52 protein-coding genes and 1 pseudogene (1 of these 53 only partly in view) are annotated in these 56,672 nt (G+C 67.4%); 29 read left to right on the top strand and 24 right to left on the bottom strand.

What is annotated here, in order from left to right; genetic code table 11:
* On the bottom strand, positions 1-463 hold the 5' portion of the coding sequence (locus tag AC4ELH_RS21400; protein WP_448445208.1) for a (Fe-S)-binding protein. Its footprint begins 272 nt before the window's first position; the window shows 463 of its 735 coding nt (coding positions 1-463); the start codon lies at positions 461-463; its stop codon lies off the left edge, out of view.
* A gap of 107 nt (positions 464-570) precedes the next feature.
* Here AC4ELH_RS21400 and AC4ELH_RS21395 point away from each other — a divergent pair, with 107 nt between their 5' ends.
* Positions 571-1,401, top strand: a complete 831-nt coding sequence (locus AC4ELH_RS21395; protein WP_498886474.1) for an alpha/beta fold hydrolase — start codon at positions 571-573, stop codon at positions 1,399-1,401.
* Here AC4ELH_RS21395 and ligD read toward each other — a convergent pair.
* A complete protein-coding gene (gene ligD, locus AC4ELH_RS21390; protein ID WP_498886472.1) occupies positions 1,371-2,615 on the bottom strand; it encodes a non-homologous end-joining DNA ligase in 1,245 nt (414 codons plus the stop codon). The genes AC4ELH_RS21395 and ligD overlap by 31 nt on opposite strands.
* Before the next feature lie 54 nt (positions 2,616-2,669).
* Between ligD and fadD2 the strand changes: the two genes are divergently transcribed.
* The 3 genes from fadD2 to AC4ELH_RS21375 all read left to right on the top strand — a co-directional run bounded on the left by fadD2 (position 2,670) and on the right by AC4ELH_RS21375 (position 6,158).
* Complete coding sequence (fadD2, locus tag AC4ELH_RS21385) at positions 2,670-4,343, top strand: long-chain-fatty-acid--CoA ligase FadD2 (protein WP_498886470.1); 1,674 nt, start codon at positions 2,670-2,672, stop codon at positions 4,341-4,343.
* 124 nt (positions 4,344-4,467) lie between these two features.
* Positions 4,468-5,250 (top strand): SDR family NAD(P)-dependent oxidoreductase, encoded by a 783-nt coding sequence (locus AC4ELH_RS21380; RefSeq protein ID WP_064958428.1) that lies wholly within the window; start codon positions 4,468-4,470, stop codon positions 5,248-5,250.
* A gap of 47 nt (positions 5,251-5,297) precedes the next feature.
* On the top strand, positions 5,298-6,158 hold the full coding sequence (locus tag AC4ELH_RS21375; RefSeq protein ID WP_498886468.1) for an SDR family NAD(P)-dependent oxidoreductase: 861 nt from the start codon (positions 5,298-5,300) through the stop codon (positions 6,156-6,158).
* Here AC4ELH_RS21375 and AC4ELH_RS21370 read toward each other — a convergent pair.
* From AC4ELH_RS21370 to AC4ELH_RS21345, 6 genes are all read right to left on the bottom strand, one after another.
* Positions 6,155-6,466 carry a hypothetical protein gene (locus tag AC4ELH_RS21370; RefSeq protein WP_064881571.1) on the bottom strand — a complete coding sequence of 104 codons (312 nt, stop codon included), beginning with the start codon at positions 6,464-6,466 and terminating at the stop codon, positions 6,155-6,157. The genes AC4ELH_RS21375 and AC4ELH_RS21370 overlap by 4 nt on opposite strands.
* A gap of 18 nt (positions 6,467-6,484) precedes the next feature.
* Positions 6,485-6,772 (bottom strand): hypothetical protein, encoded by a 288-nt coding sequence (locus tag AC4ELH_RS21365; protein ID WP_498886466.1) that lies wholly within the window; start codon positions 6,770-6,772, stop codon positions 6,485-6,487.
* 130 nt (positions 6,773-6,902) lie between these two features.
* A complete protein-coding gene (locus AC4ELH_RS21360; protein ID WP_463790479.1) occupies positions 6,903-9,098 on the bottom strand; it encodes an acyl-CoA dehydrogenase family protein in 2,196 nt (731 codons plus the stop codon).
* 85 nt (positions 9,099-9,183) lie between these two features.
* Positions 9,184-10,173 (bottom strand): 2-hydroxyacid dehydrogenase, encoded by a 990-nt coding sequence (locus AC4ELH_RS21355; RefSeq protein ID WP_498886464.1) that lies wholly within the window; start codon positions 10,171-10,173, stop codon positions 9,184-9,186.
* On the bottom strand, positions 10,149-11,276 hold the full coding sequence (locus tag AC4ELH_RS21350) for an alpha/beta hydrolase family protein (protein WP_498886462.1): 1,128 nt from the start codon (positions 11,274-11,276) through the stop codon (positions 10,149-10,151). Before AC4ELH_RS21350 ends, AC4ELH_RS21355 begins: the two co-directional genes overlap by 25 nt.
* Complete coding sequence (locus tag AC4ELH_RS21345; RefSeq protein ID WP_498886460.1) at positions 11,273-11,902, bottom strand: TetR/AcrR family transcriptional regulator; 630 nt, start codon at positions 11,900-11,902, stop codon at positions 11,273-11,275. The genes AC4ELH_RS21350 and AC4ELH_RS21345 overlap by 4 nt, the downstream gene beginning before the upstream one ends.
* A 151-nt stretch (positions 11,903-12,053) precedes the next feature.
* Here AC4ELH_RS21345 and AC4ELH_RS21340 point away from each other — a divergent pair, with 151 nt between their 5' ends.
* Positions 12,054-12,635, top strand: coding sequence for a VOC family protein (locus AC4ELH_RS21340; protein ID WP_064881562.1), 582 nt, complete (start codon positions 12,054-12,056; stop codon positions 12,633-12,635).
* A gap of 256 nt (positions 12,636-12,891) precedes the next feature.
* Here AC4ELH_RS21340 and AC4ELH_RS21335 read toward each other — a convergent pair whose 3' ends face one another.
* Complete coding sequence (locus AC4ELH_RS21335) at positions 12,892-13,728, bottom strand: SAM-dependent methyltransferase (RefSeq protein ID WP_498886458.1); 837 nt, start codon at positions 13,726-13,728, stop codon at positions 12,892-12,894.
* 7 nt (positions 13,729-13,735) lie between these two features.
* Positions 13,736-14,617: a helix-turn-helix transcriptional regulator gene (locus tag AC4ELH_RS21330; protein WP_498886456.1), complete on the bottom strand. Its 882-nt coding sequence runs from the start codon at positions 14,615-14,617 to the stop codon at positions 13,736-13,738.
* Between the two features lie 101 nt (positions 14,618-14,718).
* Between AC4ELH_RS21330 and AC4ELH_RS21325 the strand changes: the two genes are divergently transcribed.
* Positions 14,719-15,621 (top strand): MBL fold metallo-hydrolase, encoded by a 903-nt coding sequence (locus tag AC4ELH_RS21325; protein ID WP_498886454.1) that lies wholly within the window; start codon positions 14,719-14,721, stop codon positions 15,619-15,621.
* Complete coding sequence (locus AC4ELH_RS21320) at positions 15,618-17,027, top strand: carboxylesterase/lipase family protein (RefSeq protein ID WP_498886878.1); 1,410 nt, start codon at positions 15,618-15,620, stop codon at positions 17,025-17,027. Before AC4ELH_RS21325 ends, AC4ELH_RS21320 begins: the two co-directional genes overlap by 4 nt.
* On the opposite strand, the gene AC4ELH_RS21315 is transcribed toward AC4ELH_RS21320, so the two are convergent.
* Together AC4ELH_RS21315 and AC4ELH_RS21310 are read right to left on the bottom strand one after the other, a co-directional pair.
* A complete protein-coding gene (locus AC4ELH_RS21315; protein WP_498886452.1) occupies positions 17,011-17,826 on the bottom strand; it encodes a helix-turn-helix domain-containing protein in 816 nt (271 codons plus the stop codon). The genes AC4ELH_RS21320 and AC4ELH_RS21315 overlap by 17 nt on opposite strands.
* A 1-nt stretch (position 17,827) precedes the next feature.
* Positions 17,828-18,442 carry a TetR/AcrR family transcriptional regulator gene (locus AC4ELH_RS21310; protein ID WP_448449016.1) on the bottom strand — a complete coding sequence of 205 codons (615 nt, stop codon included), beginning with the start codon at positions 18,440-18,442 and terminating at the stop codon, positions 17,828-17,830.
* 77 nt (positions 18,443-18,519) lie between these two features.
* Between AC4ELH_RS21310 and AC4ELH_RS21305 the strand changes: the two genes are divergently transcribed.
* The 13 genes from AC4ELH_RS21305 to eccE all read left to right on the top strand — a co-directional run bounded on the left by AC4ELH_RS21305 (position 18,520) and on the right by eccE (position 35,032).
* Positions 18,520-19,419, top strand: coding sequence for an oxygenase MpaB family protein (locus AC4ELH_RS21305; RefSeq protein WP_064958438.1), 900 nt, complete (start codon positions 18,520-18,522; stop codon positions 19,417-19,419).
* A 30-nt stretch (positions 19,420-19,449) separates the two neighbouring features.
* Positions 19,450-20,343, top strand: a complete 894-nt coding sequence (locus tag AC4ELH_RS21300) for a class I SAM-dependent methyltransferase (RefSeq protein WP_498886449.1) — start codon at positions 19,450-19,452, stop codon at positions 20,341-20,343.
* A 186-nt stretch (positions 20,344-20,529) separates the two neighbouring features.
* Positions 20,530-22,299, top strand: a complete 1,770-nt coding sequence (gene eccA / locus AC4ELH_RS21295) for a type VII secretion AAA-ATPase EccA (RefSeq protein WP_498886447.1) — start codon at positions 20,530-20,532, stop codon at positions 22,297-22,299.
* A complete protein-coding gene (eccB, locus tag AC4ELH_RS21290; protein ID WP_498886446.1) occupies positions 22,296-23,846 on the top strand; it encodes a type VII secretion protein EccB in 1,551 nt (516 codons plus the stop codon). Before eccA ends, eccB begins: the two co-directional genes overlap by 4 nt.
* Complete coding sequence (eccCa, locus tag AC4ELH_RS21285) at positions 23,843-27,808, top strand: type VII secretion protein EccCa (RefSeq protein ID WP_498886444.1); 3,966 nt, start codon at positions 23,843-23,845, stop codon at positions 27,806-27,808. Before eccB ends, eccCa begins: the two co-directional genes overlap by 4 nt.
* Positions 27,808-28,119, top strand: coding sequence for a PE family protein (locus AC4ELH_RS21280; protein ID WP_064886589.1), 312 nt, complete (start codon positions 27,808-27,810; stop codon positions 28,117-28,119). Before eccCa ends, AC4ELH_RS21280 begins: the two co-directional genes overlap by 1 nt.
* Before the next feature lies 1 nt (position 28,120).
* Positions 28,121-29,698, top strand: coding sequence for a PPE family protein (locus tag AC4ELH_RS21275; RefSeq protein WP_498886441.1), 1,578 nt, complete (start codon positions 28,121-28,123; stop codon positions 29,696-29,698).
* 61 nt (positions 29,699-29,759) lie between these two features.
* Positions 29,760-30,053, top strand: coding sequence for a type VII secretion system protein EsxG (esxG, locus tag AC4ELH_RS21270; RefSeq protein ID WP_064886591.1), 294 nt, complete (start codon positions 29,760-29,762; stop codon positions 30,051-30,053).
* Positions 30,054-30,086: 33 nt separating this feature from the next.
* Positions 30,087-30,374 carry a WXG100 family type VII secretion target gene (locus tag AC4ELH_RS21265; RefSeq protein ID WP_003880383.1) on the top strand — a complete coding sequence of 96 codons (288 nt, stop codon included), beginning with the start codon at positions 30,087-30,089 and terminating at the stop codon, positions 30,372-30,374.
* A gap of 9 nt (positions 30,375-30,383) precedes the next feature.
* Positions 30,384-31,307, top strand: a complete 924-nt coding sequence (locus AC4ELH_RS21260; RefSeq protein ID WP_064886592.1) for an ESX secretion-associated protein EspG — start codon at positions 30,384-30,386, stop codon at positions 31,305-31,307.
* Between the two features lie 2 nt (positions 31,308-31,309).
* Positions 31,310-32,731, top strand: coding sequence for a type VII secretion integral membrane protein EccD (eccD, locus tag AC4ELH_RS21255; RefSeq protein ID WP_448449022.1), 1,422 nt, complete (start codon positions 31,310-31,312; stop codon positions 32,729-32,731).
* 7 nt (positions 32,732-32,738) lie between these two features.
* Positions 32,739-34,115 carry a type VII secretion-associated serine protease mycosin gene (gene mycP, locus AC4ELH_RS21250; protein WP_448449023.1) on the top strand — a complete coding sequence of 459 codons (1,377 nt, stop codon included), beginning with the start codon at positions 32,739-32,741 and terminating at the stop codon, positions 34,113-34,115.
* On the top strand, positions 34,112-35,032 hold the full coding sequence (gene eccE, locus AC4ELH_RS21245) for a type VII secretion protein EccE (RefSeq protein WP_448449024.1): 921 nt from the start codon (positions 34,112-34,114) through the stop codon (positions 35,030-35,032). The genes mycP and eccE overlap by 4 nt, the downstream gene beginning before the upstream one ends.
* On the opposite strand, the gene AC4ELH_RS21240 is transcribed toward eccE, so the two are convergent.
* Complete coding sequence (locus AC4ELH_RS21240) at positions 34,988-36,187, bottom strand: alpha/beta hydrolase family protein (protein ID WP_498886437.1); 1,200 nt, start codon at positions 36,185-36,187, stop codon at positions 34,988-34,990. The two genes, eccE and AC4ELH_RS21240, sit on opposite strands and share 45 nt — an antisense overlap.
* A 23-nt stretch (positions 36,188-36,210) precedes the next feature.
* Entirely contained in the window at positions 36,211-37,089 is an 879-nt protein-coding gene (locus AC4ELH_RS21235; RefSeq protein WP_498886435.1) for an amidohydrolase family protein, read from the bottom strand.
* 43 nt (positions 37,090-37,132) lie between these two features.
* On the opposite strand from AC4ELH_RS21235, the gene AC4ELH_RS21230 reads away from it, so the two are divergent.
* From AC4ELH_RS21230 to AC4ELH_RS21220, 3 genes and pseudogenes are all read left to right on the top strand, one after another.
* A complete protein-coding gene (locus tag AC4ELH_RS21230; RefSeq protein ID WP_498886433.1) occupies positions 37,133-37,897 on the top strand; it encodes a trans-aconitate 2-methyltransferase in 765 nt (254 codons plus the stop codon).
* A 223-nt stretch (positions 37,898-38,120) separates the two neighbouring features.
* A pseudogene (locus AC4ELH_RS21225) lies at positions 38,121-38,756 on the top strand (alpha/beta fold hydrolase); the annotation flags it as partial.
* Positions 38,734-38,988, top strand: a complete 255-nt coding sequence (locus tag AC4ELH_RS21220; RefSeq protein ID WP_498886875.1) for an alpha/beta fold hydrolase — start codon at positions 38,734-38,736, stop codon at positions 38,986-38,988. The pseudogene AC4ELH_RS21225 and the gene AC4ELH_RS21220, both read left to right, overlap by 23 nt.
* Here the strand turns inward: AC4ELH_RS21220 and cysC are convergent.
* The 4 genes from cysC to AC4ELH_RS21200 all read right to left on the bottom strand — a co-directional run bounded on the left by cysC (position 38,985) and on the right by AC4ELH_RS21200 (position 44,072).
* Positions 38,985-40,844 (bottom strand): adenylyl-sulfate kinase, encoded by a 1,860-nt coding sequence (gene cysC / locus AC4ELH_RS21215; RefSeq protein WP_498886431.1) that lies wholly within the window; start codon positions 40,842-40,844, stop codon positions 38,985-38,987. The two genes, AC4ELH_RS21220 and cysC, sit on opposite strands and share 4 nt — an antisense overlap.
* A gap of 31 nt (positions 40,845-40,875) precedes the next feature.
* Positions 40,876-41,823 (bottom strand): sulfate adenylyltransferase subunit CysD, encoded by a 948-nt coding sequence (gene cysD, locus AC4ELH_RS21210; RefSeq protein ID WP_448449030.1) that lies wholly within the window; start codon positions 41,821-41,823, stop codon positions 40,876-40,878.
* Entirely contained in the window at positions 41,820-42,623 is an 804-nt protein-coding gene (stf0, locus tag AC4ELH_RS21205) for a trehalose 2-sulfotransferase (protein ID WP_064957666.1), read from the bottom strand. Before stf0 ends, cysD begins: the two co-directional genes overlap by 4 nt.
* 78 nt (positions 42,624-42,701) lie before the next feature.
* Entirely contained in the window at positions 42,702-44,072 is a 1,371-nt protein-coding gene (locus AC4ELH_RS21200; protein ID WP_448449031.1) for a sulfatase family protein, read from the bottom strand.
* Between the two features lie 121 nt (positions 44,073-44,193).
* On the opposite strand from AC4ELH_RS21200, the gene AC4ELH_RS21195 reads away from it, so the two are divergent.
* Complete coding sequence (locus AC4ELH_RS21195) at positions 44,194-44,907, top strand: TetR/AcrR family transcriptional regulator (RefSeq protein WP_064877745.1); 714 nt, start codon at positions 44,194-44,196, stop codon at positions 44,905-44,907.
* On the opposite strand, the gene AC4ELH_RS21190 is transcribed toward AC4ELH_RS21195, so the two are convergent.
* The 3 genes from AC4ELH_RS21190 to AC4ELH_RS21180 are packed head-to-tail and all read right to left on the bottom strand — an operon-like array spanning position 44,908 to position 47,862.
* Positions 44,908-46,326 carry an FAD-dependent oxidoreductase gene (locus tag AC4ELH_RS21190; protein WP_448449032.1) on the bottom strand — a complete coding sequence of 473 codons (1,419 nt, stop codon included), beginning with the start codon at positions 46,324-46,326 and terminating at the stop codon, positions 44,908-44,910.
* Entirely contained in the window at positions 46,326-47,321 is a 996-nt protein-coding gene (locus AC4ELH_RS21185; RefSeq protein WP_448449033.1) for an AurF N-oxygenase family protein, read from the bottom strand. The genes AC4ELH_RS21190 and AC4ELH_RS21185 overlap by 1 nt, the downstream gene beginning before the upstream one ends.
* Positions 47,322-47,379: 58 nt before the next feature.
* Complete coding sequence (locus tag AC4ELH_RS21180) at positions 47,380-47,862, bottom strand: hypothetical protein (protein ID WP_064877751.1); 483 nt, start codon at positions 47,860-47,862, stop codon at positions 47,380-47,382.
* Between the two features lie 58 nt (positions 47,863-47,920).
* Between AC4ELH_RS21180 and AC4ELH_RS21175 the strand changes: the two genes are divergently transcribed.
* Complete coding sequence (locus AC4ELH_RS21175; protein ID WP_463806463.1) at positions 47,921-48,595, top strand: phosphatase PAP2 family protein; 675 nt, start codon at positions 47,921-47,923, stop codon at positions 48,593-48,595.
* On the opposite strand, the gene AC4ELH_RS21170 is transcribed toward AC4ELH_RS21175, so the two are convergent.
* Positions 48,549-50,012, bottom strand: a complete 1,464-nt coding sequence (locus AC4ELH_RS21170; RefSeq protein ID WP_463806464.1) for a bifunctional phosphatase PAP2/diacylglycerol kinase family protein — start codon at positions 50,010-50,012, stop codon at positions 48,549-48,551. The two genes, AC4ELH_RS21175 and AC4ELH_RS21170, sit on opposite strands and share 47 nt — an antisense overlap.
* Positions 50,013-50,091: 79 nt before the next feature.
* Here AC4ELH_RS21170 and AC4ELH_RS21165 point away from each other — a divergent pair, with 79 nt between their 5' ends.
* The gene (locus AC4ELH_RS21165) at positions 50,092-50,745 is read left to right on the top strand and encodes a L,D-transpeptidase family protein (protein ID WP_498886427.1); all 654 of its coding nucleotides are present in this window, start codon (positions 50,092-50,094) and stop codon (positions 50,743-50,745) included.
* 1 nt (position 50,746) lies between these two features.
* Here AC4ELH_RS21165 and AC4ELH_RS21160 read toward each other — a convergent pair whose 3' ends face one another.
* Complete coding sequence (locus AC4ELH_RS21160) at positions 50,747-51,205, bottom strand: nuclear transport factor 2 family protein (protein ID WP_169619053.1); 459 nt, start codon at positions 51,203-51,205, stop codon at positions 50,747-50,749.
* Between the two features lie 39 nt (positions 51,206-51,244).
* On the bottom strand, positions 51,245-52,753 hold the full coding sequence (locus AC4ELH_RS21155; protein WP_498886424.1) for an FAD-dependent oxidoreductase: 1,509 nt from the start codon (positions 52,751-52,753) through the stop codon (positions 51,245-51,247).
* Positions 52,754-53,168: 415 nt separating this feature from the next.
* On the opposite strand from AC4ELH_RS21155, the gene AC4ELH_RS21150 reads away from it, so the two are divergent.
* The 3 genes from AC4ELH_RS21150 (at position 53,169) to AC4ELH_RS21140 (ending at position 56,610) form a co-directional block, all read left to right on the top strand.
* On the top strand, positions 53,169-55,019 hold the full coding sequence (locus AC4ELH_RS21150) for an Hsp70 family protein (protein WP_498886422.1): 1,851 nt from the start codon (positions 53,169-53,171) through the stop codon (positions 55,017-55,019).
* A gap of 184 nt (positions 55,020-55,203) precedes the next feature.
* A complete protein-coding gene (locus AC4ELH_RS21145; protein WP_498886421.1) occupies positions 55,204-55,653 on the top strand; it encodes a cupin domain-containing protein in 450 nt (149 codons plus the stop codon).
* 87 nt (positions 55,654-55,740) lie between these two features.
* A complete protein-coding gene (locus tag AC4ELH_RS21140; RefSeq protein WP_064957656.1) occupies positions 55,741-56,610 on the top strand; it encodes a glycoside hydrolase family 16 protein in 870 nt (289 codons plus the stop codon).
* The last annotated feature ends 62 nt before the right edge of the window (positions 56,611-56,672 follow it).

Here is a 56,672-nt window from a genome sequence, read left to right as displayed (position 1 = left end):
GAGGCTTGTCGCCCACCCCGAGCATGCGCAGTGAGTGACAGGTCGGGTGATAGGTGACGCGGTGCGGGTAGTAGGCGCCGACGTCGTCGACCCCGAGCAGGTCGATCAGCACTTCGGACAACTCATAGGTCTTTTCGGCCAGGCGGTCGGCACGGGTGGCCAGGCTCTCGTCGCCGGCGCGGCGGGCCACCATCGCATGTTGGTGACGGACGGACCCCACACACGATCCCGACGGCGCGACGATGGCATCGCAATTCGCGGATTCGAAGGACTCGACGTGATTGCGCACCAGCGCGGTGGCCTCCTGCAGATAGCCGGTGTTGACATGCATTTGGCCGCAACAGGTTTGGCCGGCAGGGAAGACCACCTGGTGACCCAGGCGCTCGAGCAACTGCACCGTGGCGATCGCCGCAGGTGGGAACATCGCATCCGCCAGGCAGGTCGCGAACAGGGCGATTCGCATGCACACTCCTAAACCGTGACGTATCCACAATATGCCGGGAATCCGTAACCGCGGGCGGCTGTTGTTCGGCGTGGCCGCGGAATGCGGTCGGAGACTGAAAGGCCAGTATGTCGGCAACGGGCGAGACTGCACCTGCGGTCCGCGAGGTTCAGCGTCCATACGACACAACGATCCGATACGCGGTCACCGGTCAGGCCGATGGGGCGACGTTCGCCTTCATCCACGGGTGGGGTTGTGACAGAACCGATTACGACGCCATCACCGGCTTCCTGTCGGACCGGTTCCGCGTCATCGCGATCGATCTCGCCGAACACGGTGAATCTCGGTCGGCGCGTGAGGTCTGGACGATCGAGGAGTTCGCCCGTGACGTCGTGGCAGTTCTGACCGCCGAAGCTGCGCAGAGCGTCGTCGTGGTCGGACATTCCCTCGGCGGTGCGGTGGCGGTCGAGACCGCACGGTTGCTGCCCGATGCGGTTTCGCATGTCGTTGCGCTGGACGGCCTGCACTACCTGTCGCTGTATCCGGCCCAGGACGAACGGCAGGCCCGGGCGGTGCTGCAACCCTTCTACGACGACTTCGACGCGGCGACGTGGGGCATGGTCGAAGGAGGATCGCCCGAGGGCACCGATCCGGGGCGTACGAACACCTACTTCACGAAGATGGCGGCTGTACGCCAGCCGGCCGGGCTGCGGTCCATCGAGGGCCTGGTGGACTGGGACATGGATGCCGCGCTCAGCGACGTCCGAGAGCCGGTGACGCTGTTCGCGGTGCGCTCACTCATCAGGCAAGAAGCCATCGATCGCTATCGCGACCGCATCGACATCGTGCCCGTGGATCTGGGCAGCCATCACTTCCACGTCGAATCACCAGAAGGCACTGCTGAATTGCTGATTCAGGTGGTTTCCGATCAGTCGCGGTGTCGATCCGGCGGCCACTGAGCACCGCGATAGTGCTCCCACGGGTTGTAATCCGCGAGCAGCTCTTCCTGCGGTGGGCGCTCGGCCTCGGGTACGTGCTGCAGGTTGATCCGCACCCGGTACCAGATCGAGCTCGGCCCGCGCATGCCGTCGAGCAGGACGTCGACGGGTTCGAGCCGCGCCGCCACAGCCGGATAGCGCTCGCGCCATACGTCCAGTGCCGCCATGGCTTCGTCTTTGGTTTTGGTCTTGGCGATCTCGATCAGCGGCATGCTCGACTGTCGTCGTCCATCGTGAGACGTGCCCTTCGGGGCTTTCTCCGCCGGGCCGAGTTCCTTGGCGAGCGCGAGCAGCGCGTCCAGCTCGCCGACCGCTAGATCCATGCCTTCCCACGGGTCGCCGATCTCGGCGAACCGGGACGGCACGGTGGTGACCGTGAACGCTTCGGGGCGGCAGCCGTCGACCTCGTCCCAGCGCAGCGGGGTGGACACCCGGGCATCGGGGGTGGCCCGCACGGAATAGGCGGAGGCCACCGTGCGGTCTTTGGCGTTCTGGTTGAAGTCGACGAAGACCCGGGAGCCCCGCTCTTCCTTCCACCAGCGCGCCGTCGCAATGTCCGGGACGCGTCGCTCGACCTCACGAGCCACCGTCTCGGCAGCCAGCCGCACCTTGGTGAACGGCCACCGCGGGTGGATGCGCGCATAGATGTGGAAGCCGCGCGAGCCCGACGTCTTGGGCCACGCGGTCAGGCCGTGTTCCTCCAGCACCTCGCGGGCCACCTGCGCGACATCGACGATCTGCGACCAGCCGACCCCGGGCATCGGGTCGAGGTCGACCCGTAATTCGTCGGGGTGGTCGAGATCGTCGGCGCGCACGGGGTGGGGGTTGAAATCGACGCATCCGAGGTTCACCGCCCAGGCCAGTCCCGCGGTGTTTCGCAGCACCGCTTCCTTGGCCGAGGTGCCGGACCGGTACTTGAGCTCGGCGACGTCCACATAGTCCGGCCGTTTCTCCGGAGCGCGCTTCTGAAAGATGGCTTCGGTGGCGATTCCCTTCACGAACCGTTTGAGGATCATCGGGCGTTCATAGACACCACGCAGTGCACCGTCGGCGACTGATCGGTAGTAGTTGATCAGGTCCAGCTTGGTGACATGCGCATCAGGGAAAACCACCTTGTCGGGGTTGCTGACGGCCACCTCGAGGCCGTCGATCTCCAGCGACTCTGCACCGGCCATGACCACATGGTAGTTACCGCCCGCGGTGCGACAGACGTCACTTATTGTGGCGACATGCCAAGTCTGTCTGATCTGCCGGCGAACCTGACCGCGAAAGCCAAGCAGTACGCGGAGCGTGGCGCGGCCGAATTGCACTACGCGCGCAAGATGTTCGAGGCGGGCGCGCTGCGGCTGGAGCCCCCGCAGAACATCGCGGCCATGCTCAACGACATCCGGACCTGGGGCGAGATCGGCATGATCCCCGCCCTCAATGCGCGTCGGCACCCCAACCGTGTCGCGGTCATCGACGACGAGGGCGAGTTGACGTTCGGAGAGCTCGACGCCGCCGCGCACGCGGTCGCCAACGAGCTGCTCACGATGGGCGTGCGCGGTGGGGACGGAGTGGCCATCCTGGCCCGCAATCACCGTTGGTTCCTGATCGCCCAATACGGCGCGGCCAGGGTCGGAGCCCGGATCATCATGCTGAACTCCGAGTTCTCGGGGCCGCAGATCAAAGAGGTCTCCGCGCGCGAGGGCGCGAAGGTGATCATCTACGACGACGAGTACACCGCTGCCGTCGCACATGCCGAACCGGCACTGGGCAAATTGCGGGCGCTGGGCGTCAACCCCGATTCGGAAATGCCGTCAGGCAGCACCGATGAAACGCTGGCCGACGTCATCGCACGCAGCAACGGCCGTCCCGCACCCAAGGCCACCAAACATCCCGCGATCATCATCCTGACCAGCGGCACCACCGGCACTCCCAAGGGCGCCAACCGGGCCGCTCCGCCGTCACTGGCGCCGATCGGGGGAGTGCTGTCCCACGTCCCGTTCAAGGCCGGTGAGGTGACCGCACTTCCCGCGCCGATGTTCCATGCGCTCGGGTTCCTGCACGCCACCATCGCGATGATGCTGGGCTCCACGCTGGTACTCCGTCGCCGGTTCAAGCCGGCCACCGTGTTCGAAGACGTCGAGAAGCACGGAGTCACCGGCATGGTGGTGGTGCCGGTGATGCTCTCGCGCATGCTCGACCATCTCGATCAGATGCAGCCCAAACCCAACCTGTCGTCGTTGCGGATCGTGTTCGTCTCCGGCTCCCAACTCGGCGCGGAACTGGCATCCCGCGCCCTCAAAGAGCTCGGGCCGGTCATCTACAACCTGTACGGATCGACCGAGATCGCCTTCGCCAGCATCGCGCGCCCCAAGGATCTGTCGATCAATCCGTCGACGGTCGGGCCGGTGGTCAAGGGCATCACCGTCAAGATCATCGATGACAACGGCAACGAGTTGCCGACGGGGAAGGTGGGGCGCATCTTCGTGCGAAACACCTTCCCGTTCAAGGGATATACCGGTGGCGGGGGCAAGGAGATCATCGACGGCATGCTGTCGTCGGGCGACGTCGGATACTTCGACGAGCACGGCCTGCTCTACGTCAGCGGTCGCGACGACGAGATGATCGTCTCCGGTGGCGAGAACGTGTTCCCGGCCGAGGTCGAGGATCTGATCAGCGGACATCCCGACGTCATCGAGGCCACCGCGCTCGGTGTCGAGGACAAGGAATGGGGTGCGCGGCTCAAGGCCTTCGTGGTGAAGGCCGAGGGAGCCAACCTCGACGAGGACACGGTCAAGGCCTACGTCAAAGAGCATCTGGCGCGCTACAAAGTGCCGCGTGAGGTGGTGTTCCTCGACGAGTTGCCGCGCAACCCGACCGGCAAGATCCTCAAGCGGGAACTCCGCGACCTGGAATGAATCCTGGCGAGCAGACGTGTCGGTACCCCGAAATGCCTGTTTCCGGGCACCGGAGCGTCTGCTCGCCGGTGTTGTCTTTGCCGAACGAGGAATAGTTCGGTCCGGCCGGAGGTAATAGCTCCTTGTGAACATCGAACTGACCGGAAAGACCGCACTCGTCACGGGCTCGACGCAAGGCATCGGGCTGGCCATCGCCGAGCAACTGGCACGTAGCGGTGCCCGCGTCGCCGTCAACGGTCGTACGTCGGCCCGCGTCGATGAGGCCGTCGCCAAACTGGGCGAGTTCGACGTCCTGGGTGTTGCCGCCGACGTCTCGACAGAGGAGGGAACTGCCGATCTGCTGCGTCAGTTGCCCGACGTCGACATCCTGGTGAACAACCTCGGCATCTTCGGGGCGGTTCCGCCGATGGAGATCACCGACGAGCAGTGGCGCACCTACTTCGACGTGAATGTCCTTGCAGCCGTGCGGCTTATCCGTAGCTACCTGCCGGGCATGACCGAGCGCGGCTGGGGCCGGGCGATCCAGATCGCCAGTGACTCCGCAATTGTCACGCCGGCGGAGATGATCCATTACGGCGTATCCAAGACGGCCCTGCTCGCGGTGTCGCGTGGTTTCGCCAAGGAAGCTGCAGGTACCGGCGTGACCGTGAACTCGGTGATCGCCGGGCCGACCCATACCGCGGGCGTCGAGGATTTCGTCTACCAGCTCGTCGACAAGTCGCTGCCGTGGGACGAGGCGCAGCGGGAGTTCATGATCAAGCATCGGCCGCAGTCGCTGATCCAGCGCCTGATCGAGCCGGAGGAGATCGCCAACATGGTGGCCTATCTCGCGTCGCCTCTGGCCTCGGCGACCACCGGCGGAGCACTACGCGTCGACGGCGGATACGTCGACTCGATCCTGCCCTAGAAACTCAACCTCCGGTGGGGCCGAGAGATCGAACGTATTCTGCCGCCATGGGGGCGCAGAGCGTATCGGGAAAAGTCGCCGTGATCACCGGTGGTGCATCGGGTATCGGCGCGGCGCTCGCGGCCAGGTTGGCCGGCCAAGGCGCTGAGGTGTGGATAGCCGATCGGCAGAAGGATGTCGCGCAGGACCTCGCCGACAAGCTTGGTGTCAGTGGTGGAACAGCGCACTCCATCGAACTCGACGTGCGCGACTTCGCCTCGTTCGAGGGCGCGATCGCCACGATCGTGGAGCGGTCGGGCCGCATCGACTACCTGTTCAACAACGCGGGAATCGGGGTCGGCGGTGAGATCGACTCGTACACACTGGACGACTGGAACGAAGTCTTCGACGTGAACCTGCGTGGTGTCGTGCACGGCATCCAGGCGGTCTATCCCATCATGATCCGGCAGCACAGCGGCCACATCGTGAACACCGCGTCCATGGCTGGTCTCATGACCGGTGCGGGTCAGGCGAGCTACTCCGCCACCAAGCATGCCGTCGTGGCCATCTCGCGGACCTTGCGCGTCGAGGCCGAGCGTCACAACGTGCTGGTTTCGGCGCTGTGCCCGGGAGTCGTCCGGACACCGATTCTCAGCGGTGGCAAGTACGGCCGGCTCAAGGGCCCCGGCGTCACCGACGAAGACTTCGTCAAGAAGGTGTGGGAGCCGTTGCGGCCCATGGATCCTGACGTTTTCGCCGAGCGTGTGGTGCGGGCGGTGATGCGGGGCGACGCGATGATCATCGTGCCCGCGTGGTGGAAGTTGTTCTGGTATCTGGAGCGGCTGTCACCGCGGCTGTCGTTGCGCCTCGCGAAGACGGCGCTCGACCGAAGCCGTGCTGTGCAAGCAGAGCTCAACAAGGGGCATTAGGAGAGCATCGCGGTGCCGGGCACGGCCAGGCATACCAACGACAACGCCAGCAGGAACCACCCTGCGCCCTGCCAGATCGGCCAGGTACCCTCGGCTTTCCACACCTGGTAGGTCCGGATAAACGCCCCGAGCCCGCCGACGAAGGTGATCGTGGGCACCAGCGCGGCCGAGAGCACGGAGTGATCAAAGGCGTAGAACGTCAGCGCCAAGCCTGCCACGACAACGACGGCGACCACGTAGCCCACCGCGGATCGGAACATTTCCGGGTTGTGCCAACGCTTTTCGACATCGTCTTCATCGCTGCCCATATCTTCGGCTCACATCCGTCACGGCGGCCCGTTGATGTACCAGGCCAGGCAACCCGGCCGGCCGCGGCACGCGATAATGGCGCCGGCATCGGGAGCCGACCCGCGCACCCGCGGCGGTCGGGGTTGCAGATTGCAGTTCACGACGTACGGGTTCCACGGGATGACCCCGTTTACACATGGCTCAGCTTGAATCTCGGCAGGTTCCGCGGAGACCTGCCCCGATATGGCCGTCGGCGCGATGACGACCGCGACTGCCGCTGCGCCCACTGCCACGGGGCGCAGGATGCGCTGTACTGACGTTCTCATCGTTGAGTGCCAACCGTTTCTGGTAGCCGTCTATTTCGACGGTAGCACTCGAGTCACCGGCCGAGCACACGCAAAACTGCCCCTTTTCCAGCGAAAAGAGGCAGTTCTACGTCTGGTCGCGCAAACAGGGTTACGGATCGCGGGGCAGGCCCAGCAGGCGTTCGGCGATGATGTTGAGCTGAACTTCGGTGGTACCGCCGTAGATCGTGGTGGCGCGGCTGGCCAACAGATACTCGGCCCAGCGGCCGAATTCCTGCTCAGGGTCCCCGACGGCGCCGTCGGTGCCGAAGGAGGCCACCGCGAACTCGGCGTAGCCCTGGCCGGTCTTCATCGACAGCAATTTGGAGATCGCGGCCGCCGGCATGGGGTCCCCGCCGGCCAGTGTCAGCAGCGTGGATCGCAGGTTCAGCACCTTGGCGGCGTGGCCTTCAGCGATCAGCTGGCCCGCGCGGTTCTGCTCGATCTGGTCGAACTGCCCGTCCCGTAAGAAGGCCACGAACTGGTCGAGGTTGGCCAAGAACGGCGGCTCACTGCTGCCGATCGACACCCGCTCGTTGGTCAGCGTGTTGCGGCTGACCTCCCAGCCACGGTTGACCTCGCCGAGCACCATGTCGTCGGGTACGAACACGTCGTCGATGAACACGGTGTTGAACATCGCGTTGCCGGTCAGCTCGCGCAGCGGTTTCACCTCGACGCCAGGTGACTTCATGTCCAGCAGGAAGTACGTGATGCCATTGTGTTTTGGCGCGCTTGGTTCCGTTCTCGCCAGCAGGGCGCCCCACTCCGAGAACTGCGCACCCGTCGTCCAGATCTTCTGTCCGGTGATCCGCCAGCCGCCGTCGACCTTGGTGGCCTTGGTGGTCAGGCTGGCCAGGTCAGAACCGGCACCCGGCTCGGAAAACAGCTGGCACCAGATCATCTCGCCGCGGAACGTCGGCGGCAGGAACCGCTGCTGCTGCTCATCGGTGCCGAACGCCACGATCGACGGAATGATCCAGGAGGCGATGCCCATGTTCGGCCGCCGCACGCGGCCGGTACTGAATTCCTGGGCGATGATGATCTGCTCGATCGGCTCCGACGCGCGGCCCCACGGCTTGGGTAGGTGCGGCTGCACCCAACCGCCCTCGGCGATCGCGGTATTTCGCTCGGCGCCACTCGGAATAGCTTTCAGCCCAGCGACTTCCGCGCGGATCTCGTCACGCAGCTTCTCGGTGTCCGGATCGAGGTCGATGTCGACCGGCCGCATCCCGGTCGCCGTCGCGGTGTCGACCACCAGTTGGGGGTAGTCCGAGGCCCGCCCGAAGCAGGCAGCCAGCACGAGAGCACGCCGGTAGTAGACGTTGGTGTCGTGTTCCCAGGTGAATCCGATCCCGCCGTGCACCTGGATGCAGTCCTGGGCGGTGTGCTGTGCCGCAGCGGGCGCCAAGGTGGCGGCCACTGCGGCGGCGAACTCGTAATGAGTTTCCGCAGAAGGGTCTTCCTGCGCGTCGTCGAGCGCCCGGGCCGCATCCCAGACGGCGGCGGTGGCCCGCTCGGTGTCGGCGATCATCCCGGCACACTTGTGCTTGATCGCCTGGAACTGCCCGATCGGCCTGCCGAACTGCTCGCGGATCTTCGCGTATGCAGTGGCGGTGTCGGTGGCCCAGCGCGCGACACCGATCGCCTCGGCCGACAGCAGTGTGGTGATCAGTGCGCGGGCGTGGGCGGTGCTCAGGCTGGTCAACACCCGGTCGGCCTCGACCTCGACGGCGTTGGCCCGGACGTGGGCCAACGGACGCAACGGGTCGACGCTGCGCACCGGCTCGATCTCGAGCTGCGCGGCGTCCAGCACCACCCACTGGACACCGGACTCGATCGCGACCGGCAGCACCAGGATCGAAGCCTGCGCTGCGGAGGGCACCGCCCGGGCCTCGCCGCGGATCACCAGGCCGTCACCGTGGCGGGTCGCGGTCAGACCGGAGTCGATGGCGTAGGCCGCGATGGTCTCGCCCGAGGCCAGGCCGCTCAGTACCTTCGCCTCGGGGTCGCCGGCCGAGATCAGTGCACTGGCGATCGCCGACGGCACGAAGGGCCCGGGGACCGCGCCGTAGCCGAACTCGGCCAGTGTGATGGCCAGTTCGAGAATGCCGAAACCTTGTCCGCCAACGGATTCCGAGAGGTGAACGCCCAACAGCCCCTGTTCGGCCGTAGCTTTCCAGTACGGCGGGGGATTGGGGATCGGGGTCTCGAGCGCTTCGTGAAGCACCTCCGAGGGCGCCACTCTCGCCACCAGGGACCGGACCGAATCGGCCAGGTCGCTGTGCTCAGACGTGATCGCAATAGGCATGCGGTTCCTCCATCCGGGGCGTACATCTATTAACCGGTCGGTTGGGCCGAGGGTACCCCGGCGTGACCGGCGCCACTCCGGCGGCCTATCTCACCCCGTTAACTACGTGGGCCAACGGCTCGCCGTCATGAATGCGCCGGCAGTTGTCCACCGCCATGGTCAGATACCGCCGCATGGTGTCCGCCGTGTACCAGGTGACATGCGGTGTCAGCACCACATTCGGCAGCTCCAGCAGGGGGTTGCCGAGCGGTACCGGCTCCTCGGTGAACACATCGAGGCCGGCCCCGGCGAGCTGTCCGGTACACAGCGCCTCCACCAGGGCCGGCTCGTCGATGATCGGCCCACGTGCGGTGTTGATGACGACGGCACCGGGTTTCATCGACGCGAGGGCCGCCTTGTCGAGCAGGCCCCGGGTGGCCTCCGTCAACGGGAGATGCAGCGAGACGATATCGCTGGCAGCCAACAGGTCTGGCAGACTGCGCCACCGTGGGTGACCGGTATCGCGCGTGCTGGTGTGCAGCACCTGTGCCGGCTCGGCACCCATGGCGATGACGATCTTCTCGACCCGCTTCGCGACGTTGCCGTAGCCGATCAGGCCCACCGTGCACCCGCTGATGTCGCGGACGGTCTCGCCCAGGCTGTGATCCGACGGCCAGCCCTTGCCATCCCGAGTGGCGCGGTCGAGCTCGGGCAACCGACGCAATGCGGCCAGCATCAGCAGCACGGTGCCCTCGGCCACCGAAGGGGCATTGGCCCCGGGCATGTTGGCCACCAGGATGCCCAGTCGACTGGCGGTGTCGACGTCGATGGTGTTCACCCCGGCGCCGAGCTTGTGCACCAGCCGCAGCCGCAGACCACGCTGAAGATCGTCGCCGGACACCGGCCGTAGCACGTGCCAGAGCACCTCGGCGGACGGCAGCTCCCGGTAGAACGTGGTGTCGTCGTCCTCGGCGCAGAACGTCACGTCGAGCCAGTCCTGATGAGGTGCAAGGAAATCCAGCACCTTGTCACCGGGAGTGAAGTGGGCCAGGACCTTGATCCGGCCGGGGTTCACCGCCACCGCTTCGCGATCCATCCGGCGATGGTATCGGCCTGCTCGTCGCGTGCGCCGACAGTGGTGAAGTAATGATCTGTGTCGATCGAGAACTGAGATTTGTCCGTGCTCGCCAGCGCGTCGAAGATGCGTTTGGCGTCCGACGGGTACACCCCGGTGTCCTGGTCGGCGTTGATCACCAGGGCCGGGCAGGTGATCCGAGCCAGGTGCGGCTCTGCTCGGGTCTGGGCGTGCCGAAGGCTCCACATGCCGATCCAGTTCCGCACTGTGGTGGCCGCGGCGATGCCGCGAGCCGACCGGTTGGCCTTGATCGGTGTTCCCGCGTAGCAGAGATTGGCTTGCCGGTTGGTCGGCTCGATGGCCGGATCGACCATCCTGGGGTCGGCCCAGGTACGCATCACCGTGAACGGACGGTCCGAATAGCCTTCTGCCTGAATCTGTTTGAGCTCCGCCTCGGCCCAGTCGGTGATCTTCTCGTTGCGGGCCACCTGGGCCGCGCGGTAGCGGGCCACGAACTCGGCCGAGAAGGGTGCCGGGTTGCCCTCGTCGAACAGGTCCAGCTCGGGGTCGCTGGCGACGGCGTCGTTCTCGTCGACGACGGAGGCATCCATCCACGCGGTCAGCACATCTGGGCGCCCCGGATGGGCCGCACTGGCCACATAGCCGTCCGCGGGTGGGAGGTCCGTCAGGCCGGTTGCCGGTCGCATGCCCTCCAGCGGCAGCACGTTCGGGTCGATGGCCTGGGACTGGTAGGCGGCCATCAGCGATCCGCCTCCTGAGTTGCCGAGCAGGACAACGGTTTCGACGTTCTGTTGTTCGCGGAGCCAGCGCACCCCCACCCCGATGTCGACCAGTGCGTGGTCCAAGAGGAAGCTGCTCTCGAAGCCGCGGAAACGGGTGTTCCAGCCGAGGAAGCCGACGCCCCTGCGCGCCAGGTAGTCCGCGATGTAGTGCTCGGAGAAGTCGATCTGATAGTGCGTGGCGATCACGGCCACCTTGGGTTTGTGTCCCGCGCCGCGGTAGTAGAGGCCCTGGCATGGGTATCCGCCGGCGCCGGCGCGCTGGGCGGTCGGGGATTCCAGCCCGATGAACTCGCGGACCACCTCCGGTGACGCTGTACTCATGAACGCGGGGTCTCCTCGTGGTAGATGGTCCGGTAGAACACGTTGGCCAGCGTGGTGATGCAGGCGGTGTCGTCGGCGGCGGCATCACGGCCGCCGGACAGTTGCGCGTAGCAGAACTGGTTGAGCATCGACACCAGCGCGACGGCGGTCAGGTGAGCATCGTCATCGGGGCAGAACCCTTGCTGCTGTGCATGTTTGACCATCTCGGTGATCATGGCGATCGGCAGCTGGCAGATCTCGTCCCAGTATTCGGCGAAGTCGTCGTCGATCATGGCCATCTGGGAGACGCTGATGATCTCGGCCAGGCGGTGCCGGTAGGTCATCCAGTGTGCGGAGGCCGCCTGGTGGCAGCGTTCCCAGTTGGTCAGACTCGGCGCGGTCGCGGGCAGGGCCCGTTCGCGGGCCTCGTTGCGGAATCGCAGAGCCCATTCGCGAACCATGGCCTCTTTCGAGGCGTAATAGTTGTAGAACGAGGCGGCCGAGCGGCCCGCCTCCGAGGCGATGTCGGTGATCGTCGTGGCCAGGATGCCCTTGCGGGCGATCACCACACGGGCCGCGTTGTCGATCGCCGCCTGGGTCTGGCGGCCGCGCGCGGTCGGCAACGGGGTGCGGGGACTGACGGTCACGGATTTCCTCACTCCCGGCGGCACCGGGAAATGTCGTCTCCCGGCGGGCCGGGAAATCTTGCACGATCATTGATCACATCTGAATCTGATGTTAGATTCAGATTCGCCGCAGCGCCAGTCCTTGGCGCGTTCGCCCCGGAGGTATGTCGACGTGATCAAGCCCAACAATCCCAACTCGGAGTTCGAGTTCGGCGGAATCAACCACGTGGCCCTGGTGTGCGCGGACATGGCGCGCACGGTGGACTTCTACACCAACGTGCTCGGCATGCCGCTGATCAAGTCGCTCGACCTGCCCGGCGACATGGGGCAGCACTTCTTCTTCGACGCCGGCAACGGTGACTGCATCGCGTTCTTCTGGTTCCGTGACGCCCCCGACGGCGTGCCGGGGATCTCGGCGCCGGCCGCCATTCCCGGCATCGGCGAATTCGTCAGCGCCACCGGCTCGCTGAACCACATCGCCCTGCATGTGCCCGCCGAGAAGTTCGACGAGTACCGGCAGAAGCTCAAGGCCAAGGGTGTTCGCGTCGGTCCGGTGCTCAACCACGACGACAGTCCCATGCAGGCGTCGGCCACGGTGCACCCCGGTGTCTACGTCCGGTCGTTCTACTTCCTCGACCCGGACGGCATCACCCTGGAATTCGCCTGCTGGACCAAGGAATTCACTGACAACGACGCCCAGACGCCGCCCAAGACGGCCGCCGACCGTCGTCCGCCCGTGACGGCGGGCAGTTAGCTCCGGCCCGCTCCGGCCCACCGGCCCGGCCTCGCCCGCCCTGCCATTGTCACGCCAGAGTGGCTGTCGCCGTCGAGCGCCGCTCCAGTGTGACAATGGGTGTGCGTCGGCCGAGTTGGCCGCAGACATTGTCACGCCAGCGCGGCCGTCGAACCCGGCAGCCACTCCAGCGTGACAAACGGGCGGCAACGGCCCGCGCCAACGGGCGGCAACGGCCGGCGGCAACGGGCCCGCAACCGCCCCCGGCGTCAAGGCGTCAAGACTTGGTGGCGGTGACGAAGTAGCCGCGCGGTACCCCGGGGACGTCCAGTGGCACCGCCGGGGCGAACCACCGGTTCCACTTGTTCCCGGGCTCAGCGATGTCGGTGACCACCGCCGTCCAGCCCAGCGGTTCGCACAATTGCTCCGGGGAGTCGGTCCCGAACAGCCACGGCGCGCCGTTGCGCTCCATCTGTTCGCGAACCGCTGCGAGCATCACGTTGTCCAGAAGCGTCTTACCGACGATGTCGTAGAGCAGCACCGAACCCGGCGCCGAGAGTGAATCGACCCGCTGGAAGACGGTGTGGACGGTCTCCTCGTCGAGATACTGCAGCAGCCCCTCCATCAACCACACGGTCGGCAGATCAGGGTCGAAACCGTTGGACCGCAGGGCATCGGTCCAGTCCGTGGTGAGGTCGACGCCGATGGCCACCCGCCGGCAGTTCGGTTCACTGCCGGCCAGTAGATCGGCCTTGGCCGCGATCACGGCGGGTTGGTCGAGTTCGAAGACTGTGGTGTTATCGGGCCAGGGCAGCCGGTAGGCCCGCGCGTCCAGACCCGCGGCGAGGATCACCACCTGCTTCACCGGTGGCACGGCATTCAACAGCGCCTCGTCCCAGAACCGGGTGCGCACCACGATCTGCAATGTCGATTTGTCGCCGGTCGCGGCCACCGACTCGGCGAGCATCCGCCGCCCTGATTCCCCGGCCAACCGCTCGGCGAACGGATCGTCGAAAAGCCGGTCTGGGCGGCGGGTTTCCTCGGCGCGGATGGCCGCCACCAGGGTGCCGGTATCGGCGACGGCCTGACCTGGGGTGGGTCCAGAGTTAGTCATACAGCGATCATGCGCGGGCAGCTGCCGTGGAGCCTTGGATATTTTTGTCCTGGATCGATTGCGCGAGGAGCCGCAGCGCGTCCGCCGAACTCGAACCTTCCGCGGTCGTGACGACACACAGCGATTGGTCGACATCCCGGGTAATCGCCAGGTTCTGCATGGTGACGGTGAGCGATCCGGCCAGCGGATGACGCATGTCATAGGAGTCGGCTTCGCACGGCTTGACCCGGTGATCGGCCCACAGCGCGACGAATTCCGGGCTCTTGACCGACAATTCACCGATCAGGGCGGACAGCAGTGCATCGTCGGGATATCGGCCCGCGGCCAGGCGCAGGCTGCCGACCACCGTGCGCACCTTGCGGCCCCAGTCCGCGTAGAGGTCGCGGGTGTGCGGATCGAGGAACAGCAGCCGGGCCAGGTTGGGCTGGGTCGCGGGGTGGTCCACCGAGGTGAAATCCAGATGGCCTGCCAACAGGGCGTGGCCGAGCTCGTTCCAGGCGAGCACGTCGGTGCGCCGACCGATCACCAGCACCGGCAGGTGGTCCATGGAGCGCAACAGATCGCGGGTAAAGGTGCTGACGCGTTCGACGGGAGGTCGGCGGGGCGGCTGTACGCGCTGGGACGCCAACTCCCGCAGATGTGCCTGCTCGTGAACATCGAGCTGCAGAGCCCGGGCCAGCGCGTCGAGGATCGCCTCCGAGGCATTCACCGACTGCCCCTGCTCCAATCGGGTGTAATAGGAAACGCTGACTCCGGCCAGCTGGGCGACCTCTTCGCGCCGAAGACCGGCCACGCGTCGTCTTTCGCCGTATCGGGCCAGGCCCACGTCCTCCGGATGCAGCCGCCCGCGCCGGGCCCGCAGGAACTCGCCGAGTTGTCCGGTGCTCATCAGCCCACTATGCCTCCGGTTCGAGGGGTTGTGCCTATCCCTGCCAGTGGTAGGCACGGCTGGGCCTGGTTGGCCGATCACCGCCTCGCCAGGCTGGGGACATGAACGAGATTGTGTTGGGCGACGTCACGGTGACCCGGGTCATGGAGTACTACGGCTCGGTGCGGCTGTCGCCGCAGGAGTTCTTCCCGGAGAGCACCGACGACATGTGGCAGCGCAACGAGGACTGGCTGGCTCCGGATTTCTACGATCCCGGCCGCGATGACTGCGTATCGGCCATCCAGACCTGGGTACTGCGCAGTGGGGGCCGCACCATCCTGGTCGACACCGGCGTGGGCAACCACAAGGAGCGGCCGCATGCCCCGGTGTGGCATCACCTGGACACTGATTTTCTGGACAATCTGGCCCGGGCCGGGGTCGCACCAAAAGACGTCGACGTCGTGATCAACACCCACCTGCACATCGACCACGTCGGCTGGAACACCTACCTCGACGACGGCAACTGGGTCCCGACGTTCCCCAACGCCACCTACCTGATGCCGCGGGCCGACTTCGATTTCTGGAACCCCGCCAACCGCGACGACCCCGTCGAGGGACGGGACAACGTCTTCCTCGACAGCGTGGCGCCGGTCCACGAGGCCGGTCAGGCCACATTGTGGGAGAACAGCTTTCAGATCGACGACAACATCACGCTGGAGCCTGCCCCCGGGCACACCCCAGGCTCGGCGGTGGTCCGGCTGCAGTCCGGCGGTGACCGTGCGGTGTTCGTCGGCGACATGATGCACACCGCGCTGCAGATCGTTCATCCTGATGTCAACAGCTGCTACTGCGAGGACCCGGAACAGGCGCGGGCATCGCGCCGACGGGTACTCGGCCACGCCGCCGATACCAACACGCTCGTGATACCAGCGCATTTCGGCGGTTACGGCGCGGCCGAGGTGATGCGGGACGGGGACCGGTTCGCGGTCAAGGAATGGGCAGCGTTCGAGCGGGCGACGGCATGATCGACCCGACCGTCGACACTGCCACCGGGGTGGTGCGGGGAATCCGCACCGCCCACGGCTCGGCCTTCCTCGGCATCCCCTACGCCGCACCGCCCGGCATCACCGGCCGCTTCGCGGCTCCGGCAGCACACGAGCCGTGGCGTGGCGTGCGCGATGCGACCCGCCCCGCGCCGACGGCACCCCAGCCACGCCGAAACGGCTTCGGGCGCTTGGATATGACACCGTTCTTCGGACCGGGTTGGGTGCGCGGCTCCGACTACCTCACCGTCAATGTGTGGGCCCCGCCGGACGCCCAGCGCCGTCCGGTGATGGTGTTCGTCCACGGTGGCGGTTTCGTGGCAGGCTCCACCCGCTCACCGCTCTACGACGGCATCGCCTTCGCCCGCGACGGCGTGGTGCTGGTGACGGTCACCTACCGGCTGGGCATCACCGGATTTCTCGACCTGCCCGGCGCGTCGCCCAACCGCGGCCTGCTCGACGTGCTGGCTGCGCTGGAGTGGGTGCAGGCCAACATCTCGGCCTTCGGCGGTGATCCTGCCAACGTCACCCTGTTCGGCCAGTCCGCCGGTGCGACGATCACCGCCGGAGCTCTGGCCGCACCCGGCGCGGACAAGCTGATCCGTCGCGCAATCATGCAGAGCGGCAACGGCTTCGGTGCGTTCCATCCGGAGCAGGCCGAACAGGTCAGCCGGGCGGCAGCCAAGGTTCTCGACGTCGAGGCCACGGTCACCGGATTTGACCCCCTCTCCGATGAACAGCTGGTCGAGGCGATCCCCGAACTGGCCGGGCTGGATCTGCGCACCGAAGGACGTTTTGACCCGCTGCTGGGGTTGAGTCCGTTCAGTCTGGTGCTGGCCGAGCAGCCTGCACGGCAGCTCAATCCGGAGGTGGACCTGCTGATCGGGACCAACACCGAGGAGGGCAACCTGTACCTGGTTCCGCAAGGGAACTTCGACTCCTCGACCCTCGATGACGTCGAGCGGCTCGCCACGCAGGTCGACGCCGACCCGGCCGCCGTGGTCCAGCGGTACCGCTCCCGCTTCCCCCGGGCGGGTTGGGGCCAGCTGCGGTCGGCGATCCTGGGCGACGCGTTGTTCCGCACCGGTAGTGAAGGCACGGCTCAGGCCCATGAGCAGCTGTCGGGCCCCGCGACCCACCGCTACGAATTCAGTTGGCGCTCAGCAGCAGTGGACGGAAAGCTGGGGGCGGCTCACGCGGTGGAACTACCGTTCGTCTTCGAACGAACCGGTCTGGAGTCGGTACGCGGACCCGGTGCCCTGCTGGGGCCAGGCGAGCCTCCTGGCGCATTGGCCGCCGAGATGCACGGTGCCTGGGTCCGGTACGCCACCACGGGAGATCCGGGCTGGGCGCCGGGGGAGATGCGCCGATTCACCGGTGTGGGTTGATCCCGATGTGACTGGGCAGCAGGGTGCGGCGCCGGGTGTACTCCGTCGGTGTCATCGCGGTGAACGATCGGAACTCGCGGACGAAATGCGCCTGGTCGAAGTAGCCCAGATCGGCCGCGATTCGGGCACCGTTGGTGTCGCCGGCGTCCAAGAGCCTCATTGCCGCCTGGAACCGACGCAACCGCAGATAGGTCTTGGGCGTCAGGCCGACCTCGGCGCGGAAGGACGCGATCAGCCGTCGGGCTGACAACCCGGTCATCGCCGACGCCTCAGCCACCCGCAGCGAGGGTTGACTTTCGGCCGCGAGCAAGACCGCGCCGACTGTGGGATCGCGGGAGCTCATGCGCGCCAGCAGAAATGACTCCACCAGTGCCACTCGCGACCGCGCCGAGGGTGCTTCGATCAGTCGGGCGCGCAGGATCGATGCGTCGCGACCCCAGATCGCGTCCAGGTCCACACAGCGGTCCTCCAGGTCGTCCTGTGGCGCCGGCAGGAACGCCGACGCGCCACCGGGACGGAAATGGATGGTCAGCACGGTTTGCGACGGATCGATCTGGGTGACGTAGGAGGCCACACCGGCGCCGGCGATGAAAGCGGTCCCGACGTCGAGGCGGGTGGTGCCATCGGCGGCGAAGAAATCGACCCGCTCGCGGGAACCGAGATCGATGATCACGGTGGCGGCGCCGCGGGGGAGGGCACGGCTGCGATGGGTCGTGGCCTGCGCGTTGTGCCAATATCCGAAGAACTGAACGTGGGCGGCCAGCGGTGGGCTCGGACGTAGCAATACCGGGCCGGCCACCTCAAACCCCCGGCTGCTGCATTCCGGCCAGTGCGTCGAGCATCGACCGCAGCTGGTCGATGAGTTGTTCGGGGGAGTAGGTGATCTCGCCGGACAACCATGCGCTGATGGTCTGGGTGACCCCGCCCACGGCGAAATGAGAGGTGGCCCGCAGGTAGTCGTTCGCGCGCAGCTGCAGGGCATCGCCGGCGTGCTGACCGAGCAGGGTGGCGAAGAGCGCGGTGGACTCGGCGCGCTTACGTGCCAGTACCTCGTTGGACAGCTTGACGCTGAAGAGCAGCCGGCCGATCCGCGGGTCTTTGGCGATCAGATGCACGATGTTCGTCATCCCGGCGGTGGTCTGATCGGCCAGCGGAACGGCCGCGACGGCCGCCTGCGTCGAGCTCGCGATATCGGCGATCACCCAGTCGTAGACCGCGGCGATGAAGTCGTCCTTGTCGGTGAAGCTCTCGTAGAAATACCGAGCGGCCAAACCGGCGGTGCGGCACACCGCCCGCACCGTGACCTCGCCGTCCTCGGCTCCCAGCAGATCCAGCCCGGCCTCCAGCAGCTGGCTGCGACGTTGCGCCAGGCGGTCGGCCGCTTCGACGCCGCGGTACGGGCGGACCTGCTTCACCCCCACATCTTGACACCTGTCACTCCGGCGGGCCAGTATCAGGAAACGCAGGTTCTCAGTTTCTAGAAGGGGTGGCCATGACGGTCAGCGAACCGATCCCGCACGTCGAGCGGCCGATGAACGAGTCGCCGCGGCCCGGCGCCGCGCCCAAGCGCCGGCGCGGCGCCAGCTTCGACGACGGGCTGATGGGCGTGGCGCTGCTGGCCGGCCCGGCCAACGTGATCATGCAGCTGGCCAACCCCGGCGTCGGCTACGGCGTGGTCGAGAGCCGCGTCGAGAGCGGCCGCACCGACCTGCACCCGATCAAGCGGGCCAGGACCACCTTCACCTACCTGGCCGTGGCCACCCGCGGCAGCGACGCGCAGAAGGCGGCATACCGGCGCGCGGTCAACAAGGCGCACGCGCAGGTGTACTCCACCGAGGACAGTCCGGTGAAATACAACGCGTTCGACAAGAACCTCCAGCTCTGGGTGGCCGCCTGCCTCTACAAGGGTGGCGTCGACGTGTTCCGCATGTTCATCGGCGAGCTGGACGACGAGACCGCCGACCAGCACTACCGCGACAGTGTCACCATGGGCACCACACTGCAGGTGCCCGAGTCGATGTGGCCGGCCGACCGGGCTGCGTTCGACCGGTACTGGGAGGAATCCCTGGAAAAGCTGCACATCGACGACACCGTGCGCGGCTATCTCTATCCGATCGCGGCGGGCCGGCCCAAGAAACCGGTGCTGCCCCGCTTCGTGCAACGTCGGCTCGATGCAGTGGCCTTGCTGATCACCACAGGATTCCTGCCGCAGCGGTTCCGTGAGGAGATGCGTTTGCCGTGGGATGCCAAGAGTCAGAAGCGGTTCGACCAGCTGATCAAAGTGCTCCGCACGATCAACGACCTGCTGCCCTCGGTCCTGCGGCAGTTCCCGTTCAATGTGCTGCTCAAAGACCTCGACTGGCGGATCCGCACCGGCCGTCCATTGGTGTAGCTGTCAGGCTCGCGGCGTACCCTCGCGGCGGTGCGAACAGATTCAGACAACTGGGATATCACCACGAGCGTAGGTGCGACAGCGTTGTTCGTCGCTGCCTCAAGGGCATTGGAGGCCCGAAAGCCTGATCCCATCGCTGTCGACAAGTATGCCGAGGCGTTCTGCCGTGCAGTCGGTGGCGATTGGGCGATCGCTGCCGAGGGGACCGATCCAGAGCATCCGCTGCAGACCGAATTCGGCAAGGACTTCGTCAACTTCCAGGGCGTGCGGACCAAGTACTTCGACGAGTACTTCGGCCGGGCCATCGAGGCCGGCGTCACACAGATTGTCCTTCTGGCCGCCGGTCTGGACTCACGCGCCTACCGGCTGCCGTGGGCCGACGGCACCGTGGTCTACGAGTTGGACCAGCCGCGAGTGCTCGAGTTCAAGCGCGAGACGGTAGACCGCCTCGGCGAGGCGCCGACGGCCGAGCGGCGCGAGGTGGCGATCGATCTGCGCGACGACTGGCCACGCGCGCTGCGGGAGAGCGGCTTCGACCCGTCGCGGCCGTCGGCCTGGATCGCCGAGGGACTGTTGATCTATCTGCCTGCCACAGCACAGGAACGGTTGTTTGCTGGAATCGATGCGCTGGCAGCGCCGGGCAGCTTCGTCGGCATCGAGGAATCGATCCCGATGCCGGACGAGGCATTCCAGGCCAAGCGCGCCGAAGCGGTCTCCTCCGGAGAAGAGAACGCGTTCTTCACTCTCGTGTACAACCAGCAGCACGCGCCCGCGCAGCAGTGGTTCGGCGAGCGTGGCTGGGAAGCCGCTGAGACTCCGCTGCATGAGCTTCTGGCCCGCGCGGGGCGGCCCGTGCCCGGTCCGGACTCCGAAGCAGGCCTGATGACGGGAACTATCACCTTGGTGGCTGCGACCCAAAGGTGAGGCAGTTCACGAGCTAGCCCGAGTACGTGCCTCTCGACAGTTAAGTTATGCAATGCTAACTTCAGCAAAAGTTAGCTTAGCCATACATAAGGGAGAGATTCGGGGGCTTAGTCGCTCCCGTGCACGCATATGGGTAGTGACACGCTTGCGGCTCCGCCTCAGGGAGCGCCCCGGCTCGATCGCGATGTGATCAGCCGTTTCGCCACATGTTGTCGTGCGCTGGGTCTGACGGTGAACGACCGGCAGCGGCCGGCCGACCTCACCGCGGCCCGGTCCGGCTTTGCTGGATTGGCACACATCGCACACGACCACTGTGACGCCTGGACGGGTCTGGCCGCCGCGGGCGACGTGTCCGGTGCGGTCATCGACGCGGTGTGGCGCACCCGCGCCAGCGCCGGTCTGCTCCAGCGCGAGATCGACCTGGCTGCCGGTGACCTCGGTTTCACCTTTGACAGTGGGCTGTACCTACAGTTCCGCGCCAGTGAGGTCGACGACTTCCAGCTGGCCTACGCGGCGCGCCGCGCCGGCCAGGGTGAACTCGCCGAGGCGGACGCGCTCGTGGGGGAGCTGCTCGACCGCCGGCCGGGTTGGCTGAACGCCACCTGGCTGCGGGTGGCGATCAACCACCGGGCCCAGCGCTGGAACGACGTGGTGCGGCTGCTCACCCCGGTGGTCACCAACCCGTCGCTCGACGAGGTCACTACGCACGCTGCCCGCGTCACCCTGGGCATCGCGCTGGCCCGGCTCGGCATGCTGGCGCCCGCGCTGTCGTACCTGGAGGACCCGTCCGGCCCGATCACGGTGGCCGCGCTCGACGGCGCGCTCGCCAAGGCGCTGACGCTGCGCGCGCAGGGTGAGGACGAAGACGCGAGTGAGGTGCTGCAGGATCTCTTCGCCGCCCACCCGGAGAACAAGCAGGTCGAAGAAGCCCTGTCGGATCCGACTTTCGGGCTGCTCATCACCAATGCCGCCCGCATCGACGCGCGCACCGATCCGTGGGACCCGGAGACGGAACCGTCGGAGTCCGACTTCGTCGACCCGGGCGCCAAGGAACGCAAGGCGCACCTGCTCGTCGAGGCCGAAGCCGAGCTCGCCGAGTTCATCGGCCTGGAAGAAGTGAAGTTCCAGGTGGCGCGGCTGAAGAGCTCGGTCGCCATGTCGATCCGTCGCCAGGAGCGTGGGCTGGCCGTCGCGCAGCGCACCAACCACCTCGTGTTCGCCGGCCCGCCCGGAACGGGTAAGACCACCATCGCCCGCGTCGTCGCCAAGATCTATTGCGGCCTCGGACTTCTCAAGAAGGAGACGGTCCGCGAGGTGCACCGTGCCGACCTGATCGGTCAGCACATCGGTGAGACGGAGGCCAAGACCAACGCCATCATCGACAGCGCCCTGGACGGCGTGCTGTTCCTCGACGAGGCCTACGCACTGGTGTCCACCGGCGCCAAGAACGACTTCGGTCTGGTCGCCATCGACACCCTGCTGGCCCGTATGGAGAACGACCGCGACCGCTTGGTCGTGATCGTCGCGGGTTACCGCAAGGACCTCGACATGTTCCTCGACACCAACGAAGGTCTGCGCTCGCGCTTCACCCGCAGCATCGACTTCCCGTCCTACTCCTCGTCCGAACTCGTCGAGATCGCCGAGCGGATGGCCGAGAAGCGGGACAGCACGTTCGAGAAGGCCGCTCACGACGACATGGAGAAACTGTTCGGTTACCTGGCCGAGGCCACCACGCCCGACACCCAAGGTGTGCCGCGGCGCAGCCTCGACATCGCCGGTAACGGCCGCTTCGTCCGCAACCTGGTCGAGCGTTCCGAGGAGGAGCGCGAGTACCGCCTCGATCATTCCGACCACGACGACTTCACCGACGAGGAGATGATGACGATCACCGCCGGTGACGTGAACAATTCGGCCGGCCCGCTGCTGCGCGGCCTGGGGCTGACGGTGCCCGCATGACCGCGCCCGATCCGGACCGGCGCTCCTTCGCGTCCCGCACGCCGAACAACGAAAACCCCGACCAGGTGACCTACCGGCGCGGGTTCGTCACCAAGAACCAGGTCACCGGCTGGCGATTCGTCATGCGCCGCATCGCCTCCGGCGTCGCGCTGCACGACACCCGCATGCTGGTCGACCCGCTCCGTACGCAGAGCCGTGCGGTGCTGACCGGTGCATTGATCATGATCACCGGTTTGGTCGGCTGTTTCCTGTTCTCGTTGTTCCGGCCGGGTGGTACTGCCGGAAACGATGCCGTTCTCGCCGACCGGTCAACGGCCGCGCTGTACGTGCGGGTGGGGGAGCAGCTGCACCCCGTGCTCAACCTGACCTCGGCGCGGTTGATCACCGGCAAGGCGGACAACCCGAGCACGGTCAAGACCAGTGAGATCGACAAGTTCGCGCGCGGCAACCTGCTGGGTATCGCCGGTGCGCCGGAGCGGATGGTGCAGAGCGTCAGCACCGGCGCGGATTGGACTGTGTGCGATGCGGTTTCGGGCGCCAACGCGGGTGTGACCATCATTGCCGGCACCCTCGCGTCGGGCGGTGAGCGTGCCCTGACGCTGACGTCCGATCAGGCCGTCCTGGTGCACAACAGCGAGGGCCCGACCCCGGGCGACTGGCTGCTGTGGGACGGCAAGCGCAGCCCGGTCGATCTGGCCAACCGCGCCGTCACCGACGCCCTCGGTCTCGGCGGGCAGATCCCGACGCCGCGGCCCATCGCGGCCGGCCTGTTCAACGCGATCCCCGAAGCCCCGGCGCTGGCGGCCCCGCACATCGCCGACGCCGGTGCGCCGACGAGCTACGAGCTGTCGACCCCGGTGCCCGTGGGTGGCGTGGTGGCGGCCTACGACGCCGACAACACTGCCCGCTACTACGCGGTGCTGAACGACGGTCTGCAGCCGGTCTCGCCGGTCCTGGCCTCGATCCTGCGCAACACCAACTCCTATGGCCTCGACCAGGCACCGCGGATCGGGCCCGACGAGGTATCGCGGATGCCTGTCTCGCACGCCATCGACACCGCCGGCTACCCGGACGCTCCGGTCAACCTGGTCGCGCCGTCGACCGCCCCGGTGACCTGTGCCCAGTGGATCAAGCCGACGGGTGCCACCGAGAGCAAGCTGTCGGTCCTCTCCGGTGCGGCATTGCCGGTGCCGGACAGCCTGCACACCGTCGACCTGGTCGGCGCGGGCAGCAACGGCGCCGCCAACCGGGTCGCACTGACCCCGGGCAGCGGCTACTTCGTCCAGACCGTCGGGGCCGAGCCCGGCTCGCCGACCGCAGGCTCGTTGTTCTGGGTCAGCGACACCGGCGTCCGCTACGGCATCGATACCGCCGGCAACGACAAAGTTGTCGAGGCGCTTGGCCTCACCGCGCCGGCCCTGCCCATTCCGTGGTCGATCCTGACGCAGTTCGCGGCCGGCCCGACCCTGTCCCGTGGCGACGCCCTGACCGCACACGATGCGCTGTCGCCCAACGCAAACGCTGCACGCCTGGAGGCGACCCGATGAGCCGGCTGATCTTCGAGCACCAGCGGAGGCTGGCCCCGCCGACCACCCGTAAGGGCACCATCACGATCGAGCCGCCGCCCCAGTTGGAGCGGATGGTCCCGCCGTCGCTGCTGCGCCGGGTGCTGCCTTACCTGATCGTCATCCTGATCGTCGGCATGATCGTGGCGCTGTTCGCCACCGGGATGCGGATGATCTCGCCGACGATGCTGTTCTTCCCGTTCGTGCTGCTGCTGGCCGCCACCGCGCTCTACCGCGGCGGCAACAAGATGCGCACCGAGGAGGTCGACGCCGAACGCGCCGACTACCTGCGCTACCTGTCGGTGGTGCGCGACAATGTCCGGGCCCATGCCGCCGAGCAGCGCAAGGCGTTGGAGTGGTCACACCCGGAGCCTGAGGCGCTGGCCTCCGTCCCGGGCACCCGCAGGCAGTGGGAACGCGATCCACGTGACCGTGACTTCCTGGTGCTGCGCGCCGGGCTGCACGACGTGCCGCTGGACGCCGCGCTCAAGGTCAAGGACACCGCCGACGAGATCGACCTGGAGCCGGTGTCGCACAGCACCCTTCGCGGTCTGCTCGACGTGCAGCGCACCGTGCGTGATGCCCCGACCGGCATCGACGTCACCAAGCTCGCCCGGATCACCGTGATCGGTGAGGCCGATGAGGTCCGGGATGCGTTGCGGGCCTGGATCGCCCAGGCCGTCACCTGGCACGACCCGACCATGCTCGGGGTGGCGTTGGCCTCTCCCGACGTCGACTCCGATGCCTGGTCGTGGCTGAAATGGCTTCCACACGTGGATATTCCGTCACAGGCCGACGGTGTGGGCCCGGCCCGCTACCTGACCACCGGCGTCACCGAGCTGCGCGAGCAGCTCGATTCGGCCCTGGTCGGCCGGCCCGCGTTCCCCGCCGAGGCGGACCAGGTGCTCAAGCATCTGCTGGTGGTCCTCGACGATCCCGAGGCCGATCCCGACGACATCGCGCGGAAGCCGGGTCTGACCGGGGTGACCGTGATCCATCGCAGTGACAAGCTGCCCAACCGCGAGCAGTACCCGGATCCCGAGCGGCCCATCCTGCGGGTCACCGGGGGCCGGATCGAGCGCTGGCAGAGCAGCGGCTGGCAGCCCTACGTCGGGCAGGCGGACTCGATGTCGGCCGCCGAGGCGGCCCACATCGCGCGGCGGCTGTCGCGTTGGGACTCCAACCCCGGCTACGTGCGGTCCACCGCCACCGGAGGCGCCACCTTCGGCACGCTGCTCGACATCCCAGATGCCTCGGCCCTGGACGTCGCGAGTCTGTGGGCCCCGCGTAACCGCGACGACGAGCTGCGGGTGCCGATCGGCGTCACCGCCACCGGCGAGCCGCTGTACTTCGACCTCAAGGACGAGGCCGAGGGCGGCATGGGCCCGCACGGCCTGATGATCGGTATGACGGGCTCGGGCAAGTCCCAGACCCTGATGTCGATCCTGTTGTCGCTGCTGACCACTCACTCCGCTGATCGGCTCATCGTGATCTACGCCGACTTCAAGGGTGAGGCCGGAGCCGACATCTTCCGCAACTTCCCGCAGGTCGTCGCGGTCATCTCGAACATGGCCGAGAAGCGGTCGCTGGCCGACCGGTTCGCCGACACCCTGCGCGGTGAGGTGGCCCGCCGTGAGCAGCTGCTCAAGGAAGCCGGTCGCCGGGTGCAGGGCAGCGCCTTCAACTCGGTCACCGAGTACGAGGCCGCGATCGCGGCCGGGCATGACCTGCCGCCGATGCCGACGCTGTTCGTGGTCGCCGACGAGTTCACGCTGATGCTCGCCGAGCACCCCGAGTACGCCGACCTGTTCGATTACGTTGCGCGCAAGGGCCGCTCGTTCCGGATCCACATCCTGTTCGCATCGCAGACCCTGGACGTGGGCCGCATCAAGGACATCGACAAGAACACGTCGTACCGGATCGGCCTGAAGGTGGCCAGCCCGAGCATCTCCCGCCAGATCATCGGGGTCGAGGACGCGTATCACATCGAATCGGGTCGCGAGCACAAGGGCGAGGGCTTCCTGGTACCCGCCCCGGGTGCGGTGCCGATCAAGTTCCGCAGCACCTACGTCGACGGCATCTACGACCCGCCGCGGGCCGGGAAGTCGATCGTGGTCCGGGCGCTGCCGCAACCTCAGCTGTTCACCGCCTCGCGGGTGGAGCCCGAACCCGATACCGTGATCGTCACGAACGAGCCCGAGATCGACGTCCTGCCGCCGCGCAAGCTGATCGCCACCATCGGTGACCAGCTGGCCACCTACGGACCGCAGGCGCCGAAGCTGTGGCTACCGCCGCTGGACGGCGCGATCGCCCTCGACGACGTGCTTGCCAGCACCGACATCGAACCCGGTCAACTGCGTTGGCCGCTGGGCGAGATCGACAAGCCGTTCGAGATGCGCCGCGACGCCTTGGTGTTCGACGCCAACTCGTCGGCAGCCAACGTGCTGATCCACGGTGGTCCGCGCTCGGGCAAGTCGACCGCGCTGCAGACCTTTGTGCTGTCGGCCGCGGTGCTGCACTCGCCGAGCGAGGTCAGCTTCTACTGCCTCGACTACGGCGGCGGACAACTCGCCGGCCTGGAGGACCTGGCCCACGTCGGCAGCGTGGCCACCCCGCTGGAGCCCGAGCGCATCCGTCGTACCTTCGGCGAGCTCGAACAGCTGCTGCAGGCCCGCCAGCGGCAGGGTGCCGTGAGCCGGGTGGGCAGCTACGCAGACGGGTATGGCGAGGTATTCCTGGTCATCGACAACCTGTACGCGTTCAGCCGCGACAACACCGACACCTTCAACACGCGTAACCCGTTGCTGGCCAAGGTGACGGAGCTGGCCAACACCGGCCTGTCCTACGGCATCCACGTCGTCATCACCACGCCGAACTGGCTGGAGGTGCCGCTGGCGATGCGTGACGGCCTGGGCCTGCGGCTGGAGCTCAAGCTGCACGACAGCCACGACAGCATCGTGCGGGTGGTGGGTGCGCTGCGCCGGCCGGCGGAGTCGGTGCCTGCTGATCAGCCGGGCCGCGGCCTGACCATGGCCGCCGAACACTTCCTGTTCGCCGAGCCACAGTTGAGCGACATCGCCGTCATCAACTCCCGCTACCCGGGTCAGAGCGCACCGCCGGTGCGGCTGCTGCCCACCGCGCTGGCCCCCGCCGCGCTGGCACCGCTGTACCCGGCCCCCGAGCAGGTGGTCATCGGGCAGCGCGAAGAGGATCTGGCGCCGGTGGTGCTCGACTTCAAGCACAACCCGCTGCTGGCAGTGTTCGGCGATACCAAGTCGGGCAAGACCACGCTGTTGCGTCACATCATCCGGACCATCCGGGAGAACTCCCGGCCGGACGAGGTGGCCTTCACCGTGATCGACCGAAGGTTGCATCTGGTCGAGGAGCCGTTGTTCCCGGACAACGAGTACACGGCCAACATCGACCGCGTGCTGCCCGCGATGCTGGGGCTGTCGTCGCTGATCGAGAAGCGTCGTCCGCCGGCCGGTTTGAGCGCGCAGGAACTCAGCGCCTGGAACCAGCGGTCCGGACAGGATGGCCACACGCACTACCTGATCATCGACGACGTGGACCAGATCCCCGACGGCCCCGCGGCCAGCGGTCCGTTCGCCGGGCAGCGTCCGTGGACCAACATCGTCGGACTGTTGGCCGAGGCCACTGATCTGGGGCTGCGGGTCATCGTGACGGCCAGGGCCACCGGATCGGCCCACGCCGTGATGACGGCACCGCTGCTGCGTCGCCTCAACGATCTGCAGGCGACCACACTGATGCTGTCGGGCAATCCGGCAGACAGCGGCAAGCTCCGCGGGCACCGGTTCGCCCGGTTCCCGGCGGGACGCGGCATGTTGCTCGGGGACGGTGACGCGCCCGAGTTCGTCCAGCTCGTCAACCCACTCATCGAAGACACGGCACTCTCCGTGAACAACGGGCGAAAGGAATTCTGATGACATTGCGGGTAGTTCCAGAAGGATTGACCGCCGCCAGCGCGGCCGTGGAGGCGCTCACCGCGCGCCTGGCCGCCGCGCACGCGGCAGCCGCCCCCCTGGTCTCGGCGGTGATCCCGCCTGCGGCCGATGCGGTTTCGCTGCAGACCGCGACCGGCTTCAGCGCCCACGGTGCCCAGCACTCGACGATGGCCGCGCAGGGTGTCGAGGAGCTCGGACGCTCCGGCGTCGGCGTCGGCGAGTCCGGTGCCAGCTACATGACCGGTGACGCGATGGCGGCTTCGTCCTACATGACTGCGCGCGGCATCTGAGATGACTGCCCCCATTTGGATGGCCCTGCCACCCGAGGTGCACTCGACGCTGCTCTCCAGCGGTCCAGGCGCCGGGTCGTTGCTGGCCGCCGCGGGGGCCTGGCAGTCGCTGAGTACCGAATATGCCTCGGCGGCAGCCGAACTCACCAGCGTGCTGGGCTCGGTGCAGGCCGGGTCCTGGGAAGGGCCGAGCTCGGAGCAGTACATTGCCGCGCATGGGCCCTACCTGACCTGGCTGGCGCAGCAGAGCGCGAACAGCGCTGCGGTGGCTGTCCAGCACGAGACTGCGGCCGCGGCGTACACCACGGCCGTGGCGGCCATGCCGACCATGCCCGAGCTGGCGCTCAACCATGTGGTGCACGGCGTGCTGTTGGCCACGAACTTCTTCGGCATCAACATGATTCCGATCGCGGTCAACGAGGCCGACTACGTCCGGATGTGGATCCAGGCGGCCACCACCATGGCCACCTACCAGGCTGTCTCGGGGGCCGCCGTGATGGCGGCACCGACCAGCACGCCGTCGCCGATGCTGCTCAAGCCGGGCGCCGGGGAGGCCGGCACCGCGTCGGCCAACGCACAGCAGATGATGGCGCAGGGCACGGCCACGGATTCCGGTACGGCGCTGACGAACGCCGACGCGACGGCCGACAGTGAGTACCCGAATCTGCCGCAATGGCTGATCGACTATCTCGGTAACGACTCGATGATCGGCGGCAAGGAGCTGCTGAGGTTCCTCAACGATCCGCTGGGGACGCTGCAGAGCATGCTCACCGACTTGATGACCAATCCGGCGGGCTTCCTGACCACTTGGGGGCCCTTCCTGTTCGGCGTCATCTACCAGATGATCTTCCAGCCGGTGGGTTGGGGAACTTGGATCGGTGTGGCGCTCTCGCCGTTCCTGGTACCGCTGCTCGGCATCGGCCTTGCTGCACTGGGTTTCCTCGACCTGCTTCCCACCGATGATGTACCGGCCGACGCTCCCGCCGACGCCGATGTTCCGGCGGGACCGGCGCGCGTCGATCAGGGACTGCCCATGGCCGGCCTGTCGCCGGCGGGCTTCGGCGGTGGAGTCGGCGCAGGCGCTGCGCCCGCCGCTGCGCCTGCCCCCGCAGGTGTTCCTGCACCGGCGCCCGTCGCGGCGGCGGCCTTCGCGCCGTATGCGGTGCTCGGCAGTGACCCCGACGAGGGTTTCAGCCCGACCGTGGGCGGCAAGTCCAGTGCCTCGGCACCGGCTTCCGGCATTCCCGCCGCGGCATCCGGTGTGGCCGCGTCGCTGGCGGCACGGCGCAAGCGGCGTCGCAAGCGGGGTGCGGCATTGGAAGACCACGCCTACGCGGACGCCTACATGGACTACGAGCAACCAGAACCGGACCCGGCGCCGACGCCGGAACCGCGGGTGCGGGCGTCCGAAAGCGGTGCCGGCGCCATGGGATTCACCGGCACCGAAACCAAATCCGACACCACCGCGGCCGGGCTGACCACGCTCGCCGGCGAGGGCTACGACGACGAAAGTCCCGTCTCGCCGATGCTGCCCGGTTCCTGGGAACCCGGCGATTCGCAAGGGGGTACCCGCAGCTGACCAGATCATCTTCATCACGTTCGATGCACCGCCAAATGTCTACGACCCGAAAGGAAAATCCATGAGCATGTTGGACGCTCACATCCCCCAGCTGATCGCCTCCGAGGCGGCGTTCAGTGCCAAGGCCGCCCTGATGCGCAGCACCATCGCGCAGGCCGAGCAGGCTGCCATGTCGTCGCAGGCCTTCCACATGGGTGAGGCCTCGGCTGCCTTCCAAGCCGCCCACGCCCGGTTCGTCGAGGTGTCGGCCAAGGTCAACGCCCTGCTCGACTACGCGCAGCTCAACCTCGGCGACGCCGCGGGCACCTACGTGGCGCAGGATGCGGCCGCGGCCAGCACCTACACCTCCATCTGACCGAGCTAGATCCACAGCGATACAGGAGTTTTCATGTCTCAGATCATGTACAACTACCCGGCAATGCTGGCTCACGCCGGAGAGATGAACACCTACTCGGCTGCCCTGCACGCCGTAGGTGCCGACATCGCCAGCGAGCAGGCCGCACTGAGCAGCGCCTGGCAGGGTGACACCGGTATGACCTACCAGGCCTGGCAGGCCCAGTGGAACCAGGCGATGGAAGAGCTGACCCGGGCCTACCGTGCCATGGCGTCCACTCACGAGATGAACACCATGTCGATGAGCGCACGCGATGCTGCCGAAGGCGCCAAGTGGGGCTGATTGTGACCAGTGGGAGCTAACGCCGTCGAGCTGACCACCGATCAGGCCTGGTACCTCGCCGAGGTACTCGGTGCCGGGGCGTATCCGTGGGTGCTGGCCATTACGCCGCCCTACAGCGAACCGGTACAGCGGGCCGGCTTTGTCGCCGAACAGGCCGCTGAACTGACCAGGATGGGCGTGCTCGACGCCGGCGGCGGAGTCAATCCGCGGGTGGCGCAATGGGTTCGGCTGGCCTGCCGGGCGACCCAGTGGTTGGACCTGCGGTTTGTCTCCGGGCCCGGGGATCTGCTGCGTGGCATCGTGGCGAGGCGGGACGGTCGGACTGTTGTCGTGTTGCGCAACGCGCAGTTGGTGACGTTCACCGAGATGGACATCGCCCACCCGCACGCCCTGGGCCCGGTGCTCACGGCCGGGCTGTCGAACCGCAAGCCGGCGCGGTTCGAAGAGTTCGCGCTGCCGGCCGCGGCCGGCGCCCGCGCCGACGAGCAGATCCGCAACGGCACCCCGCTGACCGAGGTGCTGGGATTCCTCGGAGTCCCGGCCTCGGCCCGCTCGATCGTGGAGGCGGTGTTCGACGGACGGCGGACATACGTCGAGATCGTGGCCGGAGAGCACCGTGACGGCCACCGGGTAACCACCCAGGTGGGAGTCAGCATCATCGACACCCCCGGGGGCCGGATTCTGGTCTCTCCGTCGAAAGCCTTCGACGGAGAGTGGATCTCGACCTTCACGGCAGGCAGTGCCGACGCGATCGCCATGGCGGTCGAACGGCTCACCGCCTCCCTGCCGAGCGGTTCCTGGTTCCCCGACCAACCGCTCATCCGCGACTTCGACAGAGAAGCCGAAAACGACGAGTTATCCAACGCCGCTGTATCTAACAACCCTGTATCCCACCGAGATCCACGCTCCATGAGAAGAACCCAGAAAGCATAGGAATGTCCGACAACACTGTGATGCCGATCGTCCGGGTGGCCGTGCTGGCCGCTGGAGACGACGGTGGCCGGCTGACCGAGATGGCCCTGCCGTCCGAGCTGCCGCTGCGCGAGATTCTGCCCGCGGTCCAGCGCATCGTGCTGCCCCCCAACGCCGGCGGCGACGACGGGGCGAGCGCCCCGGACCCGGTGCGGCTCAGCCTGGCCCCGGTGGGGGGTGCGCCGTACAGCTTGGACGCCACCCTCGACACGGTCGGCGTGGTGGACGGGGATCTGCTTGCGCTGCAGGCCGTCCCCGCCGGCCCGGCTGCCCCGCGCATCGTCGAGGACATCGCCGACGCCGCTGTGATCTTCTCGGCTGCCCGCCGACGCCCGTGGGGCGCCGCGCACATTGCGCGTGCTGCGGCGCTGGCCGTGATCGGGCTGATCCTGGTGGGCACCGGCCTGGCCGTCGCCCATCGCGTGCTGACCGGCGAACTGCTCGGGCTGTTCGTGGTCGGTGGCATCGCCATCGCCACCGTGCTCGCCTCGCTGTCGACCCGGAGCCGCTCGGGAGCTCTGGCCACCGCGCTGGCTGTCACCGGGCTGGTTCCCGTCGGCGCAGCGTTCGCACTCGGTGTGCCAGGCGGTTTCGGTGCACCCAGCATCCTGCTGGCCGCGGCCGGAGTGGCGGCATGGTCGTTGATCAGCATGGCCAGCTCGCCCGATGACCGTGGTATCGCCGTGTTCACCGCGACCACGGTGGCCGGAACCGGCGTGTTGTTGGTGGCCGGTGCCGCCTCGCTGTGGGAGATCAACTCGACCGTGATCGGGTGCGCCCTGATCCTGATCGCCCTGGTGGTCACGGTCCAGGCCGCCCAACTGTCCGCGATGTGGGCCCGCTTCCCGCTGCCGGTCATCCCGGCGCCGGGTGATCCTTCCCCGTCGGCACAACCGCTTTCGGTGTTGGCCGACCTGCCGCGGCGGGTCCGCGTGAGCCAGTCGCACCAGACCGGCGTGATCGCCGCGGGTGTGCTGCTCGGTGTCGCGGGCTCGGTGGCCCTGGTCGCTTCGTCGACCGCGTCGCCGTGGGCCTGGTACGTGGTCGTCGCTGCCGCGCTCGGTGCCGTGCTGCGGGCTCGCGTCTGGGATTCCGCCTCCTGCAAGTCCTGGCTGCTGGCCCATCCCTACCTGCTGTCCGTTGCCCTGTTGGTGGCCTTCGCGATCGACGGCCGGTACCAGGCCGCCTGGTTGACGCTGGCGGTGCTTGCCGCGCTCGTCGTGGTGTGGGTTTTCGCCGCACTGAATCCGCGGGCGGCGTCGCCGGATACCTACTCGCTGCCGATGCGGCGCCTGGTGGGCTTCCTGGCGACTGGGCTCGATGCTTCGCTGATTCCGGTGATGGCCTTCCTCATCGGGCTGTTCAGCCTCGTTATCGACAGGTGATGAATCGGTGATCCACAAGAGTCTGGGTGTTCTGGCCACAGCCGGTCTGGTGCTGTTGGTCGGCTCCCCGTCGGCGGGTGCGGTCAGCCCGCCCGAGGTCGACCCGCAGGTCGCCCCACCGGCCGGCAGCGCAGGTCCGGTGGAGGCGATGGCGCAGCGTTCGGCGTGCGTCGCCACCGAGGCGAAGCCGGGTACCGACCCCGGTGCGGTCAACCCAAACCAGCTGGCGCTCAACCTGTCCGGTGCCTGGAAGCAGAGCCGGGGGCAGGGTCAGACCGTTGCGGTCATCGACACCGGAGTGCAGCCAGGGCCTCGGTTGCCCCACGTCGAAGGCGGTGGAGACTTCATCGAATCCACCGACGGCCTGACCGACTGTGACGGCCATGGCACCGCGGTCGCCGGTCTGATCGCAGGCCAACCCGGGTCCGACGGATTCTCCGGGGTGGCACCGGAAGCCCGGTTGATCTCGATCCGGCAGAACTCACCGCGCTTCGCGCCGCGTACGCCCAGTGCCGACGCCGCCGAGGCTCGCGCTGTTGCCGATGTGGCCAGCCTGGCCAGGGCCGTCGTGCGTGCCGCCGACATGGGTGCGCGCGTCATCAACATCTCGGTGGTGACGTGCCTGCCCGCCGACAAACAGGTGGACCAGACCGAACTCGGTGCGGCACTGCGTTATGCAGCGGTGGAGAAGGACGCGGTCATCATCGCGGCCGCGGGCAACACCGAGGGCGGGGTCACGACGGGGACCGCGTGCGCGTCCAATCCGCTGTCCGGAACTCCGAGTGACCCCCGCAACTGGGGCGGCGTCTCCTCGGTGTCGATCCCGTCGTGGTGGCAGCCTTACGTGTTGTCGGTCGGTGCGCTCAACGCCACCGGGCAGCCGTCCGGATTCACCATGGCCGGTCCCTGGGTGGGGATCTCGGCGCCGGGCGAGAACATCTCCTCGGTGAGCAACGGACCCGGCGGGGGGTTGGCCAACGCGCTGCCCACCGATCAGGGCAAGCTGATTCCGCTCAGCGGCACCAGTTACGCCTCGGCCTATGTGTCCGGCGTTGCGGCCTTGGTGCGCAGCAAGTTTCCCGATCTGAACGCCCGCCAGGTGGTCCATCGGTTGACCACGACGGCGCAGGGTGCCGCCCGCTCGCCGTCGAACGTCATCGGCGCCGGCGGTGTCGATCCGGTGGCCGCACTCACCTGGGATGTCGCGGACATGCCGCTGGACGGACCGGCGGCTCCCGCAGGCAAACCCATTGCCGCACCACAAGAACCAGCCCCGCGTGACAACACCGGCCGAATCGTTGCTTTCGCCGGCACCGGAGCACTTGCGCTGGCGGCGCTGGCCGTTGCCTTCGCCGCATACCGACGGAAGGACCCCACCACATGACCGCCCGACTCGCGCTGGCGTCGCTGTTCATCGTCGCAGCCGTCCTGGCCCGGCCATGGCAGACCAACACCGAACGGTGGGTGCTCGGAGTTTCCGTCGCGGCTGTCGTGCTGTTGCTGGCGTGGTGGGGCGGGTTGTTCCTGACCACGCGGGTCGCCCGGCACATCGCCGTGTGGCGTCGCAACCTCGCCAAGGACCAGCCCGTCGACCAGCCGGGCGCGGAGACCGTTGTCCTGCGGGTCGATCCCGCGGACCCGGCCCAGTTGCCGGTGGTGGTCAGCTACCTCGACCGCTACGGCATTCGCTGCGACAAGGTCCGGGTCACCCACCGCGACGCCGGTGGCAACCGGCGCAGCTGGATCAGCCTGACGGTTGCCGCAGCGGACAATCTCGCTGCGTTGCGCGCCCGTTCGTCGCAGATCCCGTTGCGGGACACCACTGAAATCGTGGGGCGCCGGCTCGCCGACCACCTGCGTGAGCAGGGCTGGACCGTCACGCTCGTCGACGGGGTGGACTCCCCGCTGCCCGACCCGGGCAAGGAAACCTGGCGCGGGGTGAAGGACGACTCGGGATTCGTGGCGGCCTACCTGGTCGGCGTCAGCGACAAGCTGGACGCTGTACTCGCCGGGATCGGCGCCGTGCCAGCCCAGGAAACGTGGACGGCACTGGAATTCACCGGATCTCCCACCCAGCCGCAGCTGACGGTAGGTGCGGCGATCCGCACGGCGGACCGGCCCGCACGCAAGGCTCCGCTGGCCGGTCTGAAGCCGGCGGGTGGCCGGCACCGTCCGGCACTGGCAGCGTTGAACCCGTTGTCCTCGGACCGTCTGGACGGCGCCCCTGCCGAACTGCCGCAGGCACTGCTGCAGCGGTCAGTCGAACATGAAATCCCGCAGGAAGCGGGTCATCCGGCGTAGGTAGTCCGGCTGGCTCACATGTAGCAGGTGGTTGCCGGGGAACCAGTGGAACGCGCAGCGATCCCAGTGTTCCCACAGCATCTCGGCCTGCTGCGGTGGAGCCAGCCGGTCGCCCAGGCCGGCGATGATCATCCGTCGCTCCTTGGGCACCAGCGGACGGTAGTTCAGCGGCGAGGCATACCGGGCCGCCGCTTCGATCAAAGCGGGATCGGTTCGGGCCACCCGGCGTTGCAGGGCCACCAGCTTGTTGGCCGGGAACCACTCGTCGACCGTGCGATCCGGCGTCACCACAGGAACATTCGGCACCACGGCTTGAATCCGGTCGTCCACACTGGCCAGGAGCGCCGAGGTGAACCCACCCAGTGAGATGCCGGTCAGGGCGATCTGGTCGACACCGGTGGATTCCAGATAGTCGATCACCGAACGGAAGTCGTGCACAGCCTGGGCCATGGCCTCAGAGAAGCCGGCGTACCCGTGGGCGAAGTATCCGTAGCCGCTGAACGGTGAGAACCGTTCGGCGCGCTGACCGTGAAACGGCAAGGTGTACAACAACACGTCGTACCCGGAGCGGTAGAACCACGGCAACGACAGAAACAGCCCGTTGGCCAGATACGGCGATCCCATGAAACCGTGGATCACGCACAACGTCGGGTGCGGTCCGTCGTCATGGCGCCAATGTTGGGCCCGCACAACGTTGTTGCGCGTGAATCCGCTGCACATATCCCGCAGCGCCGGGTTGACTGCGGTGAAGCCGCTCTGGAACCGGATGTTCTCGACCCGGCCGTGGGCGATCAACTCGGCCACCGGATTGGCCCGGCGGGTGGACACCCGGGGTGGCCGGGTGGGCGCCGGGAACGACACCGCGTGGTCCCGTGCGGCGGCCAGATCCGCGTAGAACCGCATGTGGTCGTGCTCGGCCCGCGACGCGGACGGGTGCAACATCGACGCCAACGTCGTCGGCACCATCGACGTGGCCACGATCGAGGCGACCCCCGTGCGCAACGCGATGTCGGCGATCGCGGAGGTGTCGACGATGGCCCGCTGCTTGAGCGTCAGGTCGGAGCGGCGTGGCAGGCCGCGCGCACCGGCTTCACCGCCGGGAACGTCGGGAACAGGGATCGGGGGTTCGACCGGATCTGCGCTGGACGGCTCCACGCTTCCCGATGCTAGTCAACTGCTCAGCTCAGCCCGAACAACTTCGCGGCGTTGTCGTGTAGGACATTGCGGCGCCATGCGTCGTCGACGCCCGGCAGGTCGATCAGGTGGTGGATGGCCTCTGCGTAGCCGTAGGGGATGTTCGGGAAGTCGCTGCCGAACAGGATGTGCTCACCCAGCGCTTTCAGCCGGTTTGTCTCCGAGGTGGGAAACGGCATCGTCTCCTCGACGAACGGTGTGAACGCCATCGTGGTGTCCAGCCTCACCTGATCGAACTGCTCGGCGAGATCCAGGAAGGCGGAGTACTCGGGCATCCCCATGTGCGCGACGATCAGCACCAGCCGCGGATAGCGGCCCAACAGCTTGGCGATGGGTTCCGGGCCGGTGAACTGACCCGGTACCGGTCCGGAACCGCAGTGGATGACCACCGGGACGCCGGCGTCCTCGATCAGCCCCCAGACCTCGTCGAGCAGGGGATCGTTCGGGTCGTAGTTGCCCACCTGGATGTGCGCCTTGAACACCTGAGTGCCTGCGGTGATGGCCTCCGCGACGTACTTGGGGGCCTCGGGTTCCGGGAAGAACGTGGCGGTGTGCAGGCAGTCCGGGGTGTCCTCGGCGAAGCCGACCGCCCACTGGTTGAGCCAGACGGCCATCTCCGGCTTGTGCGCGTAGATCAATGAGGAGAACCTCCGGACGCCGAATTCTCGCAGCGTGGCGACCCGCTCGGCCTCGTCGGCGCGGTAGGTGATGGGCCATTCCCGGCCGATCATCGGGCCCTGGCTGTCGAAGTACTGCCACACCTTGTCCATGACGTTCTTGGGCATGAAATGCGTGTGTACGTCGACGATGCCGGGCAGTCCCAGCTCCGTCCAGATCTTCCGCACCTTCTCCGATTCATCCATCGCGTCCGACGATATCGACCTTGGTTCCGGGCATGATCGGGGCATGTGGAATCCGGACACCTACCTCGCCTTCGCCGACCATCGGGGCCGGCCGTTCTACGACCTGCTCACACGGGTCGCGGCGGAGGCGCCACGCCGGGTGGTCGACCTGGGTTGCGGGCCGGGCAACCTCACCGAGACGCTCGCGCAGCGCTGGCCCGGAGCGACGCTGGAGGCCTGGGACAGCTCCCCGGAAATGGTCGCGGCAGCGCAGGCCCGCGGGCTCGAAGCACACGTCGGGGCGATCGAGGAGTGGACGCCGCAACCCGACACCGATGTGGTGATCACAAACGCAGCGCTGCAGTGGGTGCCCACCCATCGCGAACTCGTGGTGCGCTGGGCCGGGCAGTTGGCGCCGGGATCCTGGATCGCCTTCCAAGTGCCGGGCAATTTCGATGCCCCGTCCCATCATGCGGTGCGGGAACTGGCTCGTCGTGAACCGTTCATCGAGCCCTTGCGCGACATGCCGTGGCGCGATGTCGGCCAGGTGGACACGCCCGTCGAGTATGCCGGGCTGCTGACCGATGCGGGGTGTGTGGTGGACGCCTGGGAGACCACTTACGTGCACCAATTGACCGGCGAGACACCGGTTCTGGACTGGATCACCGGGACCGCGCTGACACAGGTCAAGGGTCGGCTGAGCGAGCAGATGTGGGAGCAATACCGCCAGACCATCATTCCGATGCTGGCCGAGGCCTACCCTCGGCGCGCTGACGGCACGACGTTCTTCCCGTTCCGTCGCGTGTTCGTGGTGGCGCGGGTGCGGTAGATCCGCCGCCGCCCGTGGAGCCGCCGCCCGTGGAGCCGCCGCCCGCCGATCCTGCGCCCGCCCATCCTGCGCCATTGTCACGCTGGAGTGGCACTCGAAGTCGAGTGCCACTCCAGCGTGACAAAGGGGACGTGGAGAGCGGTGGCGGGCGTGGAGAGCGGGCGTGGAGAGCGGCGGAGCCCGGCGCAGCGGGGGAGCCGGCATTACCTACGACGTAATCGACATGGGTACCTGCGCGGTCGACCATCGACGCATGCCTACGTTAGAGACCGCCGACCGCACCGACATCCACTACACCGATACCGGGTCCGGGCCGGTGCTGGTGTTCACCCACTCGTGGGGACTCAACTCGGGCCAGTGGAATCAGGTGATCGACCGCCTGGTGGACAAGGGCTTTCGGTGTGTCTCCTATGACCGGCGTGGGCACGGAAGCTCGGGCGCCTATGACGGTGAGTGGACCGTGGATCTGCTGGCCGACGACCTGGCCCGAGTGGTCGAACACCTGGATCTCGACGATGTGACGCTGGTGGGGCATTCGCTGGGCTGCGGGGAGATTGTGCGCTACCTCAGCAGGCACGGAACGGCACGGGTGAACCGCGCGGTGCTGGTGGCGGGGCAACTCCCGCTGGTGGTCAAGACACCGGACAACCCGGACGGTGTTCCAGAGGAGATGCTCGACGGAATCCTCGTCGAGCTGGAACGCGATGTGCGGCAATGGTGTATCGACAACGCCCCGCCGTTCTTCGAGGCCCACACCGTGGCGCCCGAGATCGTCGACTGGACGGTGGACCAGATTCGCCGCCGTGCCCGTCGAGACCCTGCTCGGCACCCAGAGCATGGGCGCCCACACCGACTACCGGGCCGAGCTCGCCGAACTCGACCTTCCGGTGCTGCTGGTCCACGGCGACGCCGACGCATCGACACCCATCGAACTCACCGGGCGACGCACCGCCGCGCTGCTGCCGCGCGCGGAGCTCATCGAGATCCCCGGTGCCGCCCACGGGCTGTACGTCACCCACACCGACCGCATCGTCGATGCGATCTGCGGAGTCTCAGCCGTACCCGCCGGTACTCCACCGATCGGCGGTTAGCGGCGGGTGCCGAGCAGGTCGATCACCTGCTGGACCAGGTCGTCGATGACGGCGCCGGTCGTGTCGAGCACCAGATCGGGGTTCTCGGGGGCCTCGTAGGGGGCGTCGACCCCGGTGAGCCCGGTGAGCTCGCCGGCGCGGGCCCGGGCGTAGAGGCCCTTGGGGTCCCGGCGTGCGCATTCCTCGACGGGCGTCGCCACATGCACCTCGATGAACGGCAGCTTGGCGGCCTCGTTGAGGGCCCGCGCGGTATCCCGATCCGACTTCAGCGGTGAGACGAGCGAGGCCAGGGCCACGACGCCGGCATCGGCCAGCAGCCGGGTCAAATGTCCGACGCGGCGGATGTTCTCGGTCCGGTCGCCGGCGGAGAAGCCGAGATCATCGGACAGGCCGTGGCGCAGATTGTCGCCGTCGAGCAGATACGCCACCTGACCCGATTCGACCAGGGCCCGCTCGACCGCCACCGCCAGCGTGGACTTGCCGGATGCGGGCAGGCCGGTGAACCAGATCGTGGCGCCGCGTTGTCCCGTGCTGTTCCAGCGGTAGTCGCGGTCCAGTGACGAAGGATGCCATTTGATGTCGGAGCGGTTGTGCCCGCTCGGCTTGAGTTCCCGGGCCTGCAGGATTATCCCGGCGCCGACGGTGTCGTTGGACACCTCGTCGATCAGGATAAACGCGCCGTTGTCGCGGTTGTCGGCGTAATTGTCCGCGACGAGCACCGAGCTGGTGCGCAGCGTGACCGAGCCGATGTCGTTGAGTGCCAGCTCAACCGGAGTCTCGACCTCGTCCAGGGTTTCCGGGTCCAGCTTGGTGTGCAACTCCTGGACCGTGGCCCGCACCGTGCGGGCGCCCTGCTTGAGCGCCAGCCGGTCGCCGGCGCGCAGCGGATCGTCGAAGAACCAGCACACCGTCGCGTCGACCTCACGGGCCAGCACCGGCAGCGCCGGGTCCGAGAGGCCACTGACGAGGACGTCGCCGCGGCCCACATCGATGTCGTCGGCCAGCTCGATCGAAACCGACAGCGGCGCAACGCCCACCGACCGGTCATCGTCGAGCGTGTCCAGGGCCGTCACGACCGAGCGGGTACCGGCCGGCAGGCTCACGACGGGGTCACCGACCTGAAGCGTGCCCGCGGACAGACGTCCGGTGTAGCGACGGCGCTGTTCCGCAGTCGGCCGCGACACCCATTGGACGGCGAGTCGCAGACTGGCCGGATCAGCATGCGGTGCAGACAGTTCGACGTTTTCGAGGTATTCGAGCAGGGTCGGCCCGTCGTACCAGGGGGTGTTCTCGGAGCGGTGCACCACGTTGTCGCCGAGCTTGGCCGCGATCGGGATGACCGTGAGATCCAGCCCGCCGAGCCGGTCGGCGACCTGCTGCAGCTCCCGCTCGACCTCGGCGAACCGGCCCTTGTCGAAGTCGACCAGGTCGATCTTGTTGACCGCCGCGACGAAGTGCGTGATACCCAACAGCTTCGCGATGCGGGCGTGGCGACGGGTCTGGCGCAGCACTCCGGCCCGGGCATCGACCAGCAGGATCGCCACATGCGCATTGGAGGCGCCGGTGAACATGTTGCGGGTGTAGCGCTCGTGCCCGGGGGTGTCGGCCAGGATGTAGCTGCGGGTGGCGGTGGAGAAGAAACGGTAGGCGACATCGATGGTGATGCCCTGTTCGCGTTCGGCGCGCAGCCCGTCGGACAGCGCGGCCAGATCGGCAATGCCTTCCGAATCGGTCACGGCCTCAAGATGATCCAGCGGCAGGCTGTCGGTGTCATGCAGCAGGCGGCCGATCAGGGTGCTCTTGCCGTCGTCCACCGAACCGGCGGTGGTGATGCGCAGCAGTTGACGCGTGGACATCAGGATCCTCGGTTCTTCGCGCGAGCGCTCATCAGAAATAACCCTCCCGTTTCCGGTCTTCCATCGCCGCAACAGATGTTCGGTCATCGGCGCGGGTCTCGCCGCGCTCGGAGACGGTGGCCGCTGAGATCTCGGTGATCACCTCGTCGATGGTGGTGGCCCGCGACCGTACGGCTCCGGTGATGGTCAGGTCGCCGACGGTGCGGTAGCGCACCCACTCCACCGCTGCCTTCTCGGGACCGGCGGGTACGGCGTACTCGGACACCGCGAGCAGGATGCCGTCGCGCTCGAACACCTCGCGCTCGTGGGCGAAGTAGATCGACGGCAGCTCAAGGTTTTCCAGCTCGATGTAGCGCCAGATGTCGAGTTCGGTCCAGTTCGAGAGCGGGAACACCCGCACCTGCTCACCCTTGCGGATCCGGCCGTTGTACAGCGACCACGGCTCGGGGCGCTGAGCCCGCGGGTCCCATTGACCGAACTCGTCACGGAAGCTGAGGATGCGTTCCTTGGCCCTGGCCCGTTCTTCGTCACGGCGGGCGCCGCCGAACGCCGCGTCGAATCCGCCGGCCTCCAGCGCGTCGAGCAGCGTGCGCGTCTGCTGGCGGTTGCGTGAGGCACCCGGCCCCGGATCGGCCACCCGACCGCTGTCGATGGTCTCCTGTACCGAGGCCACCACCAGCTTGTGCCCGAGCCCGGTGGTGCGGCGGTCGCGGAACTCGATGACCTCGTCGAAGTTGTGCCCGGTATCCACATGGAGTACCGGAAACGGCAACGGTGAGGGACGAAAAGCTTTCTCGGCCAACCGCAAAAGCACGATCGAATCCTTGCCCGCCGAGAACAGCAGCACCGGGCGCTGCAGTTCGGCGACGACCTCGCGGATGATGTGCACCGCCTCGGCTTCCAGCAGTCGCAGCTCGTCGACGTGCACGGTGTCAGTGCTTGGTGCTCTTCGCGCAAGCGGCTCATCGGCGCTCGTCATACCGGCAACCCCTCCTTCTCGGCATCGCGGCGGTAGCGGTCCACCCATTCGTCGGATCGCTGATCTGCCTGACGTTCCAGAACCGGCTGCGGCGCCAGTCGCGGGTCGAGGCCCAGTGCCTCCAGCACCGTGGCCACCACGGTCGTCAGGTTGCGCCACAGATACGGGTACGACACGTCGATGGGGGAGATGTTCTCCTCGGCGAACCAGGCGCGCCAGCCCTCCTCCTGGGCCTGCAGCAGCCGGATCACATGGGCGATGGCACCCGCGTGGTACTCGGCGCGGGCATCGCGCACCGGATCGGCCCGGCCGCGCCACACCCTGGTCTGCACCGCCCGCCAGAACGAAACCGCCTGCGACACAACGTCAGGACGGTAGACGTGGACGAGCACCGGGTCGCTGCCGGTGACATCGCGGATCGCGGCGAGCAGGCCGGGCCCGGATCGTTCGGGCAGACCCTCGGCACGCTCCAGCAGCAGCGGCGTCTGATTCCACATCAGCTTCCCGCCCCACACCCCGTTGGGAGTCCGGCCGACGGTGCGAATGTAGTCACGCCAGATCTCGGCCGGCGCCAGGTCCGGCTTGCCCTCGACCAGCGGGTCGAGCAGGCGCAGGATCGATTCGTCCTCGACACCGGCGAACCATTCCCGCGGCTGCGGCGACATACTCGTGGTCGGCAGGTACTGGAAAAACTCCTGGGGCTCACCGGCCATGCCGGTGGCACGCAGGGATTCCACCAGCAAGGTGCTGCCGCTGCGCTGAGACGCGAGCACCAGGTAGGCCGTCGGATGATCTGGCATGGGCGAGACTCTAATCATGATTTGTTTGCGGCGCCTATTTAACTCGGCGTCAAGAGTTTTCGTTCATCGTGAGGAAAACTATTGGTGGGTATCGGTGATGCCGCGGTCGGCGGCGATGGCCGATCTGCTGGTGGCCGGGCGGCCATGGATATGCAGATACGTCTCGGTGTAACGCTCCGATATCCGGGTGCCGGCGAATTCGGAGGGAATGACATCGAGCGTCTTCTCGCGCCAGTCGTTGAGTAACAGTGCCAGATCGTTGGCGATCGCCTCGGCCTTGTCGGTGACGTCCGCTCCCAGCAGGTTGTTGCTCTCGGTCGGGTCCGCGACGAGGTCGTACAGTTCGCGGCCGGGACGGGGGCTCAGGACGGTATCGCCGAGTGCGCGTCCCGAGGGGCTGTCGGCGATATCCCACGGCAGGTCCAACAATGGCCGCGCCGCGTAATTCTCGATATAGCTGTATTCCTTTGTGCGAATGGCGCGAATCGGGTCGAAAGAATCGTGATAGGTCTTTGTCGTATACACCCCGGACCGGACCTCTGCCGTTTCCGTGGGCGTCGCCGTGAGGTTGCTGGCGTGCGACAGGCCCTCGACCTCGTCGGGGATCTCGACGCCGAGGAGGTCGAGCAGGGTGGGTAGCAGATCGACCCCACTGAACAGTTCGTCATAGCGGCGTGGCGTTATGCGGGCGCCCCGCGGTGGGCGCACGATCACCGCGATGCCGGTGCCCGCGTCGTACAGCGTCGACTTGGCCCGTGGCAACGCCGGCCCGTGGTCGGTCATGAACACCACCCACGTGCTCTCGTCGAGACCGGTCGCGGCCAACGTCGCTAGCAGTTCACCCACCTTCGCGTCGGCGGCCGCGATCGATCCGTAGAACTCCGCGAGGTCGTCGCGCACCTCGGCGGTGTCAGGCAGATAGTCGGGAGGCTGGACGGACCCCGAATCGGCCGGTTCGTATCGCTCGCGCGGGTACGGTCGGTGCGTTTCGAAGAAGCCGGCGGTCAGCAGGAACGGTTGCCGCGGCGGAGCGGTCAGCCAGGCGTTGACCTGCTCGACGACGTATTCGCAGAACGAGTTCGACACGTCGTACTCGGCGTACCCCAGATTGGCCGGCTGCGAGGTTTCGTGTTGCATACCGAACAGGGCTGTGTGCCAGCCTGATTCGGCAAGGAAGTGCGGGAGCGTGCGTACCCCGGCGCGGTACTCCCAGCCGTGATGGGCCAGGCCCACCAGTCCGTTGCTCTGCGGGTAGCGACCGGTGAACAGCGAGCCCCGCGACGGTGAGCACAGCGGGGCGGTGGCGTGGGCACGGGTGAACAGCACCCCCTCGGCGGCGAGACGGTCGAGGTGCGGGCTGGTCACGTCCGAGTGGCCATATACGCCGAGGTAGCGCCCCAGATCATGCCAGTGCACGATCAGCAGGTTCTGCCGTTGCGGCTCCGTCACGTCACATCCTTTCCGTCCACCCTACGACCGAACAGCCTGAATGCGCCGCCCGCAACCGTTTGACTCATCGAGAGCTACTTATCCGGCGTATCGGGTGCGATGCCGTCGGTAGGGTGGACCCATGCCGACCGCCACCGATCCCGCTGCGGTCAGCGGTTATGAGGCCCGCTGGGAGCAGCACAACACCGAGCGGCGTGCCCAGATCCTGCAGGCAGCGGTGGCATTGGTCGAGGAGAATCCGCCGGGCACGGAAATCTCGATGGTGCGCATCGCGGAGCGCGCCGGGTTGGCGAAGTCGGTGGTGTACCGGCAGTTCACCGGCAAGGACGAGCTTGAGCGGCGGGTCCGGTCCTGGGTGTTCGACGATTTTGCCGCGGTTCTCGACACCAACCTCGATGTCTCGAACGGCTCCTTGCGCGACATCCTGACCCGCACCGTGGCGGCGGTTGCCGATTGGATGCTTGATCACCCGCGGCTCGATGACTTCGTCCGGCGCGGTCCGACGTTCGAGGGCGACGGCACACTCGACGCGGTCAGCGAGCTGAAGCTCCGGATGACCAGGCAGTCCGAGGAGGTCATCGCCGCGATCGCCCAAACTATCGGAGTGGACGACAGCGCGTTCAAGACCGTGCCGTTCGCGGTGGTGACGATGGTGGAAGCCACCTTGTCGGCGTGGATCCGTGGCGCGGCGCCAGAGCGCTCACGCGAAGAGGTCGTGACGCACCTCGCTGACTTCGCCTGGTACGTCCTGGACGGCGCGGCGCGCGCGAGCGGCCTGGAGATCAACCGCGACGACGAGTTCACGGCCGTGATCGCCGCGCTGACCAAGCGCTAGCTAGAGCAGTCCGGCGTTGTAATCGTCGACCAGGCTCCGCACGGTTTCCTGGGCGCAGGACTTGTTGGTCCCGATGAAGCCGGTCGGCCCACGTTTGATCCAGCCGGTCACGTACACGCCGCGCGTGACCCGGCCGCCCTCATGCGGGACCGTCGCGGTGTCTTCGTCGAACGGCAGTCCCGCCACCGGCCGGCCTCGGTAACCGATGGACGTCAGCACCAGGCCGGCGTCGATAACCCGTTCGCGCCCACTCGATTTCACCCGCACTGATCCGTCAGCCGCGGCGACCAGCTCGTTATGGACGAACTCCACACCCGTGGCTGCGGACCGGCCGCGGATCGCGGTCGGTGACAGCAGATATTCGAGCGCGATCCGGCGATGGCCCGCTCCGCGTGGCGCGGCGCGCAGAACCGCGGACCGGGGATCCGACCCGGGCCACATCCGCAGGTCCTCTTCACGCACGACGACGTCGACACCCGGTGTGGAGCACAGCCCGACCAGCTCGGGGATGGTGAACGCGGACTGCTCGATCCCGCGCCGCCCGACCACGACCACCTCTTCGATTGCACTGTGGCGCAGCGCTTCCAGGGCTGTGGGCGCGATGGCCGTACCCGCGAGCAGGTCCGGGTCGATCGTGAGGATGCGTGCGACGTCGAGTGCGACATTGCCGTTGCCGATCACAACGGCGCGTCGATGAGCCAGATCGAAGGAGCGGCCCGCGTGATCGGGATGACCGTTGTACCAGGCGACGAAGTCGGTGGCCGAGGTGACGCCGGGCAGGTCGATGCCGGGGATGTCGAGCCGACGGTCGGTTGAGGCACCGACGGCGTAGATGACGGCGTGGTGCTCATTCAGCAGCTCGTCATGGGTGATGTCGCTGCCGACCTCGACGCCCAGGCGCATCGACAGCCGGGGGTCGGCGGTGATCTGGTCGAACTGCCGGGCGACCCCGCGGGTGCGCTGGTGATCGGGGGCCACCCCGTACCGGGCCAAACCGTAGGGCTGCGTGAGCTTTTCATAGATCCGGACCCGGGCGCCGGGAATGGTCAGCACCTCTTCGGCGGCATACATCGCGGCCGGGCCCGATCCGACGATCGCCACGCGCAGGTCGCCCGCGCGCACCTGTAACGGCGGCACCACCGGGGCCAGCACCGGTCGGTGGCGCGGTGTGGCGTAGAAATCGGCGTTCAGTGTGGTGAACACGTCTTCGGCGGCGGTCAGCTTGGTATGCGGTTTGATCGCATCCACTGGGCATGCCGACACGCACGCGCCGCAATCGACACACTCGACCGGGTCGACGTAGAGCATCTGGGCGGTGTGGAAGTCAGGTTCGTCAGGCGTGGGGTGGATGCAGTTCACCGGGCAGGCGTAGACGCACGAGGCGTCGCTGCAGCAGGACTGTGTGATGACGTGCGGCATCAGGCGAGCGCAACCGCTTCACGGTCCGGCACGCCGCGGTAGCGGGCAGCCTCGCCGTCGATGCCGCAGCGCTTCCACACCCACCGGCCGACCCGGTTCATCAGCCCGAGCTCCTCGCTGAGAGAACGCATCTCGCCGAAGTATCCGGACAGGATCTTGCGTGAGTGCGGGCTGCGCCAGAACGCGTCCTTGATCACCGCCCGCGGAATCCCGAACTCCTCGCCGAACGACTTCGGGGGCGCCACGATCTCATGGGCCAGCCAGCGCAGCGTCAACGGAAATGCCACACACGCGAACGCCTTCATCTGCCAGGACCGTTCCGGCATATGGGTTTTGAGGAACTCGTGCGCCCAGGAGATGTGGCGGGCCTCTTCGGCGATGTGGATCTGCATGGTGCGCAGCACCGCGGGCGGAATGTTGGCGCCCTCGCGGATCAGGCCTTTCTGGAAATGGTCGATCGGCTCTTCACCGGCGAGGATGCCCGCCATGAACGCCGTCGGCGAGTACTGGCCGACCAGGCCGATGTACGGCGACAACCGACGGAACAGCGGCCGCATGCCGGGCACGTCGACGCCTGACCGGTTGACCAGCTCCTGGAACATCTGGATGTGGTTGCACTCCTCGGTCATCTCGTGCAATGCGTAACGGAACTCGGGCGAGTTGTTGGGCAGCTTCATGATGAACGCCATCAACCCGCGGATGAGGATGCTCTCGAACGCCGCGCCGACCTTGACGGAGTTGAGCGTTCGCCACCGGCCGATCTCGATCTGCCGGGCCGGCGGCTGGCTCTGATACCAGGCGGTGGCGCCGAGTGGGTCGACGTTCGGTGACAGCACCCACCTCGGATCGTCCAGGTCGATCGCCAGATCGGGGGAGTCCCACGCGATGTCCAGATAGGGATCGAAGCGGCGGCGCACGGAACCCTCGGACAGCGTCTGCAACAGATCCCGGTAGTCCGCATCCTGCCGTGCGGTCTCGGGAGAGGTGGAAGCCATGGCGACAATTTACCGAGACATTGGGTCTCGGTAAATACCGGATTTGTGGTGGAGTTTGCTACGGGTGGTACGGCACGCCGACCGCACGGAACACGTACTCCGGGCCGACATCGAAGGCCAGCGACCGGCGCGGCAGCCGCGTCAGCACCTCGTCCGGGATCTCGGTCTTGTAGTGCAGCGACAGTTTCCCGTGACCGCGCTTGTCGATCTGGGCCACGTCGGCCTGCAGCGTGAGCCCGGTCTCGCTGAGCTCGGCGTGCACCGCACCGACCTGCGGGGCCGACCAGGGCTGGTCGATGCTGCGGCCGGCGAGCTTGGGCAGGGTGGACATGGTGGCCAGTACCCGGTAGTTGGTGAGGACCAGTGAACCGGCGTAGCTGGCGACGCTCCCTGCCGATCGCGTTCCCGGGATCGATCCGGTGAAACGCCTGGTCACCGGGATGTACTCAGCGAGGAAGAGGATGCCTTCGGCTTCGGCCTCTGCCCGCAGACCCTCTGGCAGCCCGCCGATGTGCATCAGCTTTCGCAGGATCAGAGCCATGCCTTCGACGGTAGCGCGCAAACATGGCAAATCGATGGGAGCTGGTAGAGATTATCTGGTGGGAACTCGTGCCAGATGGCTGATCGTGACCGCGGCCCTGGCCGCCGTGCTGTACGCGGCGCTGTGGATCGGTTACGCGATGCAGTGGACCTGGCTGGCCGATGTCGACGCCGCGGGCCTGGCAGGTCCATACCGGTACGGCTCGGCGCATCCCGGCTGGGTGACCGCGTGGGACGTGTTCTGCACCGTGCTCGGGCCGTTCGCCTTCCGGTTGCTGGCTTTGGTGATGATCGTCGTCGCGCTGGTGCGCCGACGGTGGCGCATCGCGTGGTACCTGGTGTTGACCATCGAGCTCAGCGCCGTGATCACCGAGGCGGCCAAGTTCCTGGTCGACCGTCCGCGGCCGTCCACCGCGCTGGTCCACGCCCTGTCCACCTCGTTCCCGTCCGGGCACGCGCTGGGGGTGATGGTCTCGGTACTGACTCTGTTGGCCCTGGCGTGGCCGGCACTGCGCCCCAACCTGCGGGCGTGGTGGGTGGCCGCAGGCGTGCTCGTCATCGTCGCGATCGGCGTGGGCCGGGTGGTGCTCAACGTCCACCATCCCTCGGATGTGCTGGCCGGCTGGGCGTTGGGCTACGTCTGGTTCGCGGCCGTGTTCCTGCTGTACCCGCCGTACCCGTCGGCGATCACGGCAGCGGACGAAACACCGGTAGCGCCCGGTACCGCACGGTGAAGCTTGCCTCGCTGAGCGCCTCACCAACCTCCCCGTCGTGGGCCAGTGTGGTGGGCCCGTCGACCACGACGAACCGGAACTCCGGCACCTGAAGCTCGTGATAGAGCGGGCTGCGTTCGAGCCGTCCCAACGCGACGGCCGTCGCGATGCGCAGTCGGCTGAACCTTCGCCCGGTCTCCAGGATCCGCACGTCAATCAGGCCGTCGTCGAGCCGCGGCCGCTGTGATGGGGCGAACCCGGACGGGAAGTACGTCGAATTGCCCAGGAAGAACAGCTCCGTCTCAAGGGTTTTGTCGTCGTAGCTGATCCGCACCGGCGCTTCCCGGCGCAGCGTCAGATACAGCGCGTACATCCCGGCCAGTCGCTTGCCCATCCGGTGTTCGAGCTTCTCGCGCATCCGCACGTAGTTCGGGTAGGCGCCGATGCTGGCGGTGTTGATCACCATGCGTTCCTCGTTGAGGCACACCAGGTCGACGTAGGCCGCGGCGCCGTCCTTGATCGCCGCCACGGTGCGGGCCACCGTGTCGCAACCGATGTCCTTGGCGAAGTGGTTGAACGTCCCGCCGGGGAACACCGCGAGCGGGACCCCCGCCTCGACGGCGATGCCCGCCGCGCACGCCACCGTGCCGTCGCCGCCGCCCACCGCGAGCACGTCGACGCGGGCCGCCGTCTCGCGTAACACCGTCTCGATGTCATCGTCGTCACCGAGTTCGACGATCTCGGTGCGCGGCAGAGCGTTACGCACGTCGTCGACGATCCGTGCGCCCGTCCCGTCGCCGGAGGCCGGGTTGATCACCAGTGCCACGCCGGCACCGTCCGGTCGGGGCTCGGTGCGATATCGCAGCGGTTCGGAGCGGGGCAGGGTGGCGGTCGGGATAGTCGGGACGATGCGGGCGCCGAGGACCGCGATCGCGGCGCCGATGCCGAACCCGGCGAACACGTCGCCGGGATAGTGCGCACCGGTGGCCACCCGGGACAGCCCGACCAGGCCGGCGAGCAGCGCCAGCGGCAGGCCGGCGGCCGGGGATTCCAGGCCAACGGCCACCGCGAAGGCCGCCGCGCTCGCGGAGTGTCCCGACGGCAGGGAATGCGAGGTGGGGACGCGTCGGGTCCGCCGGGCCAACGGGATCAGGCTGCGGTCGGGGCGGGGCCGCCGCCAGATCCGTTTGGCCACCTGGTTGGTCACCAGGCTGGTTATCGCCAGGCTGACGACGCCTCGCGCGGCGCCACGCCGCAGCGATGTGCCGCCCAGCGCACCCATGGCGGCCGCGATGGCAAACCACAGCTTGGAATGATCTGCGGCCCGCGTCAGTCCGGGCATCACGGAATCCAGTAGGGGGCTCGGTGACTCGGCGACCGCTTCGAAGACCTCGCGGTCCAGTGTGCCGAGGCCCTTGCCGATCGCGCGAACGTCCATGTCGCCAACGTAGCCGGTCGCGACCGGATCGTGCTCCAAGCTTTATCCGCCCGAGAGGCACGCCGACGACGATGGACGGATGCGCCGACTGCTCGCCATGCTGTGTGCCGGGGTGTTGGCTCTGGCATGCGCGCCCACGGCCGGCGCCGTCGACCCGCCCTGGTTCGCCCCGTCGGTGGGTAACGCCACCCAGGTGATTTCCGTTGTCGGAGTGGGTGGTTCGAAGGCGAAGATGGATGTCTGGCAGCGCGGGCCGGCAGGCTGGCAGCCGGTGGCCGCCGGGATTCCGGCCAACATCGGCTCCAATGGCATGGCCTCGCAGACCCATGACGGGGAGATGAAGACGCCCATGGGCGTCTTCAGCCTCGACTTCGCGTTCGGTACCGCCCCCAATCCCGGTGGCGGGCTGCAGTACGTCCAGGTGACGCCTGATCACTGGTGGGACGGGGACATGAAGAGCCCGACCTACAACACCATGCAGGTGTGCAAGAAGGCGCAGTGCCCGTTCAACACCGACCCGGCCAGCGGCACCGAGAACCTCGACATCACCGCTTACAAACACGCCATCGTGATGGGCGTCAACAAGGCACGGGTGCCCGGCAACGGTGGCGCGTTCTTCGTGCACACCACTGATGGCGGGCCGACCGCCGGTTGCGTGGCGATCGACGACGCCATGCTCGTCAAGATCATGCAGTGGCTACGGCCGGGCGCCGTGATCGCCGTCGCGCAATAGCTCAAAGATTGAGGGCGGCACCGGGCTCGAGCTTGAAGTTGAGCCCCTCCAGCGAGAGGGTGGCGTCGTAGGTGCGGTCGTAGCCGGTGCTGCTGATCTTCCAGCCGTCGGCGGTGCGGCGGTAGGTGTCGTGGTAGAACGCCGAGCCGAACAGCATGAAGTTCATGCTGGGGACGATCACGCGGTCCTGGAGGTACCAGGTGGCGGTGGCGTCGTCGCCGTTGACCTCGATCTCGGGGTGCGCGACGCGATGTTCGGTGATGACCTCGGGACCCAGTGAGGCCTTCATGTACTCCACCAGCGAGTCGCGCTCGGTGAAGTGCAGCGTCTTGCCCATGGACTGTCCGTAGTCGCCCGCGACGTCCTCGGTGAGGGTGTCGGCGAACTCGTCCCAGTGCTTGGTGTCGAGCGCACGCAGGTACCGGTATTTGACTTGCTTGATGTCGTCGATGTCACCCATGCCCGACATTGGAGCACACCGCCCACAGCGGGTGTGACGCTATGCCGAACGCGTGAGGTCGCGGGTGGCCGGTCCCTCGATCAGGGTGCCGTCCGGCGCGAAGCGGGACCCGTGTAGTGGGCAGTCCCAGGACTTGTCGGCGTCGTTCCAGTTCACGATGCCGCCCAGGTGGGGGCACACGGGCGACACGGTGCGCTCGACTCCGTCGACGACGCTGCGTGCTTGCAGACGCCACGGCGGCCCGCTGACCACGCCGCAGTCCTCGGTGGCGGGCCTACCGATGCGGGTGACCGGAGCGATCCAGCCCTTGGCCATGTTCAGTCCGACGGTCAGATTGGCCTGCACCGCAGTGGCGACGCCGGACAGCTCGTGCGGGCTCCAGCTTGCGAAGGCCTCGGCCCAGTCCATCCGACCGCCCAGGATCCGGCCCGTCAGCGCCAGTGCGGCGGCCACCCCGTTGGTCATGCCCCATTTGTCGAAACCCGTTGCCACCAAGATCTCTTCGTGCCCCGGCAGGATCGGGCCGACGTAAGGAAGGGCGTCGATGGGTGAATAGTCCTGTGCGGACCAGAAGTGCGTCTGGAGGGACCCGGGCCAGTGCTGCTTGGCCCACGACGCCAGCTCGTCGGTGGCGGCAGCGGGGTCGCTGCCGCGCCCGACTGGGTGGCCGGCACCGCCGACGATGAGCCGCTCGCCGTCGGCAGTCGGCGCCGAACGTATTGAGCGGGTTGGGGAGTCGGTCGAGATGAACATGCCGCGGGTGATATCGCCCGGTACCTGGAATGCCATGCAGTAGGAGCGGTGAGGAGTCAGTCGCGCGAAGAATCCACCCCGGTCCAGAATAGGAACGCCGGTGGCCAGTACGCAGCGATCGGCGACTACGTCGATCTCGTTGCCGGTATTCGTCCGCACCCGGAGTTTGAGGCGAGCCCCACCCTCATGGCTTACGCGTTGCACCCTGGCGCCCTCGACCAGTCGCCCTTCGCGTTCGTGCAGTTCGGCGGTCAGGCTGTCCAGGAACGGCATGGGATCGAACTGAGCCTGATCGGCCAACCGGACTCCACCATGGAACGGAAAGGGCACGTCGGCGTCATCGACCCATTCGACATCGAGGCCCGCGGCCTGGCAGGCCTTCAGTTCGGCCTTGGCCTTTGCCATCCCGCTGGGTGACTGCGCGTAGGTGTAGGCGGCCTCGTGCTGCAGGCCGATCTGCCGCTGCTCGCAGTAGTCGATCAGCCACTGCTGACCTTCGAGGTTGCCCTGGGCGTACTGTCGGGCCACGTCGGGCGAATGCTTGCCCACGATGTCGGTCATCCGGGTGCCTTGCAGCAGGCTGATCTTCGCGGTGGTGTTGCCGGTCGCCCCGGCACCGGCGGTGCGCCCCTCCAGGACCAGCACATCTCGCCCGGCCCGTGCCAGTAGGACGGCGGTGACCAGGCCGGTGATCCCGGCGCCGACCACGACGACGTCCGCGCTCCGCGCGGATTCCTCGTCGAGAGTGGGCACGATGCGGTGCTCGGGGCGGTCGGCAAGCCAGAGTGACGTCACGGATATGGCTGTACCCGCAGGTGGGGAACTCAAACGTAGGTTGAGAGCGGTGCTCCTGGCGATGGTAAAAGCGTTGAAGCGAAACAGCTTTGGGTGTGGGGCTGAGAAGTGTGCCCGATTCGTCGGTGCGGTCTCTGTCAGGTGGGGTCCCTCCCGGCCGCTGTGGCGAGTGTGCAGGCTTTCGTGACGGACACTCGATGTCCGGCTCAACAAGCTGCACACTCGTCGCAGCCGCCCGGACAATCGTTGCCAGGCGTCCTGCCTGGCAGCCATCTGCAGTAACCATCTGCGTTCCTGTGTGTCGCATGAGCGTTGCTGAAGCAGTCAAAACCGCACCGGCGGAACGGGCTTCGCCGGGCTACTGCGGAGTGTCGAGGGGCCCCGGGCCGGCAGTGCGGCTATCGTGGCGTGCGTTATGAGCGGCCCGTTGGGGTTGTCGATCGGGACCACCAACTTGGTTGCGGCGCGTGTCGGCAATCAACCTGTCAGCCGGCGTTCGGTGTTGACCTTGTCGACCGACCGGACGCCGCAGGTCGGCGTGCCCGAATCCGGTCCCGGTGTCACGCTCGGCGGATTCGTCGAGCGGGTCGGCGACCCGGTTCCGCTGGTGGCGCCCGATGGTGCGTCCTATCCCGCCGACACCCTGTTGGTCGAGGCCCTCGATGCGATGGTCGAGCTGGTCGGCGGACCCTCCGACCAGCTGGCGATCGCGGTGCCCGCGCACTGGGGTGCGCCCACCTTGCGGGCCCTGCGCAACGCGCTGCGGCACAACCCCAGCCTGTCGCGTGACGGTCGGCCCGCCCGGCTCGTCCCCGATGCCGTCGCCTCGCTGGCGGCGCTGCGTGCCAATCCGGGCCTGCCGTCCAACGGCGTGGTGGCCCTGCTGGATTTCGGCGGCGGCGGTACCAGCATCACGCTGGCCGACGCCGCGGCGGCCTTCGAGCCGATCGACGAGACCACCCGCTATTCCGATTTCTCCGGTGACCAGATCGATCAGGCGCTGCTGACCCATGTGCTCGAGGGTGTCGCCCAGGCCGGCGGTATCGATCCGGCCGGCACCGCGGCGGTCGGATCCCTGGCCCGGCTGCGCGAGGAGTGCCGTCAGGCCAAGGAACGGCTGTCGGCGGAGACCGCCACCGATCTGGTGGTCGAGCTGCCCGGATATTCGGCCACGGTGCGGGTCACCCGCACCGAACTCGAAGGGCTGATGCAGGCACCGCTCGCCGGTGCGTTGGATGCGCTGGAAAAGGCCTTGGAGCGCAACGGGATCAGCTGGCCGGCGGTGTCGGCAGTGGTGACCATCGGTGGTGGCGCCAGTATTCCGCTTGTCACCCAACAGCTTTCGCAGCATTCGCAGGCGCAGGTGGTGACCACGCCGCAACCGGCGCTGGATGCCGCCATCGGGGCCGCGTTGTCCGCCGCCTACTCCGCAGACGCCGAGGCGCAGACGGGCGTGGCTCCCACCCTTGGCGCGGCGGCGGTGCCCCCGCTGGCCGAAATGCCTGCCGGTGCAGGAGGTTCTGAGGCGTCGTCGACGTTCCGGGCGCTGGCATGGTCCGAAGACGACGCGGGCGACGACGTGGTGCCGTACACCGGTCCCGATCTGGTGGAGTCCTACGGCAGTGAGACCGCGGCGCGTCCGGCGGTGCAGTACGTTCCGCCGACGGGCCCCATCGAGCAGCCGCGTGGCGGGTGGGAGCGGTTGCCGCTGACGGTCTTCGCGGTGGCCGCGGCGTTGGTCCTGGTCGCCATCGGTGGTGTGACGTATGCGTTGACCAGTGCGACTGGTACCGCGCCGAGTTCGGAGGTCAAGCCACCCGAGCCCAAACCGTTGCCTCCGCAGGAAGTGGCGCCGAGTCCGGTCGCACCCCCGCCGCCGGCCGAGCCGCCGCCGGCTCCCGAGCCCGTTACCCAGGCACCCGCGCCGCCGCCGGTCACCGTCACTCAGGCGCCCCCGCCCCCGCCGCCGCCCGTGACAGAGACACACGTCGTCACGCAGACGACGACGCCTCCTCCGGTCACGACCACCACGACCACTACGACGACCACCACGACGCCGCCGACCACCACCACTACAACGACACCGACCACAACCACCACGACGACGAACCCGATGACGACGACGTATGTCACCGTGCCGTTCGTCCCGGTGCCCATTCCGATCCAGGTGCCGAACCGTGGCGAGACGCAGCAACCCCAGTACCCGTATCAGCCGCAGTACCCCTACCAACAGCAGCCGCAGAATCCGTTCCAGCCCTATCCCTGATGGTGTTGCTCGGCTCGAAAAGTGTTGCGCGCATTCTCAATACAGTGAACTGACGGCAGCGCAACGGTCCGCGCCATGTGGGCGGGAAGGGTTAACCTCGGGCGAGGACTGACGGCGTGGTTGGGCAATACGCTGCCGGCCGCGTGGTTCGGCTGTACCTTCTCGGTCAAAACCGGGAGGAACGATGAAGCGCATTCATGCCGTCGCCGTGGGCGCCATGGCAGTCGTCGCCGCAGGGATGTCGGTCGGCCCCGCTGCAGCAACTCCGGCCGAGGGCGACGTCGTGCGCACCGATCTCGGCAAAGGCACCACCACCGCGCCGATCTGGGTGTTCACCGCGGGTCAGCCCACCACGCTGCATGTCCACGGGCTGGTGCTCAAACCCGGCGCCGGCAGCGGTTGGCACACCCATCCCGGACCGGAGCAGTCGGTGATCAACGAGGGCGCCGTGGTGGTGCAGACCGCGGTCGACTGCGTACCTGCGGAGTACACCGCGGGCCAGGCGGTCGTCATTCCCGCCGGCGTGCCCCACCGGGTGAACAACGAGGGCGCTGCCGACGCCGATGTCGTCGTCACCTACACGCTGCCCGCCGACGCTCCGGTGCGGGACGACGCGCCCGCACAGTGCCTCTAGCTGGGGAAACGGGCTTGCGACCACGAAACTTTGGGCAGGGGGCGAATATCTCGGTAAGAGTTCGGTTAAAGTTCTGCTGTGCCTGAGATGGATCGTCGCAGTGTGATGTTCATGATGGGTCTGGGGGTGGCGGCGGCAGCGCTGCCGGCCGGGACGGCCAACGCCGACCCAGCCGCACCCGGTCCCGCCGCGCCCGGAGCGCCCACCCCGCCGGCTGCTACCGCAGCGTCGCCGACGTTCCTGTTCCAGGACGAGTTCAACGGCCCGGCCGGCTCTCCGCCGGACCCTGCATGGTGGCATCTGATCCCGGAGCGCGAGACCATCAAGAACCCGGTCGAGTGGGATAAGCCGTTCAACATGGGCCGCTACGTCACCGACACCGAGCACGCGTTCCAGGATGGCAAGGGCAACCTGGTGATCCGCGCGACGCGCGGTCCCGGCACCACCGTTCAGGAGAAGTACGCCAGCGCCAAGGTCGTCGGAAACTGGCGCGGTGGCATCGGCACCACGTGGGAGGCCCGGGTCAAGCTCAACTGCCTGACCGACGGCGCCTGGCCCGCGTTCTGGCTCCTCAACGACGATCCCGTCCGCGGCGGCGAGGTCGACCTCGTCGAGTGGTACGGCAACCGTGACTGGCCGTCGGGCTCCACGGTGCACGCCCGGCTGGACGGCGAGTCCTTCGCCACCAACCCGCACCCCATCGACAGCGGCTGGCACACCTGGCGGATGTCGTGGACGCCGCAGGGAATGTACTTCTGGAAGGACTATGCCCCGGGCATGGATCCTTTCTTCGAGGTCCCGGCAAACTCGTTGGAAGACTGGCCTTTCAATGATCCGGGCTACACCCTGGTGCCGGTGTTCAACATCGCCGTCGGCGGCTCCGGTGGCCGCGATCCGAGCGGTGGCAGCTACCCGGCCGAGATGCTGGTCGACTGGATCCGCGTCTTCCAGGGCTGAGCTTTCGTCCGGATCTTCCTCCCGCTATACCTTGCTTTGTCACGCTGGAGTGGCACTCGAAG

This window comes from Mycobacterium shunyiense, from assembly GCF_058270075.1.
Note: the sequence above shows the minus strand (reverse complement) of the source record. Positions and strands in the feature narration are given on the sequence as shown.

What these genes read in the sequence shown, in the direction of transcription:
- AC4ELH_RS21395 (WP_498886474.1), top strand. Translation starts at nt 571, where the DNA reads ATGTCGGCAACGGGCGAGACTGCACCTGCGGTCCGCGAGGTTCAGCGT.
- ligD (WP_498886472.1), bottom strand. Translation starts at nt 2,615, where the DNA reads ATGGCCGGTGCAGAGTCGCTGGAGATCGACGGCCTCGAGGTGGCCGTC.
- fadD2 (WP_498886470.1), top strand. Translation starts at nt 2,670, where the DNA reads ATGCCAAGTCTGTCTGATCTGCCGGCGAACCTGACCGCGAAAGCCAAG.
- AC4ELH_RS21375 (WP_498886468.1), top strand. Translation starts at nt 5,298, where the DNA reads ATGGGGGCGCAGAGCGTATCGGGAAAAGTCGCCGTGATCACCGGTGGT.
- AC4ELH_RS21370 (WP_064881571.1), bottom strand. Translation starts at nt 6,466, where the DNA reads ATGGGCAGCGATGAAGACGATGTCGAAAAGCGTTGGCACAACCCGGAA.
- AC4ELH_RS21365 (WP_498886466.1), bottom strand. Translation starts at nt 6,772, where the DNA reads ATGAGAACGTCAGTACAGCGCATCCTGCGCCCCGTGGCAGTGGGCGCA.
- AC4ELH_RS21360 (WP_463790479.1), bottom strand. Translation starts at nt 9,098, where the DNA reads ATGCCTATTGCGATCACGTCTGAGCACAGCGACCTGGCCGATTCGGTC.
- AC4ELH_RS21355 (WP_498886464.1), bottom strand. Translation starts at nt 10,173, where the DNA reads ATGGATCGCGAAGCGGTGGCGGTGAACCCCGGCCGGATCAAGGTCCTG.
- AC4ELH_RS21350 (WP_498886462.1), bottom strand. Translation starts at nt 11,276, where the DNA reads ATGAGTACAGCGTCACCGGAGGTGGTCCGCGAGTTCATCGGGCTGGAA.
- AC4ELH_RS21335 (WP_498886458.1), bottom strand. Translation starts at nt 13,728, where the DNA reads ATGACTAACTCTGGACCCACCCCAGGTCAGGCCGTCGCCGATACCGGC.
- AC4ELH_RS21330 (WP_498886456.1), bottom strand. Translation starts at nt 14,617, where the DNA reads ATGAGCACCGGACAACTCGGCGAGTTCCTGCGGGCCCGGCGCGGGCGG.
- AC4ELH_RS21325 (WP_498886454.1), top strand. Translation starts at nt 14,719, where the DNA reads ATGAACGAGATTGTGTTGGGCGACGTCACGGTGACCCGGGTCATGGAG.
- AC4ELH_RS21320 (WP_498886878.1), top strand. Translation starts at nt 15,618, where the DNA reads ATGATCGACCCGACCGTCGACACTGCCACCGGGGTGGTGCGGGGAATC.
- AC4ELH_RS21305 (WP_064958438.1), top strand. Translation starts at nt 18,520, where the DNA reads ATGACGGTCAGCGAACCGATCCCGCACGTCGAGCGGCCGATGAACGAG.
- eccB (WP_498886446.1), top strand. Translation starts at nt 22,296, where the DNA reads ATGACCGCGCCCGATCCGGACCGGCGCTCCTTCGCGTCCCGCACGCCG.
- eccCa (WP_498886444.1), top strand. Translation starts at nt 23,843, where the DNA reads ATGAGCCGGCTGATCTTCGAGCACCAGCGGAGGCTGGCCCCGCCGACC.
- AC4ELH_RS21280 (WP_064886589.1), top strand. Translation starts at nt 27,808, where the DNA reads ATGACATTGCGGGTAGTTCCAGAAGGATTGACCGCCGCCAGCGCGGCC.
- AC4ELH_RS21275 (WP_498886441.1), top strand. Translation starts at nt 28,121, where the DNA reads ATGACTGCCCCCATTTGGATGGCCCTGCCACCCGAGGTGCACTCGACG.
- esxG (WP_064886591.1), top strand. Translation starts at nt 29,760, where the DNA reads ATGAGCATGTTGGACGCTCACATCCCCCAGCTGATCGCCTCCGAGGCG.
- AC4ELH_RS21265 (WP_003880383.1), top strand. Translation starts at nt 30,087, where the DNA reads ATGTCTCAGATCATGTACAACTACCCGGCAATGCTGGCTCACGCCGGA.
- eccD (WP_448449022.1), top strand. Translation starts at nt 31,310, where the DNA reads ATGTCCGACAACACTGTGATGCCGATCGTCCGGGTGGCCGTGCTGGCC.
- eccE (WP_448449024.1), top strand. Translation starts at nt 34,112, where the DNA reads ATGACCGCCCGACTCGCGCTGGCGTCGCTGTTCATCGTCGCAGCCGTC.
- AC4ELH_RS21235 (WP_498886435.1), bottom strand. Translation starts at nt 37,089, where the DNA reads ATGGATGAATCGGAGAAGGTGCGGAAGATCTGGACGGAGCTGGGACTG.
- AC4ELH_RS21230 (WP_498886433.1), top strand. Translation starts at nt 37,133, where the DNA reads ATGTGGAATCCGGACACCTACCTCGCCTTCGCCGACCATCGGGGCCGG.
- AC4ELH_RS21220 (WP_498886875.1), top strand. Translation starts at nt 38,734, where the DNA reads ATGGGCGCCCACACCGACTACCGGGCCGAGCTCGCCGAACTCGACCTT.
- cysC (WP_498886431.1), bottom strand. Translation starts at nt 40,844, where the DNA reads ATGTCCACGCGTCAACTGCTGCGCATCACCACCGCCGGTTCGGTGGAC.
- cysD (WP_448449030.1), bottom strand. Translation starts at nt 41,823, where the DNA reads ATGACGAGCGCCGATGAGCCGCTTGCGCGAAGAGCACCAAGCACTGAC.
- stf0 (WP_064957666.1), bottom strand. Translation starts at nt 42,623, where the DNA reads ATGCCAGATCATCCGACGGCCTACCTGGTGCTCGCGTCTCAGCGCAGC.
- AC4ELH_RS21195 (WP_064877745.1), top strand. Translation starts at nt 44,194, where the DNA reads ATGCCGACCGCCACCGATCCCGCTGCGGTCAGCGGTTATGAGGCCCGC.
- AC4ELH_RS21190 (WP_448449032.1), bottom strand. Translation starts at nt 46,326, where the DNA reads ATGCCGCACGTCATCACACAGTCCTGCTGCAGCGACGCCTCGTGCGTC.
- AC4ELH_RS21185 (WP_448449033.1), bottom strand. Translation starts at nt 47,321, where the DNA reads ATGGCTTCCACCTCTCCCGAGACCGCACGGCAGGATGCGGACTACCGG.
- AC4ELH_RS21180 (WP_064877751.1), bottom strand. Translation starts at nt 47,862, where the DNA reads ATGGCTCTGATCCTGCGAAAGCTGATGCACATCGGCGGGCTGCCAGAG.
- AC4ELH_RS21170 (WP_463806464.1), bottom strand. Translation starts at nt 50,012, where the DNA reads ATGGACGTTCGCGCGATCGGCAAGGGCCTCGGCACACTGGACCGCGAG.
- AC4ELH_RS21165 (WP_498886427.1), top strand. Translation starts at nt 50,092, where the DNA reads ATGCGCCGACTGCTCGCCATGCTGTGTGCCGGGGTGTTGGCTCTGGCA.
- AC4ELH_RS21160 (WP_169619053.1), bottom strand. Translation starts at nt 51,205, where the DNA reads ATGGGTGACATCGACGACATCAAGCAAGTCAAATACCGGTACCTGCGT.
- AC4ELH_RS21150 (WP_498886422.1), top strand. Translation starts at nt 53,169, where the DNA reads ATGAGCGGCCCGTTGGGGTTGTCGATCGGGACCACCAACTTGGTTGCG.
- AC4ELH_RS21145 (WP_498886421.1), top strand. Translation starts at nt 55,204, where the DNA reads ATGAAGCGCATTCATGCCGTCGCCGTGGGCGCCATGGCAGTCGTCGCC.
- AC4ELH_RS21140 (WP_064957656.1), top strand. Translation starts at nt 55,741, where the DNA reads ATGGATCGTCGCAGTGTGATGTTCATGATGGGTCTGGGGGTGGCGGCG.